Genomic DNA, 57671 nt, shown 5'->3' with positions numbered 1-57671 from the left:
GCAGAAGCACAAGTACATAATAAGAGTATAGAAGAAGTTCATTTTCATGAAGTTGGAGCAGTGGATTCGATAGTTGATATTGTAGGGGCAGCTATTTGTTTTGATTATTTAAAAGTAGATAAGGTTATCTGCTCTACCATTGAAGTTGGAACTGGCTTTGTAAGATGTGCCCATGGAACACTTCCAGTCCCAGCACCAGCAACTGCTAAAATATTAAAGAATATACCAATAAGAGCGAAGGTTCCTTTTGAAGCGACTACTCCAACCGGGGCTGCAATTATAGCCTATTTGGCTAGTGAATTTACAGATAGCAAGGATTTTATAATTAAAGGTATGGGATATGGTATAGGATGCAAGGAAAATGAAGATATACCGAATGTTTTAAGAGTATTTTTAGCAGAGAAACAAGATAATTCAACAGAGAGTTTTTTGCAAGGAGAGGTAGAAGTTATAGAATGCAATATAGATGACATGAATCCGGAATTATATGACTATGTAATGGAATTGCTTTTCAAAGAAGGAGCATTAGATGTATATTTAACTCCTATAATAATGAAGAAAGGAAGACCAGGAGTTAAATTAAGTGTAATTTATAACGAAGAAAATGAAGAAAAGATCAAAGAAATAATACTAACTAATACTACTACCTTAGGATTAAGAAAATATAAAGCCCAAAGAAGTATGCTAAATAGGGAGTTTAGTAAGGTTCAAACTAAGTATGGAGAATTTACGATAAAAAGTTCTTATTATAATGGAAAAAGAATAAAGTACAAAGCTGAGTATGATGAATGTAAAAAAGCCGCACTAGAAAAAGGTATTAGTATAAATGAGATTTACAAAGAATTAAATCAAAAAATTTATTAAACATGAGTGTTTGAAAGAAGGATGATACTATGGATATGGATAAAGCTAGGGAGCTATTAGAAAATGTGAAATATGGAGACGTAAGTATAGAGCAAGCTCTAGAAGATTTAAGAGATTTGCCTTTCAAAGATTTAGGATATGCTAAGATTGATAATCACAGAGAATTAAGGGTAGGGTACCCTGAGGTTATATATTGTGAGAGTAAAACACCAGAACAAATAAAAGGAATAGTAGAGTTTATGCTTGCTAAAGGAAGCAATATACTTGGGACTAGAGCTTCAGAACAGGCTTATAAATTAGTAAAAGAAATATGTCCTAAAGCTGAATACAATAAGGAAGCGCGCACAATAACCATAAAAAATAAAGAGGCTGAAACTACAAGTACGTATATTGCGATAGTTACAGCAGGTACATCGGATATACCCGTTGCGGAAGAGGCAGCTATAACAGCTGAAATTTTTGGAAACAGAGTAGAAAGAATATATGATGTAGGTGTTGCGGGAATACATAGATTATTTGACAAGATCGAGATAATAAGAGAGGCTAAAATTATTATTGTAGCAGCAGGGATGGAAGGTGCACTAGCTAGTGTGCTTGGTGGTCTAGTTGATAAACCAGTGATAGCAGTACCTACTAGTGTAGGGTATGGTGCCAATTTTGGGGGACTTTCAGCACTTTTATGCATGCTTAATAGTTGTGCAAGTGGTATTAGTGTAGTAAATATAGATAACGGTTTTGGTGCTGGTTATCTTGCTAGCATGATAAATAAATTATAATATATTAAAAAATCAGATAGGGGAGTAAGTTCCTATGGATAGAAATTTAAATAGGGTATTAGCAGTTGGCTTAGTTTCCTTGTTAATGTTAATAGTTTCATGCAGTAAAAATAGTAATGAAGCTCAAAAAGATAAGATATTAAAAGGTGAACTTAAAATACTGACAGAGTCAAGATATCAAACGCAGTTAAAATTTGCTGCAGATAATTTTGCAAAAATCCATCCTAAAGTAAATATAGATATAGAAGTTGATAATAATATAAACAATAAAGTTATAAATAATAAAGAAAATGCTGTAGACATAGTGAATATAGAAGATCAAAATGTTCAATACTTTATAGACAGGATGCCAGATTTTCCATTAGATGTAACAGATGAGATTAGTAGTTATAAAGATAAGATATTAAATGGTAAGTTAGATAATTTAACTATTAAGAACAGAATATATGGTTTTCCTTGGAATACTTGTCCTAAATTAATCTTATATAGAAGCGATATATTCAAAAAAGAAGGAATAAATGTTGATACAATAAAAACATGGAATGACTATATACAGGTTGGTAAGAAAATAAAAAAAGAAAATAATGAAAAGTTTTTAGTTAATGTTCAAGATGACAACAATAATTTTAATGTAGTTTTAGCTGACCAATTAGGAAAATCTTATTTTAATAAAGATGGCAAAGTAGATTTTAATTCTAATGAATGGATAAAGGTATTAGATACAAGTAAGCTTTTATATTCTCAGAACCTACTATATGATGTAAATTCTAAAAGTGATTTTATTAATCTTTCAAAACAGGATTTGGCAATTTCAACAATAGCAGATCCTTCCTATATAGCAGATTTGATTAATAGCCTGCAGGAAGCAAAAGGAAAATGGAGTGTAATGAAATTACCGGCTTTCGAACCAGGTGGAAACAGGGACGCGTCTATTGGAGGGGCAAATCTTATAGTAAACAAGAATTCAAAAAATACATCTGCAGCTAAGGAATTTGCCAAATTTTTAATCAGTGATGAACACACACAAATGGATGAACTTGACAAATATGGAATTTTTCCAACTAATACAGATATATATAGTTTAGTGGAGTTTAACAAAAATTTAGCATATTTGGATACTAGAGCATGGTATTTGTTTGCTAATTCAGAAAGAAAGTCTATACAAACTAATTATAATAGATATTATCCAAGCATAAAGGATAACATAAAAGGTGCTTTTTCTCAAGCAAATGTGAAAGATACAGATTCTAAATTGATACTTGAGTCGTTACAAAAAAACTGTGAAAATATAATTTCACACAAATAATTCCCCTATAAAACGTTTACAAAAATAAAATTATAATGTATAATATAGTTTGTAAAGGGGTTTAATCATAGGGAGCTTTAAATATAAAGTAAAACCTTCTGACTGGGATCGGAATGCAGTCAGGAGGTTTTATTTTTAATTTGCATCTAAAATTTTTTTGTAAGATTCAACGGTTTTTTCCGAGGTTTTCTCCCAGGAAAAATTTCTAGATCTTTCTAAGGCTTTTAAACTTAAAGAGTTTCTTAGATTCTCATCATTTAGTAACTTTTCTAATGAATTTTCTAGAATATCTGTATCAAAAGGATCTATTAGAATGCCACCATCACCAACTACTTCAGGTATAGAAGAAATGTTAGAAGTAATTACAGGTATTCCACAGCTCATTGCTTCTAGTGGCGGAAGGCCAAAGCCCTCATAAAGTGAAGGATATACAAAGACGTTGCAAGCATTATAGAAAACAGGTAAAAGGTCTTCGGATACAAAACCTGTGAATTTAACAAGAGTTTCTACATTTAAATCAATACTAAAATCTTTTAGAATATTAATATCATCTTTATTTGAACCTATTATAACCAAATTGTACTCTTCTTCTAATTTTTTATATATTTTCGAAAAGGCTAGAATCAAAGATTTTACATTTTTTCGTGAGCTGAATCCACCTATATATAGGATAAATGGTTTATTAATATTATAATTTTCTTTTATAATATTTTTACACTTTTCTTTATCTAAGGGTTTATATTTGTCATCAGCAGCTAATGGAGTTACAAAAATCTTATCTTTACTATTAGGAAAAAATTTTAGAATATCTTTTTTAGAGCATTCTGATACGGTAATAATACCATCTGATAAATCTATAATTCTTGGCATCTCTTGCAAGAATTTTGCTAAGTACCCTTTGCCAACAGTTTCAGGCAAGATGTATGGAATTAAGTCATGAATAGTAACTACTTTTTTACAATTTATTTTTTCAGAAATTCCAATTCCATTCTGTGGTATGTGATAAATATCAACATTATCATCTTTTAAGTTACAAGGAAAATAATACTGCTCAAAAAACTTATGATTTTTTTTGGAAGCCATTAGTATTTTTGTATTGTCACCTTCAAATTCATCATAATCTTTTCCAGACCAATAAATTTGATAGAAAATTTCTTTATGTGTTTTAATCATATATCTTAAAATTTTATCGGTATAGGTTCCAATGCCAGTACCTCTATACCAGTTAACACCTCTTGCATCAATAGCAATCTTCATACAAATATCTACCTCCAATTAAAATTGGCATATATAATTTATCAATTGTAAAAGTCTACGTATTATATACTATTAATATTATTCTAAAAATGTGTCACTTAGCACACACATATGAGTTAATTCATATACTACATAATATAGTAATATTTCGGAGGAAGAAGCTTGGATATATGTGATGTAAGGAAGTCCATTCAAGATTCTTATGGACTCCAAGTTCAATATGTAGAAAAAATAAAAAATGTATATAAAATTTCTTGTAGTAGTAAACAGTATTGTCTAAAAGTAATTAAATACGATTTCGGTCATTTCTTATTTATTCTTTCTGCAATAAAGCACCTTCAAGGAAATAAGTTTAAGCATATACCCAGAATAATAAAGACGCAAAATGGAATGGAGTATATAAACATAGATGGATGTTATGCTTACTTAACTAATTGGGTAGCTTCACGTCAATGTAACTATGACAACCCAGTGGATGTGTTAATAGCAGCATCAAAATTAGCCGAACTCCATAAAAAGAGTCGAGGATTTGTTGTGGAAGAAAATATGAATCCGAGAATAGGATGGTTTAAATGGATTGATACTTTTAACACAAGAAAAGATGAAATTTTAGATTTTAAAAGAAAAATAGATAAAAAAGAGAAAAAAACTGAATTTGACAGTATTTATTTAGGTGCAATGAAAGAAGAACTTGAAAGAGCTGAAAAATCTATAGAAAATCTAGTAGATAGCAATTATATAGACTTAATGAAACAGGAAATATCCAATAAAGGATTCTGTCACCATGATTACGCTAATCACAATGTTTTAATAGGTACGAATGGAGAAGTAAATATTATAGATTTCGATTATTGTATGCTAGATACTAATCTTCATGATTTAGCTAGCTTGCTTTTAAGACGTATGAAAAATGGAAAGTGGAATATGAACAATTGTTTATTCATTATTGAGGCATATAATTCAGTTAATCAAGTGCAAAAAGATAGTATTCCTATTATGGCGGCGTTTATGGAGTTTCCACAAGACTATTGGCAGATAGGAATACAGTATTATTGGGAAGAACAGCCTTGGGGAGATGAGTTCTTTTTGAAAAAACTAAAAAAGATACTAGAAGATAGAGATGAAAAGCAAAAATTTATAGATGAATTTAGATTTGTAAAAATCAACTAAAATATATGAAGGGAGAATTAATTATGGGACATAGTAAAAATAAAAGAAATACATCTAAAACTGAAACAGATATTAATGATTTAAGATCTTATGAAAATAAAGTAGAGGGATTAAAAAGATCTATCAAGGAGCTGGAAAAAATAGACAAAAGAAAAAAAGAGATTGTTAAGCTGGAAAAGAAAAGAAAAAAAATCTTAAAAGATATGAAGAAAGGACACAAGTAAAAAATTATCGAGGAGGTTTAAGAGTGTATTGTGGTGACCTTACTCAGAGCTTTAAAGAATATTTGAAAGCTAAAGGAATAAAGTGTGTATGTCAATTTGAAGATAATGAAGATATTGATGTTATAAACACATCAGTGGTAAAAAAACAGATTTGTAATATCACAGAGTTTCATATAAAAACCTTAGGATATACAGGATATATGAATAAGAGATTGGACAACAATATTGGAAAAGTTGTGGAGCAATACAAAATTTATGTAAAGAGGCTTTCTAAGCAGCTGAATAATTTCAAAAAAAGTGGAAGCAGTAATAAGTTTGAAAATTTAGTTCTAAAATATGGTGATATTTACTTAGATAGAGCAAACAAGTGTATAAATATGATAAATAACAATAATTATATAGATCTAATATTAAGAAGTATGAAAAGAACAGAGATGTGCCTTGGAAACACATATTTTAATAATCTGAGAAAGATGAACAGTCTAGAAATAATAAATATCGATAATTGTTGTTATAATATGGTTGAAATGGATTTGTTTAATTTGTTAACAAAGATAAAAAGAAGAGGTATTGATATAGACTTCAGTAGCTGTATAAAAGATTTCTGTGATTTAGAATCATTAGATATTAATAGCTTTAATTTTGCATTATCTATGATATCTTATCCTTATGAATTTGTTAAATGCTGCAATAGATATAGGGAAGGAATTAAAAAATGGACAACAGAGCAATATACAGAAAAGCTACAAAAAGCTATGATAGCTGATGGAGATAGCCTAATTTAAAGAGGTGTTGAAATGTTAGATAAATATAAAGAAAAAGATTATTTAACTAAATATGACTTGTGTATTCAATTATTCAATAGATTTAACTTAAAGGTTCATGATGTAATGCCAGTTAGAGGAGTATATATTGTATCGACTAATGATGGTGAAAAGGTTCTAAAGAGGGTTGAATATACAAAGGAAGAACTAAGATTTATATATAGCATATTAAGTTATATAAGAACTAAATTTAGTAGGGTTATGGATTTTGTAAAAGACGTGAATGGTGAAATTTATACCATATGGAATGGAAATATGTATTGTGTCATGGATATGGTAGAAGGTAAGGAATGCAATTTTAACAGTCCCATAGATGTAAAAATTGCAGCTAGAGGCTTAGGTGAACTGCATAATGCATCTGAAGGATTTAAAACATCTTTAAATAGTAAGTATAATAATGGTAAACTAGTAGACACTTTTAAACGTAGAATACAAGAAATGGAATTTTTTAAAAATATAGCCAGCGTTCATAGGAAGAGAAGTGAGTTTGATGAGATATTTTTAAATAATGTAGATATTTATATTGAAGAAATTAAAAAGAGCATAGATATGCTTCAAAAATCCTTTTATTATAAGCTTTGCAGTGAAGAAGATAAAATAGTAATATGTCATCATGATTTAGCTTATCACAACATACTGATAAATAATGAAGAGGCTTATTTTATAGATTTTGATTATGCAATGATCGACCTTAAAGTACATGACCTATGTAATTTTATAAATAAGGTTGTAAAAAGTTTTGCATTTGATATAGAAAAAGCTAGTATCATACTGGAGAATTATTTTGCTACTAATACTTTAAATAAGAGAGAACTAGAAGTTCTACACGCTATGTTAACTTTTCCAGAAGATTTTTATAGTATATCAAAAGATTATTATACAAAACGTAAGGATTGGGAAGAAGACGTATTTTTAGATAGGTTAAAAAGAAAGTCAAATTATAAAGAAGATAGAGAAGAATTCTTGGAGAAATTTAGGGAAGATTTGATATAGATCAAGTGAAACGCACAAGGAATGCTGTTATTTAATAGTCAGCATTCCTTATTTATGTACTCTGAAAAGCTTTAAAGTTAATGTCACAGTTAAAAAATCGACATAAATGTATAAGTAAAAATCATATAAAGTATAGAGGTTATCTTAAGTTCGCAAATTGTAAATCAATGCCAAAATCTTTTGATTTTAAAGATTGAATTGCTAGTTGAAGATCATCTTTTTTAGCTCCAGAAACACGAACCTTGTCATCCATAATTTGAGCTTGAACTTTAAGCTTTAGTTCTTTTATGTAAGCTGTAATTTCTTTAGCTTTTTCTTTACTCAGGCCATTTTGAATTTCTACGTTTTGTTTCAAAGTTCCATTAAAAGCATTTTCTATTTTACCAGGATTCAAAGCTTTTGGAGATATACCTCTCTTAATCATTTTTCCTATTAAGATATCAAGTAAAGCTTTAATTTTATAATCATCTTCAGCATTTAATTTAACAGAATCTTTTTCTAAGGTTATTTGAGCTTTACTTCCTTTAAAGTCATATCTTTGTTCTATTTCTTTCATAGCTTGATTAACTGCATTATCCATCTCTTGAAAATTCACCTCAGATACAACATCAAATGAACTATCCTTTGCCATTATAAATACCACCTTTCGTAAACTCTTAAAAAATATTATACATTAAGTAAATATATGAGTAAATATAGATAACTAAAATATTCTATATTTTACCTATTTAAAATAGGGTCTCAAAATTGAAACCCTATTTTTTGATGGCAATTTTTCTATAAGCATTAAGAGTTTGCTGTGCAGTTTTTTGCCAGCTTAATTCAGAGGATTTAGCAATTCCAGATGATATAAGTTTTTGTCTCAATTCATCATCTAAAAGAACTCTAAACATAGAGTAACATAAGTTATCTACATCATTAGGGTCAATTAATAATCCGCCATCACCTACTACTTCGGGTACTGATGTGGCATTAGAGGCTATGACGGGTATTCCACAGGACATAGCTTCAATTGGAGGAAGTCCAAATCCTTCATAAAAAGAGGGATAAACAAACAATTTAGCAGCATTGTATATATAAGGCAAATGATCAACTGAAATAAAACCAGGAAATATTACTTTATCAGATATATTAAGTTCTTCAGTCCGCTTTTTGTAGCAATCATATGATTTCCCTTTCTGACCAGCAATCACTAATCGGATATCTTTTTTATAAACTGATAGCAATTGACTAAAGCTTTCTATAAGCCCGATAATATTTTTTCTAGGGCTAAAGCCACCAACATATAGAATAAAGTCACTATCTAGTGAATAGTATTTTTTAGATATTTCTTTACTTAGGCTTTTATTTAGAGGTTTATAAATATCTTCACCTGCTAGGTGAGTAACAAATATTTTATTTTCAGGAAAGTTAAAGGCTTCCATAATATCTCTTTTAGAGTAATCTGAAACAGTTATGATTCCATCACACATTTCTACAATTTTAGGAATATGCTCATGAAAAATTTTTAAATATCTATCACTAACTGTTTCAGGCATTTTATAAGGAATTACGTCATGGAGCGTTATAACAAACCTGCATTCCTTATTAGTTGGGAGACCAACTCCGTTTTGAGGTACATGATAAAGCTCTATATTGAGATCTTTTAGTATATTTGGGATATTAACTTCATCCCAAAAGTTAGTACTAGTACCTTCGCTAATATTATTTAAATGAAAATTATCCTTGAAGGATAATTCAGTTTTACAGTTTTCAGGCATAAAAAGTAAATAGTTATTTATGTTATCAATTTTATTTAAACAGTTGATTAACTGATAAGTATAGGTACCTATTCCTGTTCCTCTATACCATTTTGCTGCACGTCCATCGATTCCTATTCTCATAAGAGCAATCCTTTCGAATTTATTATAGTTCATTATATTAATGTAAGGTTAAAAGTGTTAATACTCTTCTAAATTAAAGGAACTATTCATATAAATTATATAGGGGTGATTAACATGATGAGAGAGTTTGAAATAGAAAGACAATTTGATATTAAAATTGAAAACATTAAACCTAATAAGGGAGTATATTTGTTAAAAACAGATAAAGGATTAAAATGTTTAAAAAAAATAAATTATGGAACACAAAAACTCCTATTTGTTTATGGAGCAAAAGAGCACTTGATGAAAAATGGATTTCCGAGGGTAGATAGATATTGTCTTAACACAGAAGGTAACCCTTATGCCCTTGTAAATGAAGATATTTATACTCTTTCTGAATGGATAGAAGGAAGAGAATGTGACTTCAAAAACAAAGATGACTTGATTGAAGCAACCAAAAGCTTAGCATACATGCATATAGCTTCTAAAGGGTATGAACCACCGGAGAACAGTAAACTAAAGACTGATCTAGGAAGATGGCCTAACCTTATGGAGAAAAGAGTCCGATCTTTTGATAAGATGAGAGATATGGGAAGAAAAAAGAGTAATAAAGGTAGTTTTGATCTCACTTATACTAAGGCAGTTCAATTCTATAAAAATTTAGGAAAGAGAGCTATGAATGTATTAGAAAATTCAAGGTATATGGATTTATGCAAGACGACAGAAGAGGACAAAGGGTTCTGTCACCATGATTACACATATCACAACATAGTAATAGACAAAGAGGAGAATGTAAATGTAATTGATTTTGATTATTGTAAGAGAGAGATAAGGACTTATGATATATCGGCATTTATGATTAAGGTTCTTAAAAGAGTTGATTGGGATATTGAACAAGCAGAATTAATTATTAACTCCTATAATGAGATTGACAAATTACAAGAGGAAGAATATAGGGTACTATTTGCATTTTTATTATTTCCTCAGCGCTTTTGGAGACTTTCTAATAGATATTATTATAATGAAGTAAATTGGCCTTCAAATACCTTTAATAATAAATTGGAGGAATTGATTTCTGAGCAGGAAAAATACATGGAATTTATTGAAAGTTTTAAGAAGATCTACGGTCAGAAAGAAGAATAACAAATATACTTTAAATAAACACATAGACATAGAAAATTGAGTTTTTATGTCTATGTGTTTATTTTTGCTCATATTATTCACTTAAGCCTTATTAAAAACATATTATATAAGATAGAATTTTATAACTTGGAGAGGCAAAGAATGAAAATAGGCGATATAGTAGTGAGAAAATCCTATAGAAGAGATATAACATTTAAAATTATTGACATTAAAGAAACAAAGAAAGGAGTTATATACTCATTGAAAGGAATTAATCTGAGAATTATTGCAGATTCTCCAGAGGATGATTTAGAATTAGTTTCAGAGGAAGCTTTGAATGAAAGAGAAAAAATATTTAGTAGAAAGGTGAATAGTTCAATTAAAAATATTATGTTGAGTAGAGGCGGCTTTCGGAAAGAACTCAGAATAATAAAACCTTATGAAACAAGTGAGCTTTCATTTGGAAGACCAGGGAAGATATTGCATGTAGACGGAGATCCAGAATATTTAGATGTATGCTTAAAAGTATATAAACAATTAATGTTAGATGTGGTTGGAAAATACGTAGCAGAAAGTGAACAACCTAAGGTTATAGTTGATTTAGTAAAGCAAGTAAAGCCAGATATTGTTATCATTACTGGACATGATTCTATAGCAAAAGATATTAAGGATTATACTGATTTAAGTAATTATAAAAATTCTAAGTATTATGTACAATCTGTTATAGAGCTTAGAAATTATCAATCAAGTTATGATGAGCTTGTAGTGTTTGCAGGAGCGTGTCAATCCTGTTATGAAGCTATTTTAGATGCGGGTGCAAATTTTGCGAGTTCTCCTAGTAGGATATTAATACACTGTCTAGACCCAGTATTTTTATGCGAAAAGATTGCATACACCAATATTGAAAAGGTAGTTTCTATTAGGGATGCATTGGAAAATACTATAACTGGAACTAAAGGAATTGGTGGATTGCAAACACGAGGAAGATACAGAGAAGGATTTCCAAAGTCATCCTATATATAAATTTTATTAAATTTTAAATTAGGGTGTATAACTGCATAGGCTTGAGGGAACAATATTTGAGGTAGTGAAAATTTAAAATTTGAATGTTGTTTACAAAAAATTAATATTGACAAAACAGATTGTTAACTGATAAAATATAAAGTTTATTTGACATTATATATATTGAGATATATAATATACAATGTGGAAAGAGGGTGTTTTATATGGAAAAAGCAAATGTATTGGCTTCAATAAGAAAAAATATTGAAGACCATGTTGGTGATAAAGTAACACTAAAAGCAAATGGAGGAAGAAGAAAGGTTTTCGTAAATAGCGGAGTTATTGAGAAAGCTTATCCTAGTATATTTGTAATTAGATTAGAAAGTGACACCCAAAGGAAAGTGACCTATAGTTATTCAGATGTTTTAACCAAAACAGTTCAACTGGTTTTTGCGGTATAAAAATCGGTACTAATATATAGTACCGACCTTTTTTTATTTAAAAATAACGAAATCTTAACAAAAAGAAAGATGGTGGGTTTCCATCTTTCAACTATGGTATAAAAGGGTATTGAGAATTTATGAGAGGTTATATGGTCAACAACCATTTCTAATATTACGCCAAAATTCAGCAAATGTCAATATATATAATGCTTGCAAATAGAATAAGCATAAAAAAAATGATGAATATTGTAATAAAAAAACCACTCCAAAGTCAGTATTTATTCTAAGAAAATATGAATTTTTATCATATTTTTTCATTAGTGTTTGTATAAATAAATAGTAGGTTTAATTTGTATAAATAAGTATTAGGTTTAATGGGAGGGAGAGTAATATGGCTATGGAGCTAGTTAAAGAAAATATAGAGTGTGAACAATTGCTAGGTGAAAATTTCAGTGATACTGTATTAAAGGGAGAATATGTTATACCGGATACGCACCCGGATGTTAGTGAGGTATTGCTACTAGATGCTATACCATGTATTATAAGCACCGAGGTTATGCAGGACAAGGTGTTTGTAGAAGGACAAATAGAATACACTATTTTATATCTAGCTAAGGAAGAGGAAAGCACAGGAGTGTACAGTACAAATTATACTGGTAAGTTTTCAAATTATGTAGAGCTTCCAGGTGTGGAGCACAGAATGTTATGTGATTCCAGCTGTTATGTCGAGCATATGGAATGTGGCATTGTTAATGAAAGAAAAATAGCTGTAGAAGGAATTGTAAAATTAAAAGTTGAAGTGTATAAAAATTATGAATTTGAAGTAATAAAAGATGTAACAGGTTCACAGGATGTTCAGATGCTTAAAAATCCTGCGACTGTGGATAAAATAGTAGGAACTATATCAGGTGATTTGATAGCTAAAAGTCATATGCAAATTCCAATGGAGAATCCACAAATAGGGAATGTATTAAAATATGATGTAAAGATTAATAAAAAAGATATTAAAGTAATGGAAGGAAAAGTATTAATAGAAGCACATGCTTTAGTAGGACTATTATACAGGGGAAAAGATACCAGAGATATAATATATATGGAGGATGATATACCATTAAGTAAAGAGATAGATTTTGATGGAGTAAACCCTACTATGAATAATTATACAGAATTTAAGGTTGAAGCTATAGAATGTGAAATTAAAGAAGATGACCTTGGAGAAAATAGGATTGTTGACGTTGAAGCTTTGATTAAGTCTAGCACAAAGGTTATGTATAAAGAAGAAATTGATATTATTGAAGATGCATATTCACCTTCGGAACTTATGCAAATGAATAAAAAAGATTATGAGTTAAATGTAATGCATGGACATTCAATTAGTCAAACTATAGTCAAATCTAGTATAGAATTAGAAGGAAATCCAAAGATAGCTAAAATAATAATGTGTTCAGGAACAGTTTGTGTAACTGATAAAAAGTTAGTTGAAGATAAGATTATAGTTGATGGAGTATTAAATGCAGAAATCTTATATAAAACTTTTGACGAAGAAAAATATGTATATACTGTTAATGAGGAGATACCATTTAATTCTTCTATAGATATACCTGGGTGCAAAATTGATATGCAGTGTATAGCTAAGACTTGTTTAGAAAACATAGAAGCAGTTATAGAAGCAGATACTATAGCAATAAAAGCGGTAGTAGAGATATACGGAAGAGTAAATTATATAACGCATAAAGAGTTCTTAATAGATATGGAACCATTAGAAGGAGAATTACCTGAGAAGAAAGCTAGCTTAACTATATATGTTGTTCAACATGGAGATACTATATGGAAGATAGCTAAAAAGTATCATACAACAATAGATGATTTAGTTAAGCTAAATAATACAGAGAATCCAGATGCTATAAGAGTTGGCAATAAGCTTATTGTACCTGGAAGAGCTATAATTTAGATAGTATATGTGATTGCAATGAAACGCATAATAGAAATATTGCTTAAAACTTCAGCGACAAATAGCTGAAGTTTTATTTATGTATAACTATTTAAAATGTGGAAAAAATATAAAATATCCATAAGAAGGAGTGTATGATTTTGGAAGAGAAGTTGCAGGGGAACTTAATAATTATTGGAGGCGCAGAAGATAAAAAAGGAGAGAAAAGTATACTCAAAGAGGTATGTAATAAGTTGGATAAAGAAAAAGATGTGTTGGTTGTAGCAACAATTGCATCAGAACTCCCAGAAGAATTAGGTAATGAATATAAAAGTATATTTGAAAATTTAGAAGTTAAAAATATCAGAATATTAAATATAAGAGAAAGAAAAGATGCATATGATTCAAGTAATATCAAAATTATAGAGGATGCCTCAATGGTATTTTTTACAGGAGGAGACCAGCTTAGAATAACAAGCTTAATAGGAGGAACTCAGTTATATACGAGGATAAAAGAGGCCTATGAAAAAGGCTGTATTTTTGTTGGAACGTCAGCAGGTGCATCTGTGATGAGTGATACCATGGTAGTGACAGGACCAGATGAAGAGTCGCCTAAAAAATGCACACTAAAAATGGCTCCAGGTTTAGGCTTAATAAGAGGTGTAATAATAGACCAACATTTTGATCAAAGAGGAAGAATTGGAAGATTACTTGTTGGAATAGCTGAAAACCCTCAAAGCCTAGGAATTGGAATAGATGAGGATACTGCTATAGTTGTAAAGGAAGAAGGAGAACTTAGGGTAATAGGTTCTGGTGCAGTATATGTTATTGACGGAAGTAATATAGATTACAGCAATGTATCTGAACAATACCAGAACGAAGTATTATCTATTTTTAATGTAAAATTACATGTTTTAAAGAGTGGAGATAAATTCGATTTAAACAGAAAGATACCTTATAACGGAGAATAGCTATAATATAAAAATTCAAATACTGTAGCTAAGAAAGAGGAGGACAATATACGTAAAGATGAAGATCGATGAATTTAAAATTTTCGAAGGAAGAAATATATACTCTCATAGAAAATGCATAAAAATGTGTATAGACCTAGAAGGATATAGAGATATTCCTACTAAGAATATAGATGGATTCAATGAAGCCCTATTAAAAACTATGCCAGCTTTAGATGAACACAGATGTGGTATTGATGAGGAACATGGCTTTAGAAAAAGGCTTCAGGAAGGAACTTATCTTGCACATGTATGTGAACACATAATTATAGCTATCCAAAACGGATTGGGGATGGACGTTTCATACGGAAAATCAAGAGAAATTAAAGGAAATAAATATTATGTAATATATGAATATATTTACAGTAATACAGCAGTAGAAATAGGTAAAATAGCTGTAAACTTAATTAATTGTTTTATAAATAAAAAGAGTTTTGATTTTAATGCAGCAATACGATCTTTAAAAGAGAAACTTAGATTGGAAGAACTAGGACCTAGCACGCTCTCTATAGTAGAAGAAGCAAAAAAAAGAGGTATACCTATAATGAGAATGGGAGAAGGCAGTATGTTTCAGTTGGGTTATGGTAGGAATAGCAAAATAATTGAAGCTACTATTTCGAATGATACAAAATGTATACCTGTGGACATAGCTTGTAATAAACTAATGACTAAAGAGATACTCTATAATCAGCATTTACCTGTAGCTGATGGATATAAGATAAGAAATAGCTTAGATTTATTGTTTAAGGCTGAAAAATTAGGTTATCCAATAGTTATGAAGCCTACATTCGGGAATCAGGGTAAAGGAGTATTTGTTAATATAAAAAATGAAAAGGAAGCGCTTAAAGCATATAATATATTATCAAAAGACTATGATGATGTTATTATTGAGGAAAATATAATAGGAAAAGATTATAGGGTATGTGTAGTAGATGGAAAGGTAGTTGCTGCAGCTGAAAGAATACCACCTTATGTAGTTGGGGATGGTGTGAGTACTGTAAATGAGCTTATAGCGATATTAAATAGTGACAGTTTAAGAGGAGAAGGGCATGAGAAACCTCTAACAAAGGTTAAGATAAACAATGAGCTTGAGTCACATATTGCAAAGAGTGGATATAATTTGAATATGATTTTACCTAAGGGAGAAAAGCTTATATTAAGGGAAAATGCTAATTTATCTACAGGAGGTAAGGCCATAGATTGTACAGATATAATTTGTAAAGAAAATATAAACATATGTGAGAGAGCGGCAAAAGCTATAGGTCTTGATGTATGCGGAATAGATATTTGTTGTCTAGACATAAGCCAGTCAATTGACAAAGAAGGAGCGATATTAGAAGTAAATGCTGCGCCTGGCATTAGGATGCACCATTATCCTAGTGAAGGTAAGAGTAGGAATGTGGCAGGTGCTATTGTTGATATGCTATTTAAAAATACATCTCCCAATATACCATTAGTATCAATAACCGGAACTAATGGAAAAACTACCACTACAAGATTGATTGGTCATGTTTTGTCTAAGGCTGGATATAATGTAGGAATGACTACAACTGGTGGAATATATATAAACGATAAATGCATAAGCAAGGGAGATACTACAGGATATTATAGTGCTAGAACAGTATTAACAAATAATGAAATTAATGCTGCCGTTTTGGAAACTGCAAGAGGTGGAATTATAAGAAAAGGTCTTGCATACGATATGGCTGATGTGGCGGTCATCACTAATATAACTGAAGATCATCTGGGATTAGATGATGTAGAGACAATGGAGGATTTAGCATATGTAAAGGCTCTAGTAGGAGAAGCTGTAAAGGATGAAGGATATGCAGTATTAAATGCGGACGATCCTGTTAGTATGAGCATTATAGACAGGATAAAGAGTAATATTATTATATTCTCAAGGGACAGAAATAATCATATACTTAGACAAAATCTAAAAAAAGGTGGATATGGAGTATATACTAATGGAGGAATGATATGCATAGAAAAAGATGATAGTATGATTCCTATAGTAAAGATTTCAGATATAAAAATTACAATAGGAGGAAGATTAGAATATAATATTGAAAACGCAATGGCTGCATGTGCAGCACTTATTGGATTAAATATAGATTATTCAATTATAAGCAATGGATTAAGAAGCTTTTATTGTGACGAGGAATTCAATCCTGGAAGGTTTAATATGTATAAAGTGAATGGGGCATTAGTTGTTTTAGACTATGGACACAATATAGATGGATATAAGGCTGTTCTAAATGGTGCTAAAAATATACAGCATAATAGGTTAGTAGGAGTAATAGGTGTACCAGGAGATCGAACTGATAGTAGCGTAGAAGAAGTTGGTAAGATATCAGGAGAAAATTTTGACTATGTATATATAAAAGAAGATAAAGACAGAAGAGGAAGAAAAATGGGAGAAATCGCATCTATTTTAGAAAAAGGAGTACTAACTTCTAGTATTGATAGAAAAAAGATAGAAATTGTACTGGATGAAGTAGAAGCTTTAGAAAAGGCTATTGATAACGCTAGGTCAGGAGATTTAATCATAACATTTTTTGAAGAATATGAACCATTAGTTCAGTTAATTAAGGAAAAGATTGATTCATATACAAATCAAAGTGAACAACAACCAGCTGCAATAGTATAAAGAAAATTAAAATTAAAGCTATATTTTTAAGAAGAAGTTTTAAAGGTTTAAAGCTTTTAAAATTTAAGATCTTAAAAGTATAGCTTTAATTTTAAGGTTGTATTATACTATTTAATAACATAAAATGCATTTGTGGAGGGTGAAATGTTAATAAAAGCTTACGCAAAAATTAATATATCTTTAGATGTTATAGGAAAAAGGGAAGATGGCTATCATCTTTTAAAAATGATAATGCAGACGATAGATTTATATGATCATATAAATATAAAAAGATTAGATGCCGGTATAAATATATCTTGCAATAAGCCATATATACCAATAGATGATAGAAATCTGGTGTATAGGGCTGCAGATATTTTTATAAACACCTATAACATAAAGGGTGGAGTTGATATATATTTAAAGAAAAATATACCTGTGGCAGCAGGACTTGCTGGTGGAAGCACAGATGCAGCAGCTGTATTAAAAGCTATGAGAAGCTTATATGAGATAGATATAGAGGATAGGGAACTTATGAATCTAGGATTAAAAATAGGAGCTGATGTTCCATATTGCATAGTAGGGGGGACAGCTTTATGCGAAGGAATAGGAGAGAAGGTAACTAAACTAACAAATTTTAAAAATCAGATTTTAATAGTAGTTAAGCCTTCTTTTGGTGTATCTACTAAAGAAGTGTATAAAAGTTTAGATATAAGTAAAATAAATAAACATCCAGATACTGACACTTTAATTAAGAATATTGAAGAGCATAATTTGTTTAGGGTAAGTAAAAACATGAAAAATGTTTTGGAAAATGTCACTCTTAGAAAACACACTGTTCTAAAAAATATAAAAAATGAACTTATTAGTATGGGAGCAATGGGTGCTCTGATGAGTGGAAGTGGTCCAACTATATTTGCTTTTTTTGAGGATATGCTAAAGGCTCAATCATGTTATGATAGAATTAAAAAGAAATATAAGGAAGTTTTTATAACAAGAACAATTTAAGAAATTAAATATAAAAGTGGAACTAAAGCATTAAAAGCTTAGTTCCACTTTTTTACTTGATGAACATGAATAAATATCTTTTTATAAGCTAAAAATAATTTAAGTTAGCTGAAAATTAGGAGTGAGCATTATGAGAATATTAGAGTTGTTTGATAAGTATTTTTTAATACTTATGATTATACAGGGGTTAATATTGATTATAGACTCAAAAGGATTCTCGAGTTGGAATATGAAAGATACATCTAGAAAATCAAAATCTATGGGCATAGGAATTATAATAATTGCAGTTGTATTATACCTAGTTACTATGTATAGTTCCTAAAATAACCAACATAATAATTAAGGAAGTGATAGCATTTGAAAGAAGAACTAAGAGATGAAATATCTTTAAAAGCTGAAGAAAATCTATCTTATATAAAAGATTTATTAAAGGACAGCACAGACATAGTATTCAGAGAGTTTTATATAGGTAAACTTAAAGCTGCATTAGTATATGTAGATGGAATGGCAGACAAAAATTTATTAGATAACTATGTACTTGAAACTTTGATGGTTATAGGGGCGGAAATAGATGAGGTTGAGAAAATAAAAGACAAAATATTAACTGTATCAGACATGAGAGAAGAAGAAAAGCTTAGCAAAGGCATAAACTCTATGCTCTCTGGAGATACAATTATGCTTATTGATGGACTAGAGGTGTGCTATGTTATAGCTACTCGCTTATGGCCTGCTAGAGGTGTTTCAGAACCATCAGGAGAAACTGTAATTAGAGGAGGGAGAGATGGTTTCACAGAAACAATAAGATTTAATACTGCTTTGGTTAGACGAAGAATAAAAGATTCAAGACTCAAAGTCCAGTCTAAAACTTTGGGTGCAAGGTCAAAAAGCGATGTAGCAATAATGTACATTGAAGATATTGTAAATAAAGAAGCTTTAAAAGAACTGCTTCAGAGATTAGAAAAAATAGATATAGATGCTATTTTAGATAGTGGATATGTAGAACAATTTATAGAAGACAACAAAGTATCCGTATTTCCTCAAGTACAGAGCACAGAGAGACCGGATGTTGTGGCATCAGCATTATATGAAGGGAGAATTGCTATACTTGTAGATAACTCACCATTTGCCCTTATAGTGCCAACTACAATGGCGGCTATGTTTCAATCACCAGATGATTATTATCAGAGGTGGATATATGGTTCTACTATAAGAATTATAAGATTTTTTTCTATCTTTGCATCATTAATGCTTCCAGCTCTTTATGTTGCTGTTACTTCTTTTCACCCAGCTATAATTCCTACAAAATTAGCATATTTTATAGCATCATCTAGAGAGGGTGTACCATTTCCGGCTTTTGTAGAGGCGTTGATTATGGAGGTCAGTTTGGCATTTCTAATTGAATCCACAGCTAGGCTGCCTAAGGCTATTGGGTCGACAATAGGAATAGTAGGAGGTCTTATCATAGGGCAAGCTGCGGTAAGTGCTGGAATTGTAAGCCCTATAATGATAATAATAGTTTCAGTAACAGCAATAACAAGTTTTACTACTCCTAACTATGAAATGGCATCAGCTTTTAGAATACTAAGGTTTATATTAATAATAATGGCTTCTATTATAGGACTTTATGGTATTATGTTGGGGTTAATAATAACACTAATACATTTAGTTAGATTAAAAAGTTTTAATGTTCCATATTTATCCCCATTAGTTAATCCAGAGATTAGTGATTTTAAAGATTTATTTATCAGATTTCCAATTAGATTTTATAAAAAAAGACCTGAGTTTATGAATACAGGAGATAAAGTAAGACAGAAATAGAGGTGGTATATCTTTTATGAATAACAAAGAATTCATTACACCTTATGGTTTATTTGCGACTATTGTAGTAACTGTTATAGGGGTAGGTGTTTTTTCTTTACCAAGAGATTTAGCAACGAATGTAAATACTGATGGCTGGATTATAGCATTAATTAGCGGCATTATAAGTTATTTTTTAATTTATATTGCGTTAAGTGTAGTTGAGAATAATAAATATAGCAAGTTCTTTAATATTTTAGAATTGAATTTTGGGAAAATAATAGGCTCTATATTAGCTTTAATATTTATAATATACAATATATTTGCAGTGTCTATAGGTATGAGAGTTTTTATAGAGGTAATAAAGATGTATCTATTACAAAGAACTCCTACGGAATTTTTAATTATAATTACAATACTCACAGGGCTGTATCTTGTTAGGGGAGAGGTAGGAAGTTTAATAAAATTTAACGAAATCGCTTTTTGGGTGATGTTTCTTCCTATTACTTTTGTGCTTTTACTCACTTTAAACAGAACGGATTTCACTAATATATTTCCTATATTTAATAGTGCACCAGATGAATACGTAAAAGCATTAAGGTCAACTATCTATAGTTTTGGAGGGATAGAAATAATTTATTTGGTGCTTCCTTTTATGAAAAATAAAAAGTCCATAGCTAAAGTAGCCTTAAAAAGCATTATATTTGTAGCGCTTTTTTATGTAATTATAATAATTTTTTGTTTAGCTGTTTTTGCTAAAGAACAAACAAAAATATTGCTATGGCCGACAATTACTATGATTAAATCTATAAATATACCTGGGGCTTTTATAGAGAGGTGGGAAGGTATAATAATGGCCTTATGGGTAGTGTTTTACTTTACTACATTCGTAAATTCATATTATCTATCATCAGATATACTTAAGGATATGCTTAATTTACATGATATAAAGTTGTCATCGGCGCTAATAGTGCCATTTATATATGCTATAGCTTTATATCCAGAGAATATAGCTGAACTTTACGATATAAGTAATAGTATATTGCCTTATTTAGCAACCTTTAGTTCAGTTCTACTTCCTTTAATACTTTTTTTAAGAAAACCTTCTAAAAAAGAAGTAAAGGAGCGTGGAATCAAATGATAAAGTTCAGGAAAATTTTATCCTTGTCAATAATATGTATTTTATTGACTGGGTGCTGGGATAAGGTAGAACTAGATAGAAGAAGTCTGATATCTATTATAAGTATTGATGCAGGAGAACAGGTTGGGAAAGAAAAGGAATTGAAGAATTTTAGTGCGAATGATGCATTCACTGGGATGGATCTAAAAAAGCTGAGAGTAACCTTTGGAGCACCAGATATAAGTCAATTGGGACCTGGCAAAGGAGGAACCGCAAAGGATATGTACATAACTACCGATGGCTATTCAATGCAGGATGCAGTTGAAAAAGCATCCTTAAAAAGTAGCAGAGACATAAGATTTAGTCACAGTAGGTTATTAGTACTCGGTAAAGAGTTAACTACATACCCTGAAATTTTAAGAGAAGTTGTAGACTATTTACAAAGAGAACCTTCGTTAAATAGGAATATGTATGTTATCATGTCTGATGGAAAAGCAGAAGAATATATAAAATATAAACCAACAATGGAAAAAAACATTGAAAGTTATATAAATGGACTTATAGAAAATAGTAATAAAAATTCAATATTACCAGTAACGTTAAATGAATTTTTAGTTTTATTAAGTGAAAATGGAAACGCACTACTTCCACGTATGACTATAGAGAAGGATAAAAACGAGCTGAAGATATCAGGAATTGGTATAATTAAAGACTATAAATATAAAGGGGATTTATCTACTATAGAAACATCTAATTTAGAGATGTTGAGAGGAAAATTAAAAGGTGGAAGAAAGGTAATATATAAAAATGGGCATCCAATAGATATTGTGATTGACGGGATTGATAGAAAAATATCTGTAAGTAACCAAGATGGGAAACTTACATTTGACATTTTTCTAGATATTGAGGGTGAACTAAAGGACTATTATGTAGGGGGAGAGATTTTTTCTAAAGATGTACTTCAAGCGCTGCAGAATAATTTTAACAATTCTGTTAAGCAGGAATGTGAAGCAGTAGTTAAAGTAACTCAAAGGGAACTTGGAGTGGATCCTATAGGTTTGAGAGAATATGTTGAAAAATATCATCCTTTATTGTGGAAACAAATAAAGGATAAGTGGTCTGATGTTTATAGCAGCGCAACCATAAATGTTGGTATTAATAGTAATATTAGAAGAATAGGTGTAGTTAAATAAATTTTTAAAGAGTGAATATAACTAAAATGCTTGTCAATAATATAAATATCATTTAAAAAGTTGTTGGGGGGAAATTTATAATGAAGAAAATTACAATAATTGTTTTATGCATTTTAGCTATATTCGCTTTAGGTACAAATAAGATTCAAGGCAAAAGTGAATCGCTTCAAGAAGATATAGCATCTAAGATTATAAGATTTCACGTAATTGCTAATAGTGATTCAAAAAGTGACCAAGCCTTAAAGTTAAAAATAAGAGATAAAGTAATAGAATATATCCAACCAAAGTTAAAAAATTCAAAAAATATAGAAGAATCAAGAAAAATCATTAGGGAAAATGATAAAGAAATAATAGACATAGCAAACAAGGTTATAAATGATAATGGATTTAATTATTCAGTTAAAACTACACTATCTAATGAAAACTTTCCTATAAAAACCTATGGTAATATCACATTACCTCCAGGAAGATATGAAGCGTATAGAATAATCATAGGTGATGGAAAAGGACAAAATTGGTGGTGTGTAATGTTTCCACCACTATGTTTTGTCGATATAACAAAGGGAGAGGTTTCATATAAGGAAACAGAGACTGAAATGAAATCTGTTTTATCACCAGAAGAATATAAAATGGTTAATAACCAATTAGATAAGTCAAGAAATAGTGATATAAAAGTGAAATTTAAAATATTAGAAATGTTAGAAATGTTAGGAAATAAGAAAAGTCAGGTTAAATAGAAGTAAGAATCAGATAAGAATTTAAACTTATGCTGATTCTTATTTGGGTTTACAAACAAAACAATTTGCTCGCTGTTTTCATAAAGTATCTCTCTACAGATTTAAAAAATGTTTTACTAGTACTATCTTTTTGAAAAATCTTTTCAGAAGTTTCTATATCGTTATTTATTCTATTATTTTCCATAAGCATTTTTATAAGTTTATATATATCATTTCCTGCATTAGGCTTAGAGAAGTTCTCACAATTTATTCTCATTAATTTCAGTTTTTCAGGGCAGTTCAGTAATTCTTCAATTACTTCAATGCATTTATCTATGTCAGATAGATTAATTGCTAAATTATTTTTTAAAAGAAATTGTGCATTTTTTTCTTCTTGACCAGGTATAGGAGAAAAAAGACCCAATGGAATCTGGCATATTAAGGCTTCAGTTATAGTAAGGCCGCCAGGTTTAGTCAAAAGCAAGTCACAAGCTTGCATATACTTATTAACTGTATTAGTAAATCCTATAATGTGTGTTTCTTTAGGTGAATATTCCTTGAGTTTTGTAAGTTCATGATAAAGCTTTTGATTACTACCTGTTATTACGATTATTTGTATGTCTTGTTTTATATTACACAGTTTCTCATATACATCTGTGATTTTTCCGAGTCCCAGACTGCCGCCCATTATAAGAATGGTAAATTTATGTTCATTAAGATTTAATTCTTTTAATGTGACACTTCTGTCGAATTTTTCCATAAAAGATGGCTTAACAGGTATACCTAAATTGTATATAGTCTCTTTACAGATACCTTTTGAAACCATATCTTCAACCATGGCACAATTAGAAACAATATGTGCATCTATGTTAGCATGAAGCCAAGAGCCATGAGGATAGTAATCTGTAATAACTGAAATGGCAGGAAAATTCACGGTATATTTATGTTTCATTACAGATACCATTTCAGTTGAGAAGGGGTGAGTGGATACTAAAATATCAGGACTAAATTCTTCAAACAGAGGTAATAGTTTGTATGCCATAATTTCAATAAATTTTGAGCTTATCGTGGTTGCCAATCTATAATCTCCTTCAGAATAAGTATAAAGCTTGCCATAAAGTGAGGGAGTTCTTTTTATAGTTTTTAAATAACTTCCGATTACTACTTTATCTATTATTGGATTTATATATTTTAATGTATCAACTATCTTTATATCTGAATCTGGATTGTTTAAATTTATGTAATCTCGTATGGCTCCTGCGGCATGACCATGACCACCACCAGCAGAAACTGAAAGAATTAATACTTTCATTTAATCACCTTCCGGTTAAGTATGTAATAACATTATATAGGATGTATGAGCAATAATAAATCAGTTTAACAAACAATTAAGAAAAAATTTATATTTTGTTCTTTGGCTATCCATTAATAGTATACTCATATATTAAAAAATTTTGCAAATTATTATTAGTTTTTTAAGCAAACTTATACAAAATGAATAACAATCATATAAGATACAGACAATAGACTATAATAAGTTTTTATATACTGCAGTAAATTTAGAACAGATAGCAGTTGTATCATATAGGATTGGAGGAGTTTTGATGAAGGTAATTAAAAAAAGAATAATATATACTACTATAGTAACTTTAATAGTGGTCTTTTCAAGTACATTTGCAATTCTAATGACACTTGAAAGGACTGATTACCGAAACTATTTGCAGGCACAGTACAGTAAAAGTATGTACGAATTAATAGATTCAGTACAAAATATAAGGGTTAATTTAGGTAAGTCGAGTATAGTAGGATCAAGAGAACAAGAGATGGCAGTATTCTCTGAAATATTCAGATATGCAGCTATGGCAAATGATAAGATACACTCTCTCCCTGTGTCACAAGAAGTTATAGGTGATACTAGTAAATTCTTATCTCAGGTAGGAGATTTTTGTTATACTTTAGAGAAAGCGTCCTCTGAGGGAAGACAATTAAGTGATGCAGACTATGCTACTGTAGATAATTTAAAAAATCAGTCTTTTAGTCTAGAACAGCAACTTAAAAAAGTATCTAGTGACATAAATGAAGGAAGAGTAAGATGGGGCGAAATAAGAAAAAAAATTACAGGTGTATTTGCTAGTGGAAATAAAGAAGAAATGCTAGGTGACAAGTTTGGCGCAATACAAAAACAAGTAACACAATATCCATCTCTCATTTACGATGGACCTTTTTCTGATAACTCAGTGCAAATAACTCCTAGAATTAACTCACAAAAAGAGATTACTCAAAATCAGGCAGAGGATGTTGTTAGAACTTTAATTGGAAAAGATAAAGTAGAATCTTTACAGTCTTTGACAGTGGAAGGGTCTGGTCGAAGAATGGATGTTTATAGGTTTTCAGTATCAATAAGAGGAAGAGCTAGTAAGGATGAAAAAGTCGTATGTGAGATAACTAAGAAAGGTGGAAAAGTTCTATACCTATTGGATGGTAAATCTATTGGAAAAGCGAGTATTGATGTTGGAAAAGCAACAAATATTGGATCTAATTATTTGAAAAATATAGGATACAGTAATATGGTACCTACATATACACTTAACTATGGAAATGTAGCTGTAATTAATTATGTATATATGAATCAAAATATTATAATTTATCCTGATCAGATAAAATTAAAAATTGCATTAGATGATGGGAATATAGTAGGGATTGAATCAGAGAAATACCTTGTATCACATCAGGAAAACAGATCTATACCTTCCACGAAATTTACGGCTGAACAAGCAAAACAAAAAGTTGGGAAAAAACTCAATATTACAAGTGTCAGACTTGCAGTTATACCTACAGAAACTAATAAGGAAGTATTGTGCTATGAATTTTCAGGGAATTATAAGGGTGACAACTATAAGGTATATGTAAATGCTCAAACTAATTATGAGCAAAGAATATTGCAGATTATAAATACACCTAATGGGCAACTTACTATGTAATTGATGCTATATGTCTAAAACTTTCGCTTTTTATGGCGAAAGTTTTTATTTTAACTTTTATATATAAAGTTAAATAACTATACGAAAAATTATTGATAAAGTAATAAAAATTAACTAAACTAGTATTTAGAAGTTTTTATACAGGGCTTTTATTTAGTATAAATTGAGAGCCCGAGATTAATTTTTGATTTGAGAAAGGTGATAATATAATGACAAGAGCACTTGCGATGATTTCTGGAGGATTAGATAGCACACTAGCGGCAAAACTAATTAAAGATCAAGGTATAGAAGTAATAGGGATATGCTTTAAGTCTTACTTTTTTGGACCGGATAATGCTATAAGGATGGCAAAACAAATTGATATTCCATTAGAGGTAGTTGATTTTTCAGAGGAACATTTTAATTTGGTAAAGAATCCGAAACATGGTTATGGAAAAAATATAAATCCATGTATTGATTGTCATACTATGATGTTGAATTATTCTGGACGGCTTTTAGAGAAGTATCAAGCAGATTTTATAATTACTGGAGAGGTATTAAACCAAAGACCTATGTCTCAAAACAAGATATCTTTAGATATAGTTAAAAAAGAATCTGGATTTAGTGATAAAATTTTAAGACCTTTATGTGCTAAAAATCTTATTCCAACTAAGATGGAACTAGAGGGATTAGTAGATAGAGAAAATCTTTTAGATATATCTGGTAGAAGTAGAAAAGTACAAATGGAGCTAGCGGAGAAATGGAATATTAAAGATTATCCCTCACCAGCAGGTGGGTGTAAGCTTACAGAGCCTAATTATGCTAAAAGATTAAAGGAACTTTTGAAATATAAAGATATACCAGAAACAAGGGATTTGGAATTATTAAAATTTGGGAGACACTTTAGAGTTTCAGAAAATGCGAAAATTATATCAACAAGAACTGGCGATGAAGCAAATGAAATTAAGAAGTATCTCATGAATAATGATATGATATTTTTATCAGAAAGTTTCACAGGCTCAATGATTATAATAATTGGAAAACCTATAGAAGAGGATATAGAATTTGCGGCTAAAGTTACAGCTAGATATTGTAAGGGAAAAGACGAAAAGAAAGTAAAAATTAAGTATGGTTATTTTAAGAGGCCAATGAATAAATTCATAGAAGTCGAAGCTGCAACAGAAGAGGAAATAGGAAAATTTCTTATATAATTAAAGTGTCATAGATAGATGCTGAATAAAAGGAGGGATGTAATATGAAGAAAAAAGCTATTATTTCTGTATCCAGTAAGCAGAAAGAGGATGATATTATAGAAGTGGTAACTCCAGGAGACTTTTATGAAAAAGATGGATGTTACTATGCAGTATATAAAGAAACGGCGATATCGGGAATGGAAGGTACTACAACAACGCTAAAAATATATGAGGATAAATTTGTTCTTGTCAGGATGGGAAGTACGAGTGCTAAGATGGAATTTAATAAGCAATCAGAAAGCGTATCTATGTATAATACTCAATATGGAACCTTAGAATTAAAAATAGAAACTAAAGAATTAAACATAAATGTTAATGATGATGGAGGAGATATACAAATAAATTATGCTTTAACTGTAGGAGGGCAGACTCCTCAAAATACTTTGTTAGAAATAAATATAAAAACGCAGTGATAAAAAATTATTAAGGTGTTTGTTCGGATATAATATATAAAAACATACACCTTAATAATAAATTGTATCACTGCGTTTTTACATAAACAACATTTATTAAATTTAATCTTAAAGTGTATATTTTAGTTATTTATTGTTTAGAATTTTAAGAAGAAGTTGTTGTTTAAGTTATTAACATTGTGGATAAAAGGAAGTGTTTATTGTGAATAAATATTTTATAAATAAAGAAGAAAGTTATGAAAAAATAATTGAATTATTATGCAGGTATAAGGGATTGAGTAGGAAAGAATTGTTTAAAATTTTAAAAGACCAAGAATGTAGATACTTATTTTTTCTGCTTATCAGAAAGTATAATTGCTATGATATTGGAGCTATAGATAAAGATTTCCCTTCCGTGAATAAAAACAATATAGGAATGAACTTCAAAAAGGCAGAAGAGAAATTATTGCTTAATAAGAAGATAAGGGATATGTACTTCGAAGCAGAAAATATTATAGAAAAAGTAAAGTAGATTTTTTTTCGCAAAAAACAGTAGCATAATATAAAGAAGTATGCTAATATATTAAATATGTTTTGAAACACAAAAATGCCATTTTAACCTATAGGGTAATTTTTATTATATAACTAATGCGTTAATTTGTCAATATGTAGTCAATTATATTTTACATTATTATATAAAAACGGGGGTGAAATCTGCTTATTATAGCAGGAATTTTATGAGTACAAAATATATATTTGTAACAGGAGGAGTTGTATCCTCATTAGGTAAAGGAATAACAGCAGCTTCTTTAGGAAGATTACTAAAAAATAGAGGTTTAAAAGTTTCAATTCAAAAATTTGACCCATACATAAATATAGATCCAGGCACTATGAGTCCGTACCAACACGGTGAAGTTTTTGTAACGGATGATGGTGCTGAGACTGATTTGGATTTAGGACACTATGAAAGATTTATAGATGAGAACTTGAGTAAAAACAGTAATGTCACTACAGGAAAAGTATATTGGTCAGTTATAACAAAAGAAAGAAAAGGGGATTATTTAGGTGGAACAGTACAGGTAATTCCTCATATTACTAATGAAATTAAATCAAGAGTTTACAGAGTAGCAAAAGAGAGAGATGTAGATGTAGTTATTACCGAAATAGGTGGAACAATTGGAGATATAGAATCTTTACCATTTTTAGAATCTATAAGACAAATAAAATATGAAGTAGGTAGAGAAAATGTATGTTTTATACATGTAACTCTTGTTCCATACTTAGGTAAGTCAGGAGAACTTAAAACTAAACCTACACAGCATTCAGTAAAAGAACTAAGAGGGATAGGAATCCAACCAGATGTAATAGTGTGTCGTTCAGAAATGGCGATTTCAGATGATTTAAAAGAAAAAATAGGTTTGTTTTGTAATGTGGATGGAAATTCTGTTATTCAAAATTTAGATGCGGAAAACTTATATGAAGTTCCATTAATGTTGCATAATGAAGGTTTAGATACTCTAATATGCGAAAAGTTAAACTTACCTTGCAAAGAGATTGATAATACCGAATGGGTTAATATGGTAAATAGAATAAAAAATTTATCCCGCAATGTTACAATTGGACTTGTCGGAAAATATGTTGAATTACATGATGCATATATATCAGTTGTAGAGGCTTTAAGTCATGGTGGTTATGCAAATGATGCGAATGTTAACATAAAGTGGATAAACTCAATGGATATAACTGAAGAAAATGTATCAGAACATTTAAAGGATGTTGATGGTATATTGGTTCCAGGTGGTTTTGGGGATAGAGGTATAGAAGGTAAAATAGAATCTATAAGATGGGCAAGAGAGAATAGAGTTCCGTTCTTAGGAATATGTTTAGGAATGCAATGTGCAGTGATAGAATTTGCGAGAAATGTATTAGGATATGTTGATGCTCATAGTTCAGAAATAGCTTCAGATACAAAGTATCCAGTAATTGACTTAATGCCTGATCAGAAGGATGTGGATGAAAAAGGTGGTACTATGAGATTAGGACTATATCCATGCAAATTAGCGAAAGAAACAAATGCATTTGCAGCTTATGGTGAAGAGGTTATATACGAAAGACATAGACATAGATATGAATTTAATAATGAATATAGAAAAGCGCTAACTGAAGCAGGTCTTGTTTTATCAGGAACTAGTCCAGATACAAGATTAGTAGAAATTGTTGAGTTGAAGGATCATCCTTGGTTTGTAGCCGTTCAATTTCATCCGGAACTAAAGTCAAGACCAAACAGACCACATTCATTATTCAGAGATTTTATAAAAGCATCTTTAGACAATACTCAGTTAGATTTTTAATTATTTTGGCATATATAAGTCTTTATGATTTGTGTATGCCAATTTATTTTGTCGAAAAAAAATGATTTTGTAACAAAATAAATAAAAAAATAGGAAGGATTTTAATAATATTTATAGAAATATAAATATACAAAATCATAATTCTATAGGAGGGGTGAATAGTATGGTGTTTAATACTGATATTAGCATTGCTTTAAAGGATTTTAATGGATGTTATGTACTGCAGAAGTTTTCTATATTTAAAATAAACGAAATCAATAAGAACTTCTCCTCCTTGGGTGTGGAAGTTTATAATAAGATAATTTGCTTTAAAATTAAATGTCCTCTTTGTGGAAAGTCTCATTATTATAAATACAGCATAAATGAGCTTATAAGAAAAGAACTATCAGTTGGAGGATGTGAAGCATTAGGATTACCACTATTTTATATAGGCAGGTATGAAAGAGTAAATCAAATAGTTAGCATGCATAATAATATGAACAAAAAAATATGTGCTATGTTGTAATCTTTAAGGATAAAAGGTTTCTTTTATCCTTTTATTATGAAATTAATTAATAAAAATAAGCTCCACTTGGTAAAATAGAAGTAATGCTCTAATAAAAATTGCTTAAATGAAAAAAATATATAAAAATGTGGATTAAAATATGAAAAAGGGTTATAATTTATTTTACAGTGTAGCCTTTCAAATAAGAATTTCTTACTTCGGATAGAGTTTTGATATTAGAAGTTTGATAATTTCATTTTAAATTACATGATCTGTTAGTTATATTCAATTAATATTGGTATTGTTACGGATAGTAAATGGAAAAAATCTTTTGATTATTCCCAAGAGGTTAGATATAATTTTAAAAATTAAATATGTGAGGTGTTATTTTTTGATTAACAAAGATATGGATAACTTGACTGTTACTGAGTTAAGAGATATAGCCAAAAAATTAGGAGTAAAGGGCATATCTAAATATAAAAAGACTCAGCTAATTGAAGAAATAAAGAAGGTTTCTCCAGCTTCTATTAAAAAAGATGGAGTTATACTCAGGGAAAAAATAAGTCCTAAGAGTGAATCTGTACATAATGAAAGGGAAGAAGAAAATGCTGAAAAGATAAAAGCTGATGTACGAAGTGTTCAAAAGGTACCAAAGGTAGAGGAACCTAAAGTAGAAGAATCTAAAGTAGAAGAATCAAAGGAAGAAGAAAAGGTATCAGAAGAGGAAAAAAGAGAAAAACTTAAGGAAATGATAAATGAATCAGATACGGCTATAGGAGTTCTTGAAATAATAGAGAGTAATAACTACGGCTTTTTAAGAGGTAAAAACTATTTAACAGGTCCAGAAGATATATATGTATCACCATCTCAAATAAGAAGGTTTAACTTAAAGACTGGGGATGAGGTACGTGGTAAAGTTAGAACACCAAAAGAAGGTGAAAAATTTAAAGCACTTCTTTATGTAGAAAGAGTAAATGGAGAAAACCCAGAAAGAGCAGTAGGCAGAAAGCCATTTGAAAAGCTTACGCCTATATATCCAGAAGATAGATTGAAACTTGAAACTACACAAAATGATTTATCTACAAGACTTATGGATATTACATCCCCTATAGGAAAAGGACAAAGAGGGATTATAGTAGCACCTCCTAAAGCAGGTAAAACTACTCTTCTAAAGAAAATCGCTCAAAGTATATCTCAAAATCACCCAGAAACAAAACTTATAGTTGTTTTAATAGATGAAAGACCAGAAGAAGTTACAGATATGCAAAGGTCAATTAAAGGAGAGGTAATATACTCAACCTTTGATGAGGAACCTGAACATCACACTAAAGTAGCATATATGGTATTAGAGAGAGCTAAAAGGATGGTAGAACAAGGCCAAGATGTAGTGATTCTTTTAGATAGTATAACAAGACTTTCTAGAGCGTATAACTTAACGATTACACCAACAGGAAGAACTCTTTCAGGTGGACTTGATCCAGGAGCTCTAATAATGCCTAAAAAATTCTTTGGTGCTGCAAGGAACATAGAAGAAGGTGGAAGCCTTACTATACTTGCTACAGCACTTGTAGAAACTGGAAGCAGGATGGACGATATGATATTCGAAGAGTTTAAGGGTACTGGAAACATGGAGGTTCATCTTGATAGAAGACTTCAAGAAAGAAGAATATTCCCAGCTATAGATATTTATAAATCTGGTACAAGAAGAGATGATTTGCTATTTGACACTCAAACTGAAAAGGAAGCTGCATTTAATATAAGAAGAGTATTATACGATGAAAATAATACTCAAGGCATTACTGAGCAACTTATAAGCTTATTATCAAAAACTAAAAATAACAATGAATTTGTTAATTTCATTATAAAAAGTGGAATTAGCAAATCTGGAGATAAATAACAAAACCTGTCCTTTGATATCAAAGGACAGGTTTTATTATAAGAATTAAAATCAAAGAAATCTGATGTTAAACTCTATATTATTCTGATTTTAAATTGAATTTCTTCATGAATTTATCAACTCTTCCACCAACATCAACAATCTTCTGTTTTCCAGTGAAGAATGGATGGCATTTAGAGCATATTTCCACTTTTAATTCTTTTTCAGTTGAACCAGTTGTAAAAGTGTTTCCACATGCACACTTAACTACCGCATCATGATAGTATTCTGGATGTATGCCTTGTTTCATAATTTTCACCCCTTTTCAATTTAAGGATATATCTGATTTTTTAACTACTGTATTATAACATAGTGAATAAGTCAAAGTCAATAAACTGTTAATAAAAAAACAAGTCTTTAATATATATATTAGGTTTGATAAAATATATTTGTTTGATTAATTTTTTAATTTAAGTGGTGAGGTAATAAAATGAGTAAACTATATTTTAGATATGGAGCTATGAACTGTGGAAAATCAACAAATTTGTTGCAGGTAGCACACAACTATGAAGAGAGGGGAATGAAGATAATTATCATAAAACCGAGAACAGATACTAAAGGTGGAAATAAGGTGATCTCCAGGTTAGGAGTATCACGGGGAGTAGATATGCTTATAGGTCCAAATCAAAATGTTTATGAAGAAACACAAAAGTGGATAGAGGAAAATGGACAAATAGACTGCATATTAGCAGACGAAGTTCAATTTTTTAAGGAAGAGCAAATAGACCAATTATTTAAAATAGCGGTTATAATGGATATACCGACAATTTGCTATGGACTTCGTACTGATTTTCAAATGAATGGATTTGAGGGGAGTAGAAGATTATTATTAATTGCTCATAGCTTGGAGGAATTGAAGACCATATGCAAATGTGGTAAAAAGGCTCTTTTAAATGGCAGAAAGGTTAACGGGGAGTTCATATTTGAAGGAAAACAGATAGCTATAGACAAAGAAGATAATATTGAGTATGAGTCTCTTTGTCCGAAATGTTATTTTGAATTTAGAGAGTCATATAAGCTAAGAAAAAATAAAATTCAAAAGGAGGTGAAATAATGGCTAGAAATACTTCAGTAGGAGGGCAAGCTGTAATTGAAGGTGTAATGATGAGAGGAGAAAAGGGTGTAGCTACAGCAGTTAGAAAAGCTGATGGTGAAATTGTTGTAGATAGGAAGGAATGTATTCCTTATACAAAGAGAAATAAATTTATGGGCTTACCTATTATTAGAGGATTTGTGTCTTTAATAGAATCATTAATAATAGGAATAAATACATTAAATTATTCGGCATCTTTTTTTGAAGATGAAAATGATGAACCTTCGAAATTTGATAAATACCTTGAAAAAGTATTTAAGGATAAGAGTGAAAATATTTTAACGGCAATTGCTATTATTATAGCATTGGGAATATCTACAGTTTTATTTTTTATATTTCCTACGTTTGCTGCTAATATATTTAAAAAAGTGGGAATTCACAATTCTATAGGTTTAAATATAGTTGAAGGAGTTATTAGAGTAGCAATATTCCTATTGTACATTTTAATGATAGGAAAAATGGATGATATTAATAGAGTATTTCAGTATCATGGAGCAGAGCATAAAACTATATTTTGCTATGAACATGAAGTAGAGCTTACTCCAGAGAATGCACAAAAGTTTGAAAGACTTCATCCTAGATGCGGTACAAATTTTTTGTTTTTGGTTATGATAGTAAGTATAATATTATTTTCTTTAACTGGTTGGAGCTCTTTATGGCAGAGAATACTGTACAGGGTGCTGCTTTTGCCTGTAGTTTCAGGAATGACATATGAACTTATAAAATGGATGGGGAAAAGTAATAGTGTCATTTCAAAAATCACTTCTTATCCAGGATTAATGCTTCAAAAGATAACTACTAGAGAACCAAGCTATGAACAGATTGAAGTAGCAATAATGGCACTTAAATATGCAGAGGGGATAGAAGAAACTAAGGATATTGATAAGAATACATTAATTTAGAATGGAGTAGTTTTTATGGAGAGACATAGCTTGAAGGTTGGAGAGCTTTTAAAGTATGGATATGAAATTTTGAAGTCAAAAGGAATAGAAAGCTATGCACTAGATTGTGACCTTTTACTTGGGAAAGTAATAAAAAAAGATAGGCTTTTTTTATTACTCAATAGAGAATATGAATTGAATAATAGCGAAATAGATGAGTTTTACAGACTTATATCATTAAGAAAGAATAAAATGCCTATAAAATATATGCTTGGAGAATGTGAATTTATGGGATTATCTTTTTATGTAAAGGAAGGAGTTTTAATCCCTAGGCCAGACACAGAAACTTTAGTGGAGTGCGCGATAGAAGAAATAAAGAAAAACAATTTTATACATGTTTGTGATGTATGCTGTGGAAGTGGAATAATAGGGCTCACTATAGCTAAATTAATGGATAATGTAAATATAAAGAGTTCTGATATTTCAGATATTGCTTGCGAGGTAACTAAAGAGAATATAAAAAGGTTAAATTTAAGTGAAAAAGTAGAAGTGATAAAAAGTGATTTGTTAGATAAATTTATTAAAAATCAAGATAAATTTGATGTTGTAGTTTCTAATCCTCCTTATATAAGAAAAGAGGTTATAGGGACGTTAATGGAGGATGTAAAGAACTTTGAGCCCTATGAAGCCTTATGCGGAGGGGATGATGGTTTAGATTTTTATAGAAAGATAACTTGCCAAAGTTTAAAGGTTCTTAATAAAGGTGGAGTATTATTATTTGAAATAGGGTACGATCAGATGGAAGATGTCAGCAATATATTAAAAGAATATGGGTTTTCAAAAATTGAATGTATAAAAGATTTAGCTGAAAAAGATAGAGTTATAAAAGGAAAAATCGAAATTGGTTGCTAGTAATGATGAAATTGTGATATAATTATTTATTGTGAAAATATTTATACGGAGTGATAAAAAGTATGTTAGAAAGACTTAACTTTATAGAAAATAAGTACGAAGAATTGTCTATAAAAATAAGTGATCCAACAGTTATGGCGGATCAAAAAGAATGGCGTAAATTGTGTAAAGAACACGCAGATTTAGAGATTGTTGTTATGAAATATAGAGAATATAAAAAAGCTCAAGAGGATTTGGAATCTGCAAAAGAAATGTTGCAAGAGGAAAGTGATAAAGACTTAAGGGAAATGGCACAAGAGGAAATAAAAGATCTCACAGTTCTTATAGAGGAAAAACATCAAGAATTAAAGATTTTACTTTTACCTAAAGATCCTAATGATGATAAGGATGTATTTGTTGAAATAAGAGCAGGTGCTGGTGGAGAAGAAGCAGCTTTATTTGCAGCGAACTTAACAAGAATGTATACGAGATATGCTGAACGAAAGGGTTGGAAAATTGAAACGATAAGTATAAATGCAACAGATATAGGCGGATTCAAAGAAATTGTGTTTATGATTAAAGGTACTGGAGCTTACAGTAGATTAAAGTATGAAAGTGGAGCTCATAGAGTTCAAAGGGTTCCAGATACTGAATCGAGTGGAAGAATTCATACATCAACTGCTACTGTTGCTGTGCTTCCAGAAGTTGATGATGTAGAGATTGATGTTAATCCAAATGATGTAAGAATAGATGTATTTAGAGCATCAGGACATGGTGGACAGTGTGTTAATACTACGGATTCAGCAGTAAGAATAACTCACCTTCCAACTGGAATAGTAGTATCTTGTCAGGATGAGAAATCACAGCTTAAAAATAAAGAAAAAGCTATGAAAGTTCTTAAATCAAGATTGTTTGAAAAAGCAGAAGCGGAGCGAGCAGCAAGCATAGCAGAAGACAGAAAGAGTCAAGTAGGAACAGGAGACAGAAGTGAAAGAATAAGAACATATAACTATCCTCAAGGAAGGGTTACAGACCATAGAATAGGATTAACTTTATACAAATTAGATGCATATCTTGATGGAGATATAGACGAAGTTCTTGATGCTTTAATAACTGCTGAACAAGCGGAGAAAATGAAAGCTATCGGAAGTAACGACTAATTGTTTAATTCAAGAAAAGAGGGTAAGCGATGAATATAGATAAAGCTATTAGAAAGCAAAAAAAATCTTATAAAAGATTTCTGCTATCTATGTGCTTTATTTTTTTTATTTTGCCACTTGCATTATTTCTTTCTAAAGCTTTTGATGTATTTTATATAATTTATTTAATAATAATTGAAATGCTCATATTTATAGCTATTTTTATAAGAGCTGATAAAGAAGCTTTAAAATTTAAAAACGATTGGTTTAGATTAAAAATATTTTTAGGAATAAATAAGAAACCAATAATTATAAACTGTGAAAAAATTACGCTAGTTCACACAGAAGATATTGTATCTAGGGAAGGAGACAAAAATGAATTTAAAATAATTTTACTTTCAACATCAAAATTTAGAAGTGAGAGAATGATTGAAGTAAACTTAAAATTTCTTAAAAATCACCCATACGTGGCGCACCACTATAATAGACTTAAAATTTTAATGCCAGAGGAGCAATTTTACTTCACAGTAATAAAGAGAGGTGGACTCAGGAAGTACCCTCTTTTAGACGTTATTTATAAAAGTTGTACTCATGCTTGCTTTACGGAAGAATGTATTGAAAAGATAAAGTTTTATCGAGAAAACTCTCAATACTATACAGATAGAAAGATATAAAGAATTTTTGAAGTTGGTTTTTAAACTTTTGGAATATATATGTTTTTAGATAAATACATATGATATAGAAGTAATTAAAATAAAGGTGATGTTTTGAGTGAAAGCATAATTTATATTGTACTAATAGGAAGTATAGTATCTTTAATAGGCACAATGACTGGGGCTTTTTTGGGAGTAATAATAAGAAAGCCTTCAAATAAGCTGCTGGGAGTGATAATAGGATTTGCGGGAGGTCTTATGCTGTCAGTAGTGGTATTTGATTTAATTCCAGAGGCCCTTGAAAAATGGAGTTTTATAGGTACTATAATTTTTTGTGTTTTAGGTGTTATAGTTGTTTCTGTGGTAGATAACAAAATGGCTATAAATAACATGGACAAGCACATGAAAGTAGCTTTTATGACAGCGTTAGGTTTAATGATTCACAATTTTCCAGAAGGAATAATAATGGGTTGCGGATTTGCTGCAGGGGGAGCCCTAGGGATAAAAATGAGTATAATAATAGCAATACATGATATACCAGAAGGAATTGCAGTGGCAGCACCACTTATAGCTTCTAGAGTGAAAGTGGCAAAGATTTTGTTTTATACTTTTGTAACGGCATTTCCTACCGCCATTGGCACGTTTATCGGAGCGTACATAGCAGGTATATCAGTAAATGTTCTTGGTGCTTGTTTGTCCTTTGCATCAGGTATAATGTTATATGTGGTTTGCGGTGAAATGATACCAGAGTCTTCCAAGCTTTGGGATGGCGTGACAAGTACCGTTGGAGTATTAAGTGGCATTATGGTAGGACTTATTATGGTGAAAATATTATAGATTTATATTTAGACTGCTGAAAATTTAAAATTAATCTGCAGTCTTTTTTTATTTTGAAAAAATTTTGTGTTAATATTGAAATATAGATTATATTAAATTATAATTAACAATTAAAATGCGTTAGTAATTACTTAAATTGTATTAATCTTCTAAATTCATGTAATTTAACTTAATAGTGAAGTATAATGAAATAAGGACTAATTAGATGGTTATACGTTAAAGAGAAATAAAAGGTGGTAAGAAAACAAAATGGATACAAAGATAGTAATGGTTGATGAAAATAAACTGGATAAAGATATAATGCAGAAGGCAGGGGAAGTCATTCGCTCTGGAGGCTTGGTTGTATTTCCAACTGAGACTGTTTATGGACTTGGTGCCAATGCATTAGATACTAAAGCTGTAAAAAAAATTTTTGAAGCTAAAGGAAGACCTCAGGACAATCCTTTAATAGTTCACATAGCAGATGTTGAAGAAATCGAAGCATTGGTATCTGAAGTTCCTGAGCTTGCTAAGAAGTTTATGGAAAGGTTTTGGCCAGGACCGATGACAATAATATTGCCCAAGTCTTCAGTTATACCAGATGTTACAAGTGCATCATTGCCCTGTGTAGGAATTAGGATGCCATCAAATATTATTGCTAGGGAACTTATAAGAGCTGCTAAAGTACCTATAGCTGCACCATCAGCTAACATTTCTGGAAGACCTAGTCCGACTGATGTACAAAGGTGTGTTGAAGACTTAAGCGGAAAGGTAGATTATATTATTGGTGGAAAAATTTGTGATATTGGTCTTGAATCTACTGTTATAGATTGTACTACTCAACCTACTTGTGTTCTACGACCAGGTGGTATAACATTAGAAATGTTGAAAGAGGTAGATGAAAATACGTATATAGACCCAGCTGTAATGATAAAGCCAGAAAAGGATTTTAAACCTAAAGCGCCAGGGATGAAATATAGACACTATGCACCTAAGGCTCCTGTAAAAATAGTTCAAGGAGATTTGAAAAAAACTATTGAAAAAATCAATAAAATAGTGCAAAATTATATAGATGAAAATAAAGTAGTTGGAATAATGGCTACAGATGAAACCATGGAATACTATTCTAAAGGTGTAATTATATCTTTAGGAAGTAGAGAAAATATGATAAGTGTGTCGCACAGTTTGTTTGAAACCCTTAGAAAGTTTGATGATGAGAAGGTTGATGTAATAATTTCTGAAGCCTTTGAGGAAAAGGGTGTAGGAGTAGCTGTAATGAACAGACTAAAAAAATCAGCTGGATTTGATATTATTAATGTATAATTTTGTATTTTAGGAGGTTGCTCATGAGAAATATACTATTTGTTTGCACTGGAAATACGTGTAGAAGCTGTATGGCGGAAGCTATTTTTAATGATAGATGTGATATTGAAGAAATTAAAGCAATCTCTGCTGGTATAGCTGTAGTAAACAATAGTAAAACTTCAAAAAATTCTGCAATTATTGTTAAGGAGAAGGACAATGTAGATTTAAGTGAAAGATATGCAATCCAACTTACTGAAGATATGTTAGAAAATTCAGAACTGATTTTAACCATGACAACTTATATAAGAGATTTTTTGAGCGTTAGATTTCCAGTATTAAAGCATAAAATTTATACTCTAAATGAATATGTATCTATGAAAGATGATATAGTTGACCCTTTTGGAGGAGATATAGAAATTTATAGATATACATATAGACAATTAGAAAAGAGCATTTTATTGCTATTGGACAAATTGAAAGAAGGTAGAGGCATTTTATAATGTTATTATCTTCTTTTTTTGCAATGTGATAATTAGTAATTTACTAAAATAAATTATTAAAATTATAGTAACACTATATTTTGGAGGTGTTTTAACATGAAGATTGCATTAGGAAGCGATCATGCGGGATTACCGTTAAAAAATGAAGTAATAAAACATTTAGAAGCAAAAGGTATAGAAATTAAAGACTGTGGAACATATACAGAACAATCTTGTGACTATGCAGGATTTGCTCTAAGTGTTGCAGAAGAAGTAGTAAGTAAAAACTGTGATTTAGGCATATTGGTTTGTGGAACTGGAATAGGTATAAGTATAGCTGCCAATAAGGTTCCAGGGATAAGGGCTGCAGTATGTGGTGATACTTTTAGCGCACATGCATGTAGAGAACACAATAATGCAAATATACTTGCTTTAGGTCAAAGAGTTGTAGGCTTAGGACTTGCTTTAGATATAGTAGATATATTCTTAAATACTAAATTTGAAGGTGGAAGACATCAAAGAAGAATAGATGGCATTGCTGAAATTGAAAAAAAATATAGCAAATAAATATTATAATTAGTATTTTAACAAATAAAGATCAGAATTTAAGTTTAGAGCTTTAAATTCTGTGCGTTATATTTAGGAGGAGTAAAAACGTATGAGTAAAGTAACACAAATAGCACACCCATTAATATTACATAAGCTGTCTCTGATAAGAGATGAAAATACAGGCTCAAAAGATTTTAGAGAACTTGTTGAAGAAGTAGCTATGCTTATGGCTTACGAAGTAACTCGTGATTTACAACTTGAAGTAGTGGAAATTCAGACACCAATATGTAAAGCAAAATGTAAAATGCTTGCAGGGAAAAAAATGGCCATAGTTCCTATATTAAGAGCAGGTCTTGGAATGGTTGGAGGTATGACAAAACTTATACCTGCAGCAAAAGTTGGTCATATAGGACTTTATAGAGATGAAGAGACACTAAAACCAGTGGAATATTTTTGTAAGCTTCCACAAGATATAGGAGAAAGGGATGTAATAGTTACTGATCCTATGCTTGCAACGGGAGGCTCAGCTGCAGATGCTATTACTCTTTTAAAGCAAAAAGGTGCTAAAAATATAAAATTAATGTGTCTTATAGCTGCACCAGAAGGTATAAAAGCTGTTATGGATGCGCATCCAGATATAGATATATATGTTGCATCCATAGATGAAAAATTAAATGAAAAGGGATATATAGTACCTGGTCTTGGAGATGCAGGAGATAGATTATACGGAACTAAATAATATGTGTAAAAGCAAGCAGTGAGGTATTTCACTGCTTTTTATTTTTAAGAGGACAGTTGACAGAGGACAGTGAAGGTGAGTTTTCTTCCTTACGTCGGAAAACTAATTTATTTCTTGTGAATTCGTTTCGCTAAAGCGAAACATCATCGGTTTAATTAGGCATAGCTTAATTAAACCTTATTTACCAAAGGTAAAACTAAATTAAAGATTTTTCGTAGTGTAGCAGAGAAAAATCCTCCTTCAATGTCTACTGTCAATTGTCCACTGTCCTCTAATAAAAAGATTGATTCACAATTTTTTTAAGTTAAGAATTAAAGAATGCTTTTATTTAAATGATTTTTATTATAGAATAAAAGGGGGTTGAAAACAGAAAATGGAGGAAATATATGAATAGAATAGACAAAAATAATTATTATTTAGATATATGTGAAACTGTATTAGAAAGAGGAACTTGTTTGCGACGCAATTTTGCAGCATTAATAGTGAAAAATGACGAAATAATATCAACAGGATACACAGGTTCGCCTAGAGGAAGAAAAAATTGTTGTGACTTAGCCTATTGTAGAAGAGAAGAGCTAAAAGTGCCAAGAGGCACCAGATATGAATTGTGTAGATCTGTTCACGCTGAACAAAATGCTATTATATCTGCAAGAAGACAAGATATGATAGGAGCAACTATATATCTTGTTGGCAAGGAGTGTAGCACAGGAGATTATGTACATAATGCGTCTCCTTGTTCGTTATGCAAAAGATTTATAATTAACGCGGGAATTGACAAAGTTATAATACGAGATACTAAAACGATTTATAGAGACATATGGGTAAATGAGTGGGTTGAAAATGACGATTCTCTAGAAGGAGACGGATGTTATTAGATTAGAATAAGTAATTATTTAGTTGAAGTATTGCTCAATACAAATAAGGAAGGTTAATTTATGAATAGTTTATATATTTTAGCAGCAGTCTCAATAATTATTTCTGCCGTACTTACGCCAGTTATTAAAAAATTTGCAGTGAGAATAAAAGCTATAGATATTCCTAAAGATAATAGGAGAATACATAAAAAGCCTATACCACTTCTTGGTGGGTTAGCGATATATTTTTCTTTTGTAATAACTCTGATACTAAAACCTGGTGAATTGTCTAGGTCTGAAACAGGTATAATAATAGGAGCAACGATTATAGCAATAGGTGGATTCTTGGATGATAAATTTGATATAAAGCCGTGGCAAAAGTTACTATTTCAAATAACAGCAGCTTTAGCATTAACTTTTTATGGAGTTACAATAGTTCGAATAACAAATCCAATAAGTAGTTCAGAACTTTATACTAATATAGGATTACTTTCAGTTCCAATGACAATAGTTTGGGTTGTAGGAATCACTAATGCTTTAAATTTAATTGATGGTTTAGATGGTCTGGCGGCAGGAGTTGCCTTTATTTCTGCAATTACTATGTTTATTATAGCCTTAATAAATAAAAATGCAGGAATAGAAGCACCAGTATTAACTATAATATTGGCAGGGTCTATATTAGGATTTTTACCATATAACTTTAATCCTGCATCAATATTTATGGGAGATACAGGAGCACAATTATTAGGATTTTTACTGTCTGCAATATCTATTAAAGGAGCAATAAAGTCTGCAACTGCTTTTGCAATAGCGGTACCTATACTTGCACTAGGAATACCTATATATGATACTCTTTTTGCGATGATTAGAAGAAAGATAAATGGCAAACCTATAATGCAGGCTGATAAAGGGCATCTTCATCATAGATTGCTAGATATGGGGCTTACTCAAAGGCAAGCAGTCATAATAATGTATTTAATAAGTGCTGTACTTGGAAGTTTTGCAATAATAGCAATGCAGATAAGCACTCCGAGATCTTATTTTTTATTAGCACTTGTTATGGTAGCTTTGGTAATTATGGCTTGGAAATATGGCTTTTTTGAGCATAGAGAATAGTTAACACTTAGATAACAAAATTGAATTGTAGTTGCTTTTAGAAAAATGGAGGTATATTTATATGGATAAGATTAAGGTTATAACAATATTTGGAACAAGACCGGAAGCCATAAAAATGGCACCATTGGTGAAACAATTAGAGAAAAACCCTAGAATAGAAAATAAAGTTTGTGTAACTGCACAGCACAGACAGATGCTCGATCAGGTGCTAGAATTATTTAATATAAGTCCAGATTTTGACTTAAATATTATGCAAAGCAGGCAAACTTTAACAGGAATAACCACCAAAGTGTTGGAAGGACTTGAAGAGGTATTTTTACAGGAAAAGCCTCATTTAGTTTTAGTACATGGGGATACAACAACTACTTTTACAGGATCTTTAGCAGCATTTTATCAAAAAATAAAAATAGGACATGTAGAGGCTGGACTTAGAACTTTTGATAAATATTTTCCTTTTCCAGAGGAAATGAATAGAAAACTTACGGGAGCAATGGCAGATTTACATTTTGCACCGACACTGGGTTCAAAACAAAATCTAATGAGAGAAGGAATTAATGAAAAGGATATATTTGTTACAGGAAATACTGTTATTGATGCTATGGAATTTACAGTAGAAGATAGTTATATATTCGACAACAAAGAACTTAACGATATTAAATATAATACCAGTAAAGTAATAATGGTTACAGCGCATAGAAGGGAAAATTGGGGAGAAGGAATAGAAAACATTTGCAATGCATTAAAAGATATAGTTGAGCAAAATGAGGATGTAGAAATAGTATATTTAGTCCATTTAAATCCTGTGGTTAAGGATGTAGTCTATAGAATTTTAGGGGATACATCCAGAGTGCATCTGTTAAGTCCGTTAGATACGAAAGAAACTCATAATTTGATGAATAGGTGCTACATGGTTATGACAGATTCAGGTGGACTTCAAGAAGAGGCTCCACATCTAGGAAAACCAGTACTAGTTTTAAGAGATGTTACTGAAAGACCTGAGGCTGTAGAGGCAGGAACTGTAAAATTAGTTGGAACTGATAAAGGGAATATAGTGGACGCTGCAAATAAATTGATAAGAGACTCTAAGGAATATGAAAAAATGAGCAGAGCTATAAATCCCTATGGAGATGGAAAGGCTTCAAGAAGAATTGAAGCTGCAATATTAGAGTATTTTGATATGGAAAAAATTAACTATAAAGAATTTAGCTAGAAATTTAATTTCTAGCTAATGACATATTATTAAGAAAAGTTAGTTTTAAATACTGGACTTTATTGAAAAAAATTATTATAATTTGAAATGTACAGTTAAGATTAATTCAAAAATTTTTATTATTTTGACAATTTTGAGATTATAAAAATAGAGAAATTTAAAGCGGTCACAGGCAATTCAGAGAAAATTCGATATATTTAAAAAAATGATTTTATATTAGGACATTCTCTTTTAATTTAGTAAATTTAATAAAATTGAAGAAATGAAGATAAAATTCAATTATATTGTTAAAAAATCGACTATTAAAGCTAAATATTGAATTTATAGATGAAATGTAGGATTTTATTTATGTTTCTTTAAATTATATAATAGATTATCATGTAAATATTTAAATTAATATAAAAGTGAAAGTTTATTTTTAATGCATCTCAAGGAAAGGTGTGCTTTTAAAATAGTATTTAATAATAGTCTCTTAAAATTACAAACCAAATTACTTTTTAGAGTTAGACTATTTTCATTAAAATTCAATTCAATTCTTATAAATTTTATGGTAAATGGAACAATAATTAAATATATGAATTTAATTATTTTAGAGACAAAAATGTAAATGAACTAAAATTTGTAAAATATAATTACTAAACTTCTATGGTTGAGGAGGTCGGTTTTGGATAAAAGCATCTTAGACATGATAAAGAAAGTACCCATTATTAATTTACTAATTGGAATTGTATTAAGCATTTTAGTACAATTTTTGATTAAGGATTATGGGATTTTTGTATTTATTGGAATAATTGTTGCTATAATTAATTTTTGTATTAATATTTTGTTAGGTCAATTGTTATTTAAAAAATTTAGAAATTCAGTTGCAAGTCTATATATTTTAAATTTTATTCTAAGAATTGTTATAGCCGCAGCTATAGGATATATTATTTTTAAATACAATAAATATAATGTAGCAGCATATTTGTTTGGATATACTTCTCATTTATTTGGGGTATATATATATTCAGTCATTGAAAACAAATAAGAAAGGATGTGATAAAGTGGAAGAAATGAAACCATTGTTTACAATAGTTCTGGGAGCACTAAAGATAGATATAACTTCTAGTATTATGGTGCAATGGATTATTATTATTCTTGTAGCCATCTTGGCTAAGGTTTCTACAAGCAATCTAAAAAAAGTGCCTGACAAAAAACAGAGTGTTGTGGAAATGATTTTTGAAGCAATACGAAATTTGGTTAGCGAAAATATGGGTGAAGAGTACATAAAATTTGTACCATATGTAGGAACTCTTGCGATTTTTATTCTAATCATGAATTTCACTCCATTAATTGGAGTAAAAGCACCAACAGAGGACTTAAGCGTTGCTGCAGGATTGGCCTTAATAAGTTTTATAATAGTTCAATTTAATGCGATAAAAAGAGTAGGACTTGGACATTATTTTAAGGCTTATACTGAACCTGTACTGCCATTGTTACCACTTAATATAGTGGAGAGGCTGGTTCTTCCAGTGTCATTGAGTCTGCGACTATTCGGTAATTTGACAGCAGGGGCTGTAGTTCTTGGAATGATATATGGTGGAATGGGTCATATGGCATTTCTAATACCAATTCCATTTCATGCATTCTTTGATTTATTTGACGGGTCAATACAGATGATAGTGTTTGTTATGTTAACAATGATGAATATAAAAATTATAGCTGAACACTAATAATTATTATTAAGGAGGATTTTATTATGAATTTAGACGCACATTCATTCATATCAGGTATGGCAGCGATAGGTGCTGGTTTAGCAGCGATTGGATGCCTAGGTGGAGGTATTGGAGTTGGTACAGCTGCTGGTAAAGCAATTGAAGGAGTTTCAAGACAACCAGAAGCAAGTGGTAAAATATTAAGTACCTTCTTCGTAAGTGCAGCATTATCAGAAGTAACAGCTATCTATGCTTTATTAATAGCTATTATTCTAGTATTTAAAGTTTAATTCCAATGATTACCTCACCAATTTACATATATTCAGAGGGGAGGCTTAAAACTTAATATGGAAATTGATAAAATAAGGGTCATAATAACTATAATAAACTTTGGAATATTATATCTTATTTTAAAGCATTATTTCTTCAAACGTGTTGATGACACAATTACAACAAGGCAAGAAGAAATTACTACTAAAATTAAAAATACCAATGACAATGAAGAAAAATCAAAACAATTAGTTCTTCAACATGAAGAACTACTAAAAAGTTCTAGAGGCGAAGGAAAGAAAATTGTTGAAGATTATAAAAATAAAGCCGAAAAAGTTTCCTCAGATGTACTAAAAGAGGCTCATGAAGAAGCTCAAACTATAGTTTCAAGAGCAAAAATTGAAGCAGAAAGAGAAAAAGAAAAGGCAGCAGATGAAGTAAAAAATCAAGTTGTAGATTTAGCTGTTTTAATATCTTCAAAAGCTTTAGAACAATCAATCGATGAAGAACAACATAGGAGACTTATAAAGGACTTTATAGCTAAGGTAGGTATCTAACTATGCATGAATATTTAGATAGGAGATACGCTCTTGCACTTTATAAAGTTGCAGAAGAAAAGGGAAATGTAGAGCGATATTTACAAGAATTAAGAGATATTGTCAACCTTATAAAGAATAACAATGACTTTAAGGAACTCATCAAACATCCTCAAGTTAGTACTGAAAGCAAAAAGAAATTATTTACTGATGTATTTAAAGGTAAAGTGGAAGAGGATTTACTATCTTTTTTACTTGTACTAATAGATAAAGGTAGAATACTAGAGCTTGAAGGCAAGCTTAAGGAAATGGAAAAAATAGATCTTCAAAGGAAGAATACTGTTATAGCTAAAGTTAAAACAGTTGTTTCACTACAAGAAGATGAGAGGGAAGAGTTAATTAAAAAACTTGAGACAAAGTTCAATAAAAAGATTTTGCTAGAAGAGGAGCTAGATTCAAGCGTACTTGGAGGTGTCTATCTTCAAATTGATAATGAAGTAATAGATGGAACAGTAAAATCTAAAATTGAAGAAATGAAAAAATTAATGCTTAAGAGAGAATAGAGGTGAGCCTATGAACATAAAACCTGAAGAAATAACTTCGATTATTAAACAGGAAATTGAAAAATATGAAAAGAAAATAGAGACAGTTGATTCAGGTACAATAATTCAAATAGGTGATGGTATAGCCAGAGTTTATGGTCTTAGCCAATGTATGGCAGGAGAACTTTTAGAGTTCCCAAACAATGTTTATGGTATGGCTCTAAACCTTGAACAGGACAATGTTGGTTGCGTTCTTTTAGGTTCTGAAAAAGGTATAAAAGAAGGAGATGTAGTTAAAAGTACTGGAAAAGTTGTTGAAGTACCAGTTGGCGATGCAATCGTCGGCAGAGTTGTAAATGCATTAGGCCAGCCTATAGATGGAAAAGGCCCAATAAAAACAACAGAAACAAAACCAGTTGAACTTATAGCTCCTGGAGTTATAACAAGACAATCTGTTAAGCAGCCATTGCAAACAGGTCTTAAAGCTATAGACTCAATGATACCAATAGGAAAAGGTCAAAGAGAATTAATAATAGGAGACAGACAGACAGGTAAAACAGCAATAGCAATAGATACAATAATAAACCAAAAAGGTAAAGATGTTATATGTATATATGTTGCTATAGGACAAAAACAATCAACTGTAGCTCATATATATAACAACCTTACAGAGATAGGAGCTATGGATTACACAATAATTGTATCAGCGACAGCATCAGAAACAGCACCATTACAATATATTGCGCCATATGCAGGTTGTACAATGGGCGAATATTTTATGCATCAAGGGAAAGATGTACTTATAGTATATGATGATTTGTCTAAGCACGCAGTTGCCTATAGAACAATGTCACTATTACTTCGTAGACCACCAGGAAGAGAAGCGTATCCTGGAGATGTATTCTATGTACACTCAAGACTTCTTGAAAGAGCAGCAAAACTTTCAGATAAGCTTGGTGGAGGATCACTTACAGCGCTTCCGATAATAGAAACTCTAGCAGGAGACGTTACTGCATATATACCAACTAATGTTATTTCTATAACAGATGGTCAGATATTCCTTGAATCTGAGTTATTCTATTCAGGACAAAGACCAGCGGTTAATGCTGGTATATCCGTATCCAGAGTTGGTGGTAATGCTCAAATAAAAGCTATGAAACAAGTTGCGGGATCATTAAGACTTGACCTTGCACAATATAGAGAACTTGCAGCATTTGCTCAGTTTGGTTCAGATCTTGATAAAGAATCAAAGAAAAGACTTGAAAAAGGTAAGAGGTTAATGGAAATATTAAAACAGCCTCAATATAAGCCAGTACCAGTAGAAAAGCAAGTTATGATTCTTTATGCAGGAGTTAATGAACATATACTAGATGTTCCAGTAGATAAAATTGGAGCCTTTGAAAAAGGATTCATGGAATTTATGGATACTCATCATAGAGAAGTTGGTCAAGAGATAGTTGACAAAAAAGTAATATCAGATGATTTAGGAAAGAGACTTGGCGATGCTATAGAAGAATATAAAAAAATATTTTTAGCAGAGGTGTAATTCCTTTGTGGGAGGTGAAGTATGGCAGGGGCAGGACTTGTTGCAATTAAGAGAAGAATTAAATCAATAACCAGTACCCAAAAAATAACAAAAGCCATGGGACTTATTGCCACCTCTAAACTCAGAAAAGTTAGAAATAAACTTGAGTTAAATGATAAATACTCAAAATCTTTTAGTGCTGTTATGAGTGAATTTGTTAATGGAGCTGAAGATAAAAGTATTTATATACATGGTAATAAAGGTAGAAAAAAACTTTATATTACGCTTAATTCTGATTCTGGACTTTGTGGTGGATTTAATGCTAATGTTGTAAATAAAGCAGCAGAAGTAATAGTAAAAGATAGAGAGAATTCTTTATTGCTTTCAGTAGGTCAGAAGGGAAGAATGTATTTTAATAGACTGAATTTCCAAACTACAGCAGAGTATGTAGATATACCTGATGTTCCTACATTGGAAGAATCAAGTGCTATTACATATAAAGTATTAGATATGTATCGTAAAGCTGAAGTGGGAGAAGTTTACATAATATATACAAGATTTCATTCTACCGTAAAACAGGTGGTTACTGTAGAAAAAATACTTCCTTTAGAAAATAAAAATTCTGAAGTGAAAAGGCAGTTTGTTAAATTTGAACCATCTATTGATGAAATGATAGATGATGTAATAGTTATGCAACTAAAACAGCAAATATTAAACTTTATGCTTCATTCAAAAGCAAGTGAACAAGGTTCAAGAATGAGCGCTATGGATGGAGCAACAAAGAATGCTAATGAGTTATTAGATGCACTTAATCTTAAATATAATAGAGAGAGACAAGGTGCTATAACTCAGGAAATTTCCGAAATAGTCGGAGGAGCAGAAGCTCAAAAGTAAGGAGGGACACTAATGCCAAACATAGGCAAGGTTGTTCAGGTTATAGGACCTGTAGTAGATATAAAGTTTAGCACAGATAACCTTCCTAACATATACAATGCCATAGAAATAAATAGAGGCGATAAAAAGCTTATAGCAGAGGTAGCTCAACATGTTGGAGATGACATAGTTAGAGCAATTTCTATGGAAGCAACAGATGGTTTAAAAAGAGATATGGATGCTGTTGATACAGGAGCACCTATATCTGTACCAGTTGGAGCACCAGTTTTAGGAAGACTTTTTAACTTATTAGGACAGCCAATTGATGAAGCTGGAGAAGTTGTTGCGGATATATTTTATCCTATTCACAGACCAGCACCAAGTTTCGAAGATCAATCTGTAGAGCCAGAAATGTTTGAAACTGGTATTAAGGTTATAGATCTTCTTGCACCATACCAAAGAGGAGGAAAAATAGGTCTATTTGGTGGTGCTGGAGTTGGTAAAACCGTTCTTATTCAAGAATTAATAAATAATATAGCAAAACAACATGGTGGTCTATCAGTATTTACAGGTGTTGGAGAAAGAACAAGAGAAGGTAATGACCTTTATTATGAAATGAAGGAATCTGGAGTTATTGATAAGACAGCATTGGTATTCGGTCAGATGAATGAGCCTCCTGGAGCAAGAATGAGAGTTGCGCTAACAGGTCTTACTATGGCAGAATATTTTAGAGATCAAGGTCAGGATGTGCTTCTATTTATAGATAATATATTTAGATTTACACAAGCTGGTTCAGAAGTTTCAGCCTTACTTGGAAGAATACCAAGTGCGGTTGGATACCAGCCAACACTTGCAACTGAAATGGGTGCGCTTCAAGAAAGAATAACTTCAACAAAGCAAGGTTCTATTACATCTGTTCAGGCTGTATATGTACCTGCAGATGACTTGACTGACCCAGCGCCAGCAACTACATTCTCTCACCTTGATGCTACAACAGTTCTTTCAAGAGCTATAACAGAGCTTGGTATATATCCAGCAGTTGATCCGCTAGAGTCAAGCTCAAGAATTCTTGATCCAAGAATAGTTGGGGAAGAGCACTATGCTGTAGCATCAGATGTTAAGCATATACTTCAAAGATATAGGGAGTTACAAGACATAATAGCAATCCTTGGTGTAGATGAACTTTCAGAAACAGATAGATTAGTAGTTATAAGAGCTAGAAGAATTCAAAGATTCTTATCACAACCATTTTCTGTTGCTGAACAGTTTACAGGGATGAAGGGTGCGTATGTTCCTATAAAAGAAACTGTAAGAGGATTCAGAGAAATACTTGATGGTAAATATGATAATTTACCAGAAGCAGCATTCTTATTTGCAGGAACTGTAGAAGAAGTAATAGCTAAAGCAAAAGCTATGATGGAAAGTTAATATTTGATTATAAAGTTAGACAGTATATACTGTCTAACTTTATGTATATGTACAGTAGGGTAGGAACTGCCCGATTTTATGCCTGGATAGGAATATATTTATTATATTTACGGAAGCAGGAAGCTCCATCTTTGGAGTTGTTCACATTACTTGTGAGAAGGAGATTAATATGGCAGACGCTTTAAAGTTAAATATCCTTACTCCTGAAAGGGAATTTTATAGTGGTGAAGTTACAGAAATAATAACGGAGAGTACTAGAGGAAGCATAGGAATACTTGCTAATCATATGCCTTTAGTGACGACATTAAGGCCTAATGTTACAGAGATCACTGAAAAAAACGGAAATAAATTTAAAGCTTTTATTTCATCTGGAATTATGGAAGTAAAAGATAACGAAGTTAAAATTTTATGTGATGTATGCGAATCACCTGAAGAAATTGACTTTAGAAGAGCTGAAGAGGCTAAAAAGAGAGCCGAGGAAAGATTAAAAGATAAGAACCAAGATAATCTTGATGTAGTTAGAGCAGAGTTGGCTTTATCAAGAGCACTTGCAAGGTTAAAATTAAAATAATATAATTATTTCAATAACACGAAACAGTAGTTTCGTGTTATTTTTGCGATAAAATCTTTTTATTCTATCACATTTCTTTATGGGGCTTTATATATTGATAATATATTGAAGCAGACAAACCTTAAATAAAAACTTCAATCTTTATTTGCAAAAATTTTTTAATAAAGTAATTAAACTGAATAACACTTATCTTAGTTGTACATAATCTAAGTATAAAACTAAGGGGGGTGTATACTCATACGAGCAATTTGTATGAGTAAATATAAATTGAAAAAAAGAATTTCATTATTAATTATAGTAATAACATTTATTATTACTGTTTTCTTTGGTAATCTTTCATTAGCAAAAAAAAATACTGATTTATTTAATGATATTTTGATAGTAACTGATAGTGCCACTACAGAATATGGAATAACTTCAACTTTTAATACAAAGAACAATGATGAGGATATTGCAAATTATATATTAAAGGACTTTGGCTTTTTTAGAAACTTTGATAAAAAAGAATTAAAGGATGGAAAAGGTTATTCTATAGAATTTGGAGATAACTATTTAAAAGGATACATAGAAACAATAAAATATGAAGATTATAATGTTGTAACAGTAAATATTGTAAAAAAAGATAGTAAAAATAATTTGGAAGATTTAAAAAATAAGCTTCAAAAATGCCTTGAATATGAAAAAATTGATGCTAAATATTTTGAGTATTTAAAAGCAAAATCAACTAATGCAAATATAGAAGAGATAAATAATCAAGTATTAGCACTTTTGAAAGATCATAGATCAGCCAATATTAATACTATTGGCTTAGAAAATGGATATAGTACTGTAGCTTACACAAAAAATTATGATTCAATACAGAGCGATAATAAGATAATAGATTTTAATTATGCAGTTTGCAAATATCCTTCGGGAAGTTATGTAATTATCGGAACACCTGAACTAATTGTAACATATTAGCAATTGTAGAATGGAGGATAATTATGGATAAAATAGTAATTAAAGGAGGAAAAAAATTATGTGGGGAAGTAAACATAAGTACTGCCAAAAATTCTATACTGCCGATTATTGCAGCCAGTATATTAAGTGGTGATAAGTGTATAATAGAAGATGCACCTATGCTTGAAGATGTCTTTGTTATTAGTGATGTACTAAGAACTATCCGCACAAAAATAGATATAGATAACAATACTAATAGAATTTTAATTGATACTTCTAATATCAAAGATTGTGAGGCTTCTAGTGATTTGGTAAAAAAGATGAGAGCATCATTTCTGATTATGGGCTCTATGATAGCGAGATTTGGTAAGTTTAGATTATCTCTGCCAGGAGGATGTAATATAGGAACTAGACCTATAGATTTGCATTTGAAAGGATTTAGTGCGCTTGGAGCAGAGGTTAGTGTGGGACATGGATATGTAGAAGCTCAGGCAAAAAAACTTATAGGAAACAAAATTTATTTAGACTTTCCATCTGTGGGAGCCACAGAAAACATTATGATGGCAGCAACAACAGCAGAAGGAGAGACTATTATTGAAAATGCAGCTGAAGAACCAGAAATTGAGGATTTGGCAAAATTTTTAAATTGTATGGGAGCAAATATAATTGGAGCAGGTACAGGTACTATTCGCATTATAGGAGTAAATGAATTGAAAGGAACTACCCACAAGCCCATATATGATAGGATAGAGGCAGGGACATTTATGACCGCAGCAGCTATAACTAGAAGTAAAATTAAGATTAATGGAATAAATGAGGGACATTTAAAGCCTGTAATTGCTAAGTTAACAGAAGCTGGAGTTAGTATAGAAATAGAAGGCAGTAGTATGATAGTAGATGCAGACAAAGAATTAAAACCGATTGATATTAAAACTATGCCGTATCCGGGCTTCCCTACGGATATGCAATCTCAAATGTCAGGTCTTCTATGTTCAGTACATGGAACTAGTATTATAACAGAAACAATTTTTGAGAATAGATTCATGCATGCTACAGAAATGAAAAGAATGGGAGCAAACATTAAAATTGACGGTAGAAGTGCTGTTATAGAAGGCGTTAATAAACTAACTGGTGCAGAGGTTAGAGCAACAGATTTAAGAGCAGGTGCAGCACTAATACTCTGTGGGCTAATTGCTGAAGGAGAAACAGAAGTTACTGATATATACCATGTAGATAGAGGATATGTTAACATAGAGAAAAAATTGCATGGGCTAGGTGCTGATATTGAAAGGTTAAAGATGTAAGGTCCCACAGTATTAATATATGAGATAAAAGAGAAGATTAGAACAAATATCTTCTCTTTTTTAGATTATAAAATTAATTATTCAAATTAAATGGAAATTTGAATAATTATAAAGTGGTAATAATTTTTGATCCTTAACAATAAAAATATAATATTACATTTTATAAAGTTAAGGAGATACATAATATGAGAAGAAGAATGAATATATTATTACAAATTAAAAGTTTTTTCTTACTTGTATTGATAAGTATAATTTCTATTATAGTGCTCTCTTTATTGGTATCAATTCCCAATGGAGAAATAGGTAATTCTATAAAATCTGCTATTCCTAAGTTCCTAATGAAATCTAGTAATATAATATTTAATGATAATAGTAAAGAGAGTACTAAATTAAAAGTATTTATTACAAAAGAAAACGAAGTAGTTGATATGAACCTTGAAGAGTATATCATAGGAGTTGTTGCGGCAGAAATGCCTGTTGAGTTTGGAATTGAAGCGTTAAAGGCTCAAGCAGTAGCTGCTAGAACGTTTGCGTTGGCGCACATGGAGGAATATGGCGGAAAAAAATATAAAAGCAATACTGGAGCTAATGTTTGTGATACAGTAGAATGTCAAGTTTTTATGAACAAAAATGATAGATTAAAAAGCTGGCCGGTTAGTAAAGGAGAGGAATATTGGAATAAGGTTACAGAAGCTGTGAAAGAAACGTCTGGAGAGGTTTTAACCTACAATGGAAAAGTCATAGATGAACCTCTTTTTTTTGCAGTAAGTGGTGGTAAAACAGAAAATGGGATAGATGTTTTTAAGGATGATAGGCCTTATTTAAAAAGTGTATATAGTCCAGGAGAAGAACGTGCACCAAAGTTTAGAAGTAGCTTGAAAATTTCATATTTGGAGTTTATTAGAAAAATAAGTTCAGAGTATTCAAATTCGGGAATAAATCTATTAAACATAAAAAATCAGGTTGATATAAAAGACAGAAACGAAGGTGGGTCAGTAAAAGAAATTAAAATTGGTAAAATTACTATATCTGGTGTCAAGTTCAGAAGTATTATGGGATTAAATTCAAGTAATTTTAACATTAAATTTAACTCTAATAATATGGAGATTGATTGTACTGGTTATGGTCACGGAGTAGGTATGAGTCAGTGGGGAGCGGATGCAATGGCAAAGCAAGGGAAAAATTATAAAGAAATACTTAAGCATTATTATAGTGGAATTGAAATCGTAAAGATAAAATAGATTCTTAACATTAAAACAGATTAGAAGATTTAATCTTCTAATCTGTTTTGTATATTTCAATAAAAATATACAAAAAAAAATTAGAAAAAATATGAAAACTATGTATTTTTTTCTATCGTCTGGACAAACTACAAAAAGGAGGTGTTCGTATGGAAAAAAATTTTTTCAACAAAACATTAAATTTCTTAAAGAAGGAGGGCTTTTACTTAATATTGTTCATCTGTCTGTGTATTGTTGCTACTGTGGCAGCCTTAACGGTTAAAAATAACAAACATACAAATAATACACCAGCACAACAAAGCAGTTCAGTACAACAAAAAGAAAATAAAGAAACAGCAAAGGCTGGAAATGAATCTTCTTTAAATTATGATAATGCCCTACAAGTAAAGAAAAATACTAAATCAGAAATAGTTGTACCTAAAAATAACAATAGTTCACAGGGAGTTTCTAGTTCAGTAACTACATCTTTTCAGAAACCAGTAGATGGAACTTTGGCAAGAGCATATTCTGAAGATCCTGTATTTTGGGAGTCTACTAGCAGTTATAGACCAAATCTTGGATATGACATAAAGGCAGACTTAGGAAAGCCTGTACTTGCTGTTGCAGACGGAAAAGTAGAAGAAGTTAATGCTGCAACACAAGATGGAGTAGAAATTGTTATAAATCATCAGAATGGCATTAAAACAGTTTATTCAAACTTAGATCCAAAGGTAAAAGTTACTAAAGGGCAAGTAGTAACAAAGGGTACAGCAATAGGCGTAGTTGGCAAAAGTACATTAAGATCAGCTTATGAAAAGTATGGTGATCACTTACATTTTGCAATACTGAAGGGCAAAGATTTTGTTGACCCAAGCAAATACTTAAAATATTAATAATTAGCCATTTTCCGAGAAGCTTATCGGAAAATGGCCTATACAATGAATTTAAAAACACAAATTAGCATATTATAAATGTAGAAGGGTTAAGGAGGTACCGTCTTTGAAAGATTACATTGAAGAAAGAGTTTTAGAAGTTGCAAAGTATATTATAGGTTCGAAAGCTACAATAAGAAAAACGGCTAAAGTTTTTGGAGTAAGCAAAAGCACAATACACAAAGATATGACAGAAAGGTTACCTAAAATAAATCCTCAAATTGCTGAAGAGGCAAAAATTATATTAGATTATAATAAAGCCGAAAGACATATAAGAGGCGGAAAAGCAACTAAAATGAAATATAAAGCTATTGAAGGTTAAAAACATTCCGATTATAATAAATATGAAGATAGACAAATTTCACATTAAGGTAGCAAAATTTTTAGGGGAGAGTAGGAGTGAATTAAGGAATGTTTTTTAGTATAGGAACGGATATGGGAATTGACTTAGGTACAGCCACGGTGCTAGTTTATATTAAAGGTAGAGGTGTAATATTGAAAGAACCTTCAGTAGTTGCTATAGATAAGAGTAAAAATAAGGTTTTAGCAGTAGGAGAAGAAGCTTGGCAAATGATAGGTAGAACGCCAGGTAATATTGTGGCAATTCGTCCGTTAAGGGATGGGGTTATATCAGATTACGATATAACAGAAAAAATGTTAAAGTATTTTATAACTAAAGCTTGTGGAAAGAAGAGAATGTCAGCTCCTAGAGTGGTGGTTTGCGTTCCTTGTGAAGCTACAGAAGTAGAAAAAAGAGCTGTAATTGATGCAGCTAAAAATGCAGGAGCTAAAAAGGTATTCCTAATAGAGGAGCCTCTAGCAGCTGCAATTGGAGCAGGTCTTGATATAACTAAGGCAAGTGGAAATATGGTTATAGACATAGGTGGAGGAACCACTGATGTAGCAGTTATTTCACTAGGTGGAATAGTTGTAAGAGCATCTATAAAGGTTGCAGGAGACAAGTTTGATGAGGCTATAATGAGATACATAAGAAAAGAACATAAACTTATGATAGGAGAGAGAACCGCAGAAGATTTAAAGATTAATATAGGTTCTGCATTTGAACGAGAAGAAAAAGTTACAATGGAAATAAGAGGAAGAGATTTAATTACAGGTCTTCCTAAAAATATAGCTGTGTCCTCAGATGAAATGAGGGAAGCATTAAGAGAAACTGTAAATGCAATAGCAGAAACTACTCATTCAGTATTAGAGAAAACGCCTCCTGAACTAGCAGCAGATATAGCTGATAAAGGTATAGTTATGACTGGTGGGGGAGCGTTATTAAATGGTCTTAGTAATCTGATACAAGAAGTAACTAAAGTTCCTGTATATGTCGCAGAGGAGGCTGTTTCTTGCGTAGCTTTAGGGACAGGCAAGGTATTAGAATATTTGGACAAAATGGAAGTTACATTTACTGGAGATGATATAACATTAATAGATTAGTTTGGAAAATTATTTTTTAATCATATAAATGACAGTATAATAAAAAG

Annotated in this window: 59 protein-coding genes (1 of these 59 running past the window's edge); 54 read left to right on the top strand and 5 right to left on the bottom strand. The window is 30.8% G+C overall.

Annotation, left to right across the window (positions count from 1 at the left end; genetic code table 11):
• The 3 genes in view from larC to I6U48_RS05570 are tightly spaced (at most 34 nt apart) and all read left to right on the top strand, a layout consistent with a single transcriptional unit that may run on beyond the window.
• Positions 1–864 carry the 3' portion of a nickel pincer cofactor biosynthesis protein LarC gene (gene larC / locus I6U48_RS05580; RefSeq protein WP_218319420.1) on the top strand. It extends 339 nt beyond the left edge of the window, so the window shows 864 of its 1203 coding nt (coding positions 340–1203); its start codon lies off the left edge, out of view; the stop codon is at positions 862–864.
• 29 nt (positions 865–893) lie between these two features.
• A complete protein-coding gene (gene larB, locus I6U48_RS05575) occupies positions 894–1640 on the top strand; it encodes a nickel pincer cofactor biosynthesis protein LarB (RefSeq protein ID WP_218319419.1) in 747 nt (248 codons plus the stop codon).
• Positions 1641–1674: 34 nt separating this feature from the next.
• A complete protein-coding gene (locus I6U48_RS05570; RefSeq protein WP_218319418.1) occupies positions 1675–2946 on the top strand; it encodes an ABC transporter substrate-binding protein in 1272 nt (423 codons plus the stop codon).
• 135 nt (positions 2947–3081) lie between these two features.
• On the opposite strand, the gene I6U48_RS05565 is transcribed toward I6U48_RS05570, so the two are convergent.
• Entirely contained in the window at positions 3082–4203 is a 1122-nt protein-coding gene (locus tag I6U48_RS05565) for a glycosyltransferase family 4 protein (protein WP_218319417.1), read from the bottom strand.
• A 162-nt stretch (positions 4204–4365) separates the two neighbouring features.
• On the opposite strand from I6U48_RS05565, the gene I6U48_RS05560 reads away from it, so the two are divergent.
• From I6U48_RS05560 to I6U48_RS05545, 4 genes are read left to right on the top strand one after another with little or no spacing between them, the layout of a single operon-like run.
• Positions 4366–5373 (top strand): CotS family spore coat protein, encoded by a 1008-nt coding sequence (locus I6U48_RS05560; protein ID WP_218319416.1) that lies wholly within the window; start codon positions 4366–4368, stop codon positions 5371–5373.
• A gap of 23 nt (positions 5374–5396) precedes the next feature.
• Positions 5397–5597 (top strand): hypothetical protein, encoded by a 201-nt coding sequence (locus tag I6U48_RS05555; protein WP_218319415.1) that lies wholly within the window; start codon positions 5397–5399, stop codon positions 5595–5597.
• A 23-nt stretch (positions 5598–5620) separates the two neighbouring features.
• Entirely contained in the window at positions 5621–6382 is a 762-nt protein-coding gene (locus tag I6U48_RS05550; protein ID WP_218319414.1) for a spore coat protein, read from the top strand.
• A 12-nt stretch (positions 6383–6394) separates the two neighbouring features.
• On the top strand, positions 6395–7414 hold the full coding sequence (locus tag I6U48_RS05545) for a CotS family spore coat protein (RefSeq protein ID WP_218319413.1): 1020 nt from the start codon (positions 6395–6397) through the stop codon (positions 7412–7414).
• Positions 7415–7553: 139 nt separating this feature from the next.
• On the opposite strand, the gene I6U48_RS05540 is transcribed toward I6U48_RS05545, so the two are convergent.
• Together I6U48_RS05540 and I6U48_RS05535 are read right to left on the bottom strand one after the other, a co-directional pair.
• Positions 7554–8045 (bottom strand): YajQ family cyclic di-GMP-binding protein, encoded by a 492-nt coding sequence (locus tag I6U48_RS05540; protein WP_218319412.1) that lies wholly within the window; start codon positions 8043–8045, stop codon positions 7554–7556.
• 124 nt (positions 8046–8169) lie between these two features.
• A complete protein-coding gene (locus tag I6U48_RS05535) occupies positions 8170–9297 on the bottom strand; it encodes a glycosyltransferase family 4 protein (RefSeq protein WP_218319411.1) in 1128 nt (375 codons plus the stop codon).
• A 114-nt stretch (positions 9298–9411) separates the two neighbouring features.
• On the opposite strand from I6U48_RS05535, the gene I6U48_RS05530 reads away from it, so the two are divergent.
• The 12 genes from I6U48_RS05530 (at position 9412) to spoIIR (ending at position 23267) form a co-directional block, all read left to right on the top strand.
• A complete protein-coding gene (locus tag I6U48_RS05530) occupies positions 9412–10419 on the top strand; it encodes a CotS family spore coat protein (RefSeq protein WP_218319410.1) in 1008 nt (335 codons plus the stop codon).
• A gap of 141 nt (positions 10420–10560) precedes the next feature.
• A complete protein-coding gene (gene yabG, locus I6U48_RS05525) occupies positions 10561–11421 on the top strand; it encodes a sporulation peptidase YabG (protein WP_218319409.1) in 861 nt (286 codons plus the stop codon).
• A gap of 203 nt (positions 11422–11624) precedes the next feature.
• Positions 11625–11861: a Veg family protein gene (locus I6U48_RS05520; protein WP_218319408.1), complete on the top strand. Its 237-nt coding sequence runs from the start codon at positions 11625–11627 to the stop codon at positions 11859–11861.
• 373 nt (positions 11862–12234) lie between these two features.
• A complete protein-coding gene (locus I6U48_RS05515) occupies positions 12235–13794 on the top strand; it encodes a DUF3794 and LysM peptidoglycan-binding domain-containing protein (RefSeq protein WP_218319407.1) in 1560 nt (519 codons plus the stop codon).
• Between the two features lie 140 nt (positions 13795–13934).
• Positions 13935–14744 carry a cyanophycinase gene (locus tag I6U48_RS05510; protein WP_218319406.1) on the top strand — a complete coding sequence of 270 codons (810 nt, stop codon included), beginning with the start codon at positions 13935–13937 and terminating at the stop codon, positions 14742–14744.
• 58 nt (positions 14745–14802) lie between these two features.
• Positions 14803–17433 carry a cyanophycin synthetase gene (cphA, locus tag I6U48_RS05505; protein WP_218319405.1) on the top strand — a complete coding sequence of 877 codons (2631 nt, stop codon included), beginning with the start codon at positions 14803–14805 and terminating at the stop codon, positions 17431–17433.
• 144 nt (positions 17434–17577) lie between these two features.
• Complete coding sequence (gene ispE / locus I6U48_RS05500; RefSeq protein ID WP_218319404.1) at positions 17578–18420, top strand: 4-(cytidine 5'-diphospho)-2-C-methyl-D-erythritol kinase; 843 nt, start codon at positions 17578–17580, stop codon at positions 18418–18420.
• Positions 18421–18550: 130 nt separating this feature from the next.
• Positions 18551–18742: a CLC_0170 family protein gene (locus I6U48_RS05495; RefSeq protein WP_218319403.1), complete on the top strand. Its 192-nt coding sequence runs from the start codon at positions 18551–18553 to the stop codon at positions 18740–18742.
• A 35-nt stretch (positions 18743–18777) separates the two neighbouring features.
• Positions 18778–20238 carry a spore germination protein gene (locus tag I6U48_RS05490; RefSeq protein ID WP_218319402.1) on the top strand — a complete coding sequence of 487 codons (1461 nt, stop codon included), beginning with the start codon at positions 18778–18780 and terminating at the stop codon, positions 20236–20238.
• Positions 20239–20254: 16 nt separating this feature from the next.
• The gene (locus I6U48_RS05485; RefSeq protein WP_218319401.1) at positions 20255–21358 is read left to right on the top strand and encodes a GerAB/ArcD/ProY family transporter; all 1104 of its coding nucleotides are present in this window, start codon (positions 20255–20257) and stop codon (positions 21356–21358) included.
• Positions 21355–22530, top strand: coding sequence for a Ger(x)C family spore germination protein (locus I6U48_RS05480; RefSeq protein WP_218319400.1), 1176 nt, complete (start codon positions 21355–21357; stop codon positions 22528–22530). Before I6U48_RS05485 ends, I6U48_RS05480 begins: the two co-directional genes overlap by 4 nt.
• Positions 22531–22610: 80 nt before the next feature.
• A complete protein-coding gene (gene spoIIR, locus I6U48_RS05475; RefSeq protein ID WP_218319399.1) occupies positions 22611–23267 on the top strand; it encodes a stage II sporulation protein R in 657 nt (218 codons plus the stop codon).
• A 49-nt stretch (positions 23268–23316) separates the two neighbouring features.
• Here spoIIR and I6U48_RS05470 read toward each other — a convergent pair whose 3' ends face one another.
• Complete coding sequence (locus I6U48_RS05470) at positions 23317–24558, bottom strand: MGDG synthase family glycosyltransferase (RefSeq protein ID WP_218319398.1); 1242 nt, start codon at positions 24556–24558, stop codon at positions 23317–23319.
• 292 nt (positions 24559–24850) lie between these two features.
• On the opposite strand from I6U48_RS05470, the gene ypeB reads away from it, so the two are divergent.
• The 7 genes from ypeB (at position 24851) to rho (ending at position 32583) form a co-directional block, all read left to right on the top strand.
• Complete coding sequence (ypeB, locus tag I6U48_RS05465; RefSeq protein WP_218319397.1) at positions 24851–26227, top strand: germination protein YpeB; 1377 nt, start codon at positions 24851–24853, stop codon at positions 26225–26227.
• 209 nt (positions 26228–26436) lie between these two features.
• Entirely contained in the window at positions 26437–27417 is a 981-nt protein-coding gene (locus I6U48_RS05460) for a tRNA 4-thiouridine(8) synthase ThiI (protein WP_218319396.1), read from the top strand.
• A gap of 44 nt (positions 27418–27461) precedes the next feature.
• Positions 27462–27872: a YwiB family protein gene (locus I6U48_RS05455; protein ID WP_218319395.1), complete on the top strand. Its 411-nt coding sequence runs from the start codon at positions 27462–27464 to the stop codon at positions 27870–27872.
• Between the two features lie 202 nt (positions 27873–28074).
• The gene (locus tag I6U48_RS05450) at positions 28075–28383 is read left to right on the top strand and encodes a ribose-5-phosphate isomerase (protein ID WP_218319394.1); all 309 of its coding nucleotides are present in this window, start codon (positions 28075–28077) and stop codon (positions 28381–28383) included.
• 205 nt (positions 28384–28588) lie between these two features.
• Positions 28589–30202 carry a CTP synthase gene (gene pyrG, locus I6U48_RS05445; protein ID WP_218319393.1) on the top strand — a complete coding sequence of 538 codons (1614 nt, stop codon included), beginning with the start codon at positions 28589–28591 and terminating at the stop codon, positions 30200–30202.
• 163 nt (positions 30203–30365) lie between these two features.
• Complete coding sequence (locus tag I6U48_RS05440; RefSeq protein WP_218319392.1) at positions 30366–30707, top strand: hypothetical protein; 342 nt, start codon at positions 30366–30368, stop codon at positions 30705–30707.
• 370 nt (positions 30708–31077) lie between these two features.
• Positions 31078–32583 (top strand): transcription termination factor Rho, encoded by a 1506-nt coding sequence (gene rho, locus I6U48_RS05435; RefSeq protein WP_218319391.1) that lies wholly within the window; start codon positions 31078–31080, stop codon positions 32581–32583.
• Between the two features lie 79 nt (positions 32584–32662).
• Here rho and rpmE read toward each other — a convergent pair whose 3' ends face one another.
• Positions 32663–32872 (bottom strand): 50S ribosomal protein L31, encoded by a 210-nt coding sequence (gene rpmE / locus I6U48_RS05430; RefSeq protein WP_218319390.1) that lies wholly within the window; start codon positions 32870–32872, stop codon positions 32663–32665.
• Between the two features lie 180 nt (positions 32873–33052).
• On the opposite strand from rpmE, the gene I6U48_RS05425 reads away from it, so the two are divergent.
• The 28 genes from I6U48_RS05425 to I6U48_RS05290 all read left to right on the top strand — a co-directional run bounded on the left by I6U48_RS05425 (position 33053) and on the right by I6U48_RS05290 (position 57624).
• A complete protein-coding gene (locus I6U48_RS05425; protein ID WP_218319389.1) occupies positions 33053–33676 on the top strand; it encodes a thymidine kinase in 624 nt (207 codons plus the stop codon).
• Positions 33676–34617 carry a DUF1385 domain-containing protein gene (locus I6U48_RS05420; protein WP_218319388.1) on the top strand — a complete coding sequence of 314 codons (942 nt, stop codon included), beginning with the start codon at positions 33676–33678 and terminating at the stop codon, positions 34615–34617. The genes I6U48_RS05425 and I6U48_RS05420 overlap by 1 nt, the downstream gene beginning before the upstream one ends.
• 30 nt (positions 34618–34647) lie before the next feature.
• Complete coding sequence (gene prmC / locus I6U48_RS05415; RefSeq protein WP_218319428.1) at positions 34648–35508, top strand: peptide chain release factor N(5)-glutamine methyltransferase; 861 nt, start codon at positions 34648–34650, stop codon at positions 35506–35508.
• Positions 35509–35570: 62 nt separating this feature from the next.
• Positions 35571–36647 carry a peptide chain release factor 1 gene (gene prfA / locus I6U48_RS05410; RefSeq protein WP_218319387.1) on the top strand — a complete coding sequence of 359 codons (1077 nt, stop codon included), beginning with the start codon at positions 35571–35573 and terminating at the stop codon, positions 36645–36647.
• 29 nt (positions 36648–36676) lie between these two features.
• Entirely contained in the window at positions 36677–37300 is a 624-nt protein-coding gene (locus I6U48_RS05405) for a hypothetical protein (protein WP_218319386.1), read from the top strand.
• Positions 37301–37453: 153 nt separating this feature from the next.
• Positions 37454–38116: a ZIP family metal transporter gene (locus I6U48_RS05400; protein WP_218319427.1), complete on the top strand. Its 663-nt coding sequence runs from the start codon at positions 37454–37456 to the stop codon at positions 38114–38116.
• 249 nt (positions 38117–38365) lie between these two features.
• Positions 38366–39418: an L-threonylcarbamoyladenylate synthase gene (locus tag I6U48_RS05395; protein ID WP_218319385.1), complete on the top strand. Its 1053-nt coding sequence runs from the start codon at positions 38366–38368 to the stop codon at positions 39416–39418.
• A 23-nt stretch (positions 39419–39441) separates the two neighbouring features.
• Complete coding sequence (locus I6U48_RS05390; protein ID WP_218319384.1) at positions 39442–39900, top strand: low molecular weight protein arginine phosphatase; 459 nt, start codon at positions 39442–39444, stop codon at positions 39898–39900.
• Positions 39901–39996: 96 nt separating this feature from the next.
• On the top strand, positions 39997–40446 hold the full coding sequence (gene rpiB, locus I6U48_RS05385; RefSeq protein ID WP_218319383.1) for a ribose 5-phosphate isomerase B: 450 nt from the start codon (positions 39997–39999) through the stop codon (positions 40444–40446).
• Positions 40447–40537: 91 nt separating this feature from the next.
• Positions 40538–41167 (top strand): uracil phosphoribosyltransferase, encoded by a 630-nt coding sequence (gene upp, locus I6U48_RS05380; protein WP_218319382.1) that lies wholly within the window; start codon positions 40538–40540, stop codon positions 41165–41167.
• A gap of 386 nt (positions 41168–41553) precedes the next feature.
• Positions 41554–42042 carry a deoxycytidylate deaminase gene (locus tag I6U48_RS05375; protein WP_218319381.1) on the top strand — a complete coding sequence of 163 codons (489 nt, stop codon included), beginning with the start codon at positions 41554–41556 and terminating at the stop codon, positions 42040–42042.
• A gap of 60 nt (positions 42043–42102) precedes the next feature.
• On the top strand, positions 42103–43137 hold the full coding sequence (locus I6U48_RS05370) for an MraY family glycosyltransferase (protein ID WP_218319380.1): 1035 nt from the start codon (positions 42103–42105) through the stop codon (positions 43135–43137).
• Positions 43138–43198: 61 nt separating this feature from the next.
• Positions 43199–44347, top strand: coding sequence for a non-hydrolyzing UDP-N-acetylglucosamine 2-epimerase (gene wecB / locus I6U48_RS05365; protein ID WP_218319379.1), 1149 nt, complete (start codon positions 43199–43201; stop codon positions 44345–44347).
• Between the two features lie 664 nt (positions 44348–45011).
• A complete protein-coding gene (locus I6U48_RS05360) occupies positions 45012–45374 on the top strand; it encodes an ATP synthase subunit I (protein ID WP_218319378.1) in 363 nt (120 codons plus the stop codon).
• Positions 45375–45390: 16 nt separating this feature from the next.
• Positions 45391–46059 carry a F0F1 ATP synthase subunit A gene (locus I6U48_RS05355; RefSeq protein WP_218319377.1) on the top strand — a complete coding sequence of 223 codons (669 nt, stop codon included), beginning with the start codon at positions 45391–45393 and terminating at the stop codon, positions 46057–46059.
• A gap of 26 nt (positions 46060–46085) precedes the next feature.
• Complete coding sequence (gene atpE / locus I6U48_RS05350) at positions 46086–46331, top strand: ATP synthase F0 subunit C (RefSeq protein WP_218319376.1); 246 nt, start codon at positions 46086–46088, stop codon at positions 46329–46331.
• A gap of 57 nt (positions 46332–46388) precedes the next feature.
• On the top strand, positions 46389–46868 hold the full coding sequence (locus tag I6U48_RS05345; RefSeq protein ID WP_218319375.1) for a F0F1 ATP synthase subunit B: 480 nt from the start codon (positions 46389–46391) through the stop codon (positions 46866–46868).
• Between the two features lie 2 nt (positions 46869–46870).
• The gene (locus I6U48_RS05340; protein ID WP_218319374.1) at positions 46871–47410 is read left to right on the top strand and encodes a F0F1 ATP synthase subunit delta; all 540 of its coding nucleotides are present in this window, start codon (positions 46871–46873) and stop codon (positions 47408–47410) included.
• A 10-nt stretch (positions 47411–47420) separates the two neighbouring features.
• Entirely contained in the window at positions 47421–48935 is a 1515-nt protein-coding gene (gene atpA, locus I6U48_RS05335) for a F0F1 ATP synthase subunit alpha (RefSeq protein ID WP_218319373.1), read from the top strand.
• Between the two features lie 21 nt (positions 48936–48956).
• Positions 48957–49808, top strand: a complete 852-nt coding sequence (atpG, locus tag I6U48_RS05330; protein ID WP_218319372.1) for an ATP synthase F1 subunit gamma — start codon at positions 48957–48959, stop codon at positions 49806–49808.
• Between the two features lie 12 nt (positions 49809–49820).
• On the top strand, positions 49821–51215 hold the full coding sequence (atpD, locus tag I6U48_RS05325) for a F0F1 ATP synthase subunit beta (protein WP_218319371.1): 1395 nt from the start codon (positions 49821–49823) through the stop codon (positions 51213–51215).
• A 169-nt stretch (positions 51216–51384) separates the two neighbouring features.
• Positions 51385–51786, top strand: coding sequence for a F0F1 ATP synthase subunit epsilon (locus tag I6U48_RS05320; protein WP_218319370.1), 402 nt, complete (start codon positions 51385–51387; stop codon positions 51784–51786).
• Between the two features lie 252 nt (positions 51787–52038).
• Positions 52039–52746 (top strand): hypothetical protein, encoded by a 708-nt coding sequence (locus I6U48_RS05315; protein WP_218319369.1) that lies wholly within the window; start codon positions 52039–52041, stop codon positions 52744–52746.
• A gap of 23 nt (positions 52747–52769) precedes the next feature.
• Positions 52770–54029, top strand: coding sequence for a UDP-N-acetylglucosamine 1-carboxyvinyltransferase (gene murA / locus I6U48_RS05310; protein WP_218319368.1), 1260 nt, complete (start codon positions 52770–52772; stop codon positions 54027–54029).
• Positions 54030–54214: 185 nt separating this feature from the next.
• Positions 54215–55270: a stage II sporulation protein D gene (spoIID, locus tag I6U48_RS05305; RefSeq protein ID WP_246615212.1), complete on the top strand. Its 1056-nt coding sequence runs from the start codon at positions 54215–54217 to the stop codon at positions 55268–55270.
• A gap of 149 nt (positions 55271–55419) precedes the next feature.
• Positions 55420–56142: a M23 family metallopeptidase gene (locus I6U48_RS05300; protein WP_218319367.1), complete on the top strand. Its 723-nt coding sequence runs from the start codon at positions 55420–55422 to the stop codon at positions 56140–56142.
• A gap of 106 nt (positions 56143–56248) precedes the next feature.
• Complete coding sequence (gene spoIIID / locus I6U48_RS05295) at positions 56249–56503, top strand: sporulation transcriptional regulator SpoIIID (protein ID WP_066627492.1); 255 nt, start codon at positions 56249–56251, stop codon at positions 56501–56503.
• Positions 56504–56592: 89 nt separating this feature from the next.
• The gene (locus I6U48_RS05290; protein WP_218319366.1) at positions 56593–57624 is read left to right on the top strand and encodes a rod shape-determining protein; all 1032 of its coding nucleotides are present in this window, start codon (positions 56593–56595) and stop codon (positions 57622–57624) included.
• The last annotated feature ends 47 nt before the right edge of the window (positions 57625–57671 follow it).

This window comes from Clostridium thailandense (assembly GCF_019207025.1).
In the GTDB taxonomy this organism is placed as follows: Bacteria; Bacillota; Clostridia; order Clostridiales; family Clostridiaceae; genus Clostridium_AM; species Clostridium_AM thailandense.
Note: the sequence above shows the minus strand (reverse complement) of the source record. Positions and strands in the feature narration are given on the sequence as shown.

Excerpts from the sequence above, each read along its gene's own strand:
- I6U48_RS05370 (WP_218319380.1), top strand. The coding sequence starts at position 42,103 with ATGAATAGTTTATATATTTTAGCAGCAGTCTCAATAATTATTTCTGCC.
- I6U48_RS05290 (WP_218319366.1), top strand. The coding sequence starts at position 56,593 with ATGTTTTTTAGTATAGGAACGGATATGGGAATTGACTTAGGTACAGCC.
- I6U48_RS05460 (WP_218319396.1), top strand. The coding sequence starts at position 26,437 with ATGACAAGAGCACTTGCGATGATTTCTGGAGGATTAGATAGCACACTA.
- I6U48_RS05400 (WP_218319427.1), top strand. The coding sequence starts at position 37,454 with ATGACTGGGGCTTTTTTGGGAGTAATAATAAGAAAGCCTTCAAATAAG.
- atpE (WP_218319376.1), top strand. The coding sequence starts at position 46,086 with ATGAATTTAGACGCACATTCATTCATATCAGGTATGGCAGCGATAGGT.
- I6U48_RS05345 (WP_218319375.1), top strand. The coding sequence starts at position 46,389 with ATGGAAATTGATAAAATAAGGGTCATAATAACTATAATAAACTTTGGA.
- rpiB (WP_218319383.1), top strand. The coding sequence starts at position 39,997 with ATGAAGATTGCATTAGGAAGCGATCATGCGGGATTACCGTTAAAAAAT.
- wecB (WP_218319379.1), top strand. The coding sequence starts at position 43,199 with ATGGATAAGATTAAGGTTATAACAATATTTGGAACAAGACCGGAAGCC.
- rpmE (WP_218319390.1), bottom strand. The coding sequence starts at position 32,872 with ATGAAACAAGGCATACATCCAGAATACTATCATGATGCGGTAGTTAAG.
- spoIID (WP_246615212.1), top strand. The coding sequence starts at position 54,215 with ATGAGAAGAAGAATGAATATATTATTACAAATTAAAAGTTTTTTCTTA.
- I6U48_RS05530 (WP_218319410.1), top strand. The coding sequence starts at position 9,412 with ATGATGAGAGAGTTTGAAATAGAAAGACAATTTGATATTAAAATTGAA.
- I6U48_RS05540 (WP_218319412.1), bottom strand. The coding sequence starts at position 8,045 with ATGGCAAAGGATAGTTCATTTGATGTTGTATCTGAGGTGAATTTTCAA.
- I6U48_RS05425 (WP_218319389.1), top strand. The coding sequence starts at position 33,053 with ATGAGTAAACTATATTTTAGATATGGAGCTATGAACTGTGGAAAATCA.
- I6U48_RS05440 (WP_218319392.1), top strand. The coding sequence starts at position 30,366 with ATGGTGTTTAATACTGATATTAGCATTGCTTTAAAGGATTTTAATGGA.
- I6U48_RS05555 (WP_218319415.1), top strand. The coding sequence starts at position 5,397 with ATGGGACATAGTAAAAATAAAAGAAATACATCTAAAACTGAAACAGAT.
- atpA (WP_218319373.1), top strand. The coding sequence starts at position 47,421 with ATGAACATAAAACCTGAAGAAATAACTTCGATTATTAAACAGGAAATT.
- upp (WP_218319382.1), top strand. The coding sequence starts at position 40,538 with ATGAGTAAAGTAACACAAATAGCACACCCATTAATATTACATAAGCTG.
- I6U48_RS05565 (WP_218319417.1), bottom strand. The coding sequence starts at position 4,203 with ATGAAGATTGCTATTGATGCAAGAGGTGTTAACTGGTATAGAGGTACT.
- I6U48_RS05340 (WP_218319374.1), top strand. The coding sequence starts at position 46,871 with ATGCATGAATATTTAGATAGGAGATACGCTCTTGCACTTTATAAAGTT.
- I6U48_RS05315 (WP_218319369.1), top strand. The coding sequence starts at position 52,039 with ATGAGTAAATATAAATTGAAAAAAAGAATTTCATTATTAATTATAGTA.
- I6U48_RS05420 (WP_218319388.1), top strand. The coding sequence starts at position 33,676 with ATGGCTAGAAATACTTCAGTAGGAGGGCAAGCTGTAATTGAAGGTGTA.
- I6U48_RS05570 (WP_218319418.1), top strand. The coding sequence starts at position 1,675 with ATGGATAGAAATTTAAATAGGGTATTAGCAGTTGGCTTAGTTTCCTTG.
- prfA (WP_218319387.1), top strand. The coding sequence starts at position 35,571 with ATGTTAGAAAGACTTAACTTTATAGAAAATAAGTACGAAGAATTGTCT.
- larB (WP_218319419.1), top strand. The coding sequence starts at position 894 with ATGGATATGGATAAAGCTAGGGAGCTATTAGAAAATGTGAAATATGGA.
- atpD (WP_218319371.1), top strand. The coding sequence starts at position 49,821 with ATGCCAAACATAGGCAAGGTTGTTCAGGTTATAGGACCTGTAGTAGAT.
- I6U48_RS05480 (WP_218319400.1), top strand. The coding sequence starts at position 21,355 with ATGATAAAGTTCAGGAAAATTTTATCCTTGTCAATAATATGTATTTTA.
- I6U48_RS05300 (WP_218319367.1), top strand. The coding sequence starts at position 55,420 with ATGGAAAAAAATTTTTTCAACAAAACATTAAATTTCTTAAAGAAGGAG.
- murA (WP_218319368.1), top strand. The coding sequence starts at position 52,770 with ATGGATAAAATAGTAATTAAAGGAGGAAAAAAATTATGTGGGGAAGTA.
- I6U48_RS05470 (WP_218319398.1), bottom strand. The coding sequence starts at position 24,558 with ATGAAAGTATTAATTCTTTCAGTTTCTGCTGGTGGTGGTCATGGTCAT.
- I6U48_RS05545 (WP_218319413.1), top strand. The coding sequence starts at position 6,395 with ATGTTAGATAAATATAAAGAAAAAGATTATTTAACTAAATATGACTTG.
- cphA (WP_218319405.1), top strand. The coding sequence starts at position 14,803 with ATGAAGATCGATGAATTTAAAATTTTCGAAGGAAGAAATATATACTCT.
- I6U48_RS05535 (WP_218319411.1), bottom strand. The coding sequence starts at position 9,297 with ATGAGAATAGGAATCGATGGACGTGCAGCAAAATGGTATAGAGGAACA.
- I6U48_RS05320 (WP_218319370.1), top strand. The coding sequence starts at position 51,385 with ATGGCAGACGCTTTAAAGTTAAATATCCTTACTCCTGAAAGGGAATTT.
- atpG (WP_218319372.1), top strand. The coding sequence starts at position 48,957 with ATGGCAGGGGCAGGACTTGTTGCAATTAAGAGAAGAATTAAATCAATA.
- ypeB (WP_218319397.1), top strand. The coding sequence starts at position 24,851 with ATGAAGGTAATTAAAAAAAGAATAATATATACTACTATAGTAACTTTA.
- spoIIR (WP_218319399.1), top strand. The coding sequence starts at position 22,611 with ATGAAGAAAATTACAATAATTGTTTTATGCATTTTAGCTATATTCGCT.
- I6U48_RS05395 (WP_218319385.1), top strand. The coding sequence starts at position 38,366 with ATGGATACAAAGATAGTAATGGTTGATGAAAATAAACTGGATAAAGAT.
- pyrG (WP_218319393.1), top strand. The coding sequence starts at position 28,589 with ATGAGTACAAAATATATATTTGTAACAGGAGGAGTTGTATCCTCATTA.
- I6U48_RS05405 (WP_218319386.1), top strand. The coding sequence starts at position 36,677 with ATGAATATAGATAAAGCTATTAGAAAGCAAAAAAAATCTTATAAAAGA.
- I6U48_RS05390 (WP_218319384.1), top strand. The coding sequence starts at position 39,442 with ATGAGAAATATACTATTTGTTTGCACTGGAAATACGTGTAGAAGCTGT.
- I6U48_RS05485 (WP_218319401.1), top strand. The coding sequence starts at position 20,255 with ATGAATAACAAAGAATTCATTACACCTTATGGTTTATTTGCGACTATT.
- I6U48_RS05455 (WP_218319395.1), top strand. The coding sequence starts at position 27,462 with ATGAAGAAAAAAGCTATTATTTCTGTATCCAGTAAGCAGAAAGAGGAT.
- I6U48_RS05515 (WP_218319407.1), top strand. The coding sequence starts at position 12,235 with ATGGCTATGGAGCTAGTTAAAGAAAATATAGAGTGTGAACAATTGCTA.
- ispE (WP_218319404.1), top strand. The coding sequence starts at position 17,578 with ATGTTAATAAAAGCTTACGCAAAAATTAATATATCTTTAGATGTTATA.
- I6U48_RS05520 (WP_218319408.1), top strand. The coding sequence starts at position 11,625 with ATGGAAAAAGCAAATGTATTGGCTTCAATAAGAAAAAATATTGAAGAC.
- I6U48_RS05495 (WP_218319403.1), top strand. The coding sequence starts at position 18,551 with ATGAGAATATTAGAGTTGTTTGATAAGTATTTTTTAATACTTATGATT.
- I6U48_RS05375 (WP_218319381.1), top strand. The coding sequence starts at position 41,554 with ATGAATAGAATAGACAAAAATAATTATTATTTAGATATATGTGAAACT.
- yabG (WP_218319409.1), top strand. The coding sequence starts at position 10,561 with ATGAAAATAGGCGATATAGTAGTGAGAAAATCCTATAGAAGAGATATA.